This is a genomic window from Burkholderia theae, from assembly GCF_048565265.1.
GTDB classification, from domain to species: Bacteria; Pseudomonadota; Gammaproteobacteria; order Burkholderiales; family Burkholderiaceae; genus Burkholderia; species Burkholderia theae.
Map to the genome: position 1 here is coordinate 3,222,794 of NZ_CP183461.1, position 56,026 is coordinate 3,278,819.

A 56,026-nucleotide genomic window follows, 5' to 3' on the forward strand; every position below is an offset into this window, starting at 1 on the left:
AACGGGTGATGCGCGGCGACGTAGCGTGCATCTTCGTCGTCGTATTCGAACATCGGGAAGTCGATGACCCACAGCGGCTTCCAGCCGGCCTGGACGAGGCCGTTCGCCTTGCCGAATTCCGAATGGCCGATCTTCAGGCGCAGCGCGCCGAGGCTGTCGTTGACGACCTTCGCGCGGTCGGCCGCGAAGAAGATGATGTCGCCGTCTTCGGCGCCGGTGCGCTCGAGGATGGCCGCGATCGATGCGTCATGCAGGTTCTTGACGATCGGGCTCTGCAGGCCGTCACGGCCCTTCGCCTTCTCGTTGACCTTGATCCATGCGAGGCCCTTCGCGCCGTAGATACGCACGAATTCGGTGTAGCCGTCGATGTCGCCACGCGACAGCTCGCTGCCCTTCGGCACGCGCAGCGCCGCGACACGGCCGTCCTTCGCGTTGGCCGGCGTGCTGAACACCTTGAAGTCGACGTCCTTCATCGCGTCGGTCAGCTCGGTGAATTCGAGCTGCACGCGCAGGTCCGGCTTGTCCGAACCGAAACGCGCCATCGCTTCCGAGTACGGCATGACCGGGAACGTCGCGTCGAGTTCGACGTCGATCGTCGTCTTGAAGATGTGACGGATCATGTCTTCGAACAGGTCACGGATTTCCTGCTCGCCGAGGAACGACGTCTCGCAGTCGATCTGCGTGAATTCCGGCTGACGGTCGGCACGGAGATCCTCGTCGCGGAAGCACTTGGTGATCTGGTAGTAACGGTCGAAGTTCGCGACCATCAGCAGCTGCTTGAACAGCTGCGGCGACTGCGGCAGCGCGAAGAACTGGCCTGCGTTCACGCGCGACGGCACGAGGTAGTCGCGCGCGCCTTCCGGCGTGCTCTTCGTCAGCATCGGCGTTTCGATGTCGATGAAGCCCTGCTCGTCGAGGTACTTGCGCGCCTCGATCGCGACGCGGTAACGCAGGCGCAGGTTGTGCTGCATCTGCGGACGGCGCAGGTCGAGCACGCGGTGCGTGAGGCGCGTCGTTTCCGACAGGTTGTCGTCGTCGAGCTGGAACGGCGGCGTGACCGACGCGTTCAGCACGGTCAGCTCGTGGCACAGCACTTCGATCTTGCCGCTCTTCAGCCCGGCGTTGACCGTGCCTTCCGGACGGTTGCGCACGAGACCCTTCACCTGCACGCAGAACTCGTTGCGCACGCCTTCGGCGGTCGCGAACATTTCCGCGCGATCCGGGTCGCACACCACCTGCACGAGGCCTTCACGATCGCGCAGGTCGATGAAGATCACACCGCCGTGATCGCGGCGGCGCTGCACCCAGCCGCACAGCGACACGGTTTGGCCCAGCAGGTGTTCGGTCACGAGACCGCAGTATTCAGTACGCATCGACATGATGTTTGCTTTCGTTCGGTTTGATCAACGGGCGCCGCAACGCGCGGCCCGGGCGATGATTCTTTACTTACAGCGGCGGCTCGACGGGGCGGCGGGCGGGCGCCGGAGCCGGCGCCGGGGGCGCCACGACGCCCATCGAGACGATGTACTTCAGCGCGGCATCGACCGACATGTCGAGTTCGATGACTTCGCTCTTCGGCAGCATCAGGAAGAAGCCCGACGTCGGGTTCGGCGTCGTCGGGATATACACGCTCACGTATTCTTCCGTCAGATGATTGAGCACGTCGCCGCCGGGCGTGCCGGTCAGAAACGCGATCGTATACGAGCCGCGGCGCGGGTATTCGATCAGCAGCGCCTTGCGGAACGCGTTGCCGCTGCTCGACAGCAGCGTGTCCGATACCTGCTTGACGCTCGTGTAGATCGGCCCCACGACCGGGATGTGGCGCACGACCGCATTCCACCACGTGACGAGCTTCTGGCCGACGAAATTCCGCGTGGCCAGACCGACGACGAAGATGAACGCAAGCGTCAGCACCGCGCCGATCCCCGGCAGGTGGAAGCCGAGCATCCGCTCGGGCTGCCACGATTCGGGCAGCAGGAGCAGCGTCTGGTCCATCGTGCCGATGATGAGACCGAGCACCCACAGCGTGATCGCGAGCGGGACGAGAACCAGCAGGCCGGTCAGAAACACCGATTTCAGGGTCGTCTTTTTCATCATCTGCCGTCAATGAACCGCGCCGGCGGCGCGGGGTGGTCGCGGCCCGGTCGGACCGCGACGGTCAACTACTGGCGGCGGGCGCTGCAGCCGGGGCAGGCGCGGCACTCGTCGTCGTGCTTTCGGAACTCGCCGCGGCCGGCGCGGCCGCTGCCGGTTCCGCCGCGGCGGGCGTCGCCGCAGCCGCGTCACCCGACGCGGTCGCCGGCGCGCTGGCGCCACCCGAACCGCCACGGAAATCGGTGACGTACCAACCCGAGCCCTTCAGCTGGAAGCCCGCGGCAGTTACCTGCTTGCGAAACGCATCCTTCCCGCATTCCGGGCACTGCGACAGCGGCGCGTCGCTCATCTTCTGGAGCACGTCCTTCGCGAAACCACACGCTTCGCATCGATAGGCGTAGATCGGCATGATATTTTTCCCGCGGAAACTGGAAACGGCTTGCAAAACCTTGAATTATAGCCGAAACCCCGGCGCGGTCCGGCAACGGCCGCTACGCCCGCGCATCAGCGGCGGCGCCACGTGAGCCAGCGCTCGTGTCCTTCGAACACGGCCAGCGAATCGGTCACGGGCAAATCCTCGATCAGCTCGAAGTGCGGCGCGAGCAGCGCATCGAGTTCGGCACGCTCGATTCCGAACGGCGGCCCCTTCGGTTTCGCCGTCAGGAAGAAATAGCCGGCCAGCAATCCGCCCGTGGGCAGCAACCCGGCCATCCGCGCCGCATAGTCAGCGCGCAGGCTCGGCGGCAGCGCACACAGGAACGCGCGCTCGTACACCCACTGCACGTCGAACGGCGGCCGGTACGCAAAGAAATCGGCCTGCTCGACGACGTCCGCATGCGCGCCGAGCTGCGCCTTCGCGGTAGCCACCGCCTGCGCGGCGAAATCGATCGCACGCACGGGCCAGCCGGCCTGGGCAAGCCAGCCGGCCTCCTGTGCGCTGCCGCAGCCGGGAATCAGCACCGGGCACGGCGCGAGCCGGTGCGCGAACACGCGAAAGCCGTCGGGCACGCCGCCGAATTCCCACGGCGTCACGCCGCGCTCGAAACGCTCGTCCCAGAACGACGCATTGCCGGGGTCGCGCGTCGCGAAATCGGCGGCCGTCGGTGCGCTCGGTTGCTTCGGATCGGACATCGCCCTGCTCCTTTCGGTCATGAGCCGTACGCGAGCGCGAGCAACACGCGCGCGACGAGGGCGCCGACGCCGACGGCGAGGCCGAAAATCAGCAGCGCCTGCAGCAAACGGTTCGTCCGCTTCTGTTCGACGAGGATCTGGCGCATCAGGTCCTCGCTCGCGGCGCGCGGCGCGTCATGGCGCGCCGCCATCGCGTGGTGGATCAGGCGCGGCAGTTGCGGCAGCGTCTTGCTCCATTGCGGCGCCTCGACCTTGAAGCGCTCGTACCAGCCGCGCAGGCCGATCTGCTCGGTCATCCAGCGCTCGAGGTACGGCTTCGCGGTCTTCCACAGGTCGAGCTCGGGGTCGAGCGAGCGGCCGAGCCCTTCGACGTTCAGCATCGTCTTCTGCAGCAGCACGAGTTGCGGCTGGATCTCGACGTTGAAGCGACGCGACGTCGAGAACAGGCGCATCAGCACCTGGCCGAGCGAGATGTCCTTCAACGCACGGTCGAAATACGGCTCGCACACCGCGCGGATCGCGCTTTCGAGCTCCTCGACGCGCGTCTCGGGCGGCACCCAGCCCGATTCGAGGTGGAGCGTCGCGACGCGGTGGTAGTCGCGCTTGAAGAACGCGAGGAAGTTCTGCGCGAGGTAGTTCTTGTCGAAATCGGACAGCGCGCCGACGATCCCGAAATCGAGCGCGACGTAGCGGCCGAACGTGTTCGGGTCGAGGCTCACCTGGATGTTGCCGGGGTGCATGTCCGCGTGGAAGAAACCGTCGCGGAACACCTGCGTGAAGAAGATCTCGACGCCTTCGCGCGCAAGCTTCTTGATGTCGACGCCGGCCGTGCGCAGCGTCTCGACCTGGCTGATCGGCACGCCGGTCATGCGCTCCATCACGAGCACCTGCGACGTCGAGAAATCCCAGAACATCTCGGGCACGAGCAGCAGGTCGAGGCCCGCGAAGTTGCGGCGCAGCTGGCTGCCGTTCGCGGCCTCGCGCATCAGGTCGAGCTCGTCGTGCAGGTACTTGTCGAATTCGGCGACGACCTCGCGCGGCTTCAGGCGCCGGCCGTCGGCCCACATGCGTTCGGTCCAGATGGCGATGTCGCGCATCAGCGCGAGATCGGAATCGATCACCGACAGCATGTTCGGGCGCAGCACCTTGACCGCGACGGCCTTGCCCGCGTGCACGCCCTGCTTGAGCTTCGCGAAATGCACCTGCGCGATCGACGCGCTCGCGACCGGCTCGCGCTCGAATTCGTCGAACAGCTCGTCGACCGGCGCACCGAGCGACTTCTCGATGATCGCGATCGCGACCGCCGAATCGAACGGCGGCACCTGGTCCTGCAGCTTCGCGAGTTCGTTCGCGAAATCGACCGACAGCAGGTCGCGGCGCGTCGACAGCACCTGGCCGAACTTCACGAAGATCGGGCCGAGGCTTTCGAGCGCACGACGCAGCCGCACGGCGGGCGGATCGGAATAACGACGGCCGATCGTCGTGATCCGCAGCAGCAGCTTCACGCGCCGGTCGTCGATCCGGGACAGCATCACTTCGTCGAGACCAAAGCGGATGACGGTGTAGACAATCTTGATGAAACGGAAAATGCGCATGCCCTGCGGCCCTCAGTGCGCGCCGCGCGGGCCGGAACCCGTGCGCGCGCCGATTTTTTGTTCGAGTCGCTCGACCCGCTTTTCGACCCGCGCGAGCGCATCGCGTGCGCGCGCCAGTTCGGCGTCGAAGCCGCCGAGCGACGCGCGCCGGACGACTTGCGGGTTCTCGTCGAGCCAGTATTCGGCGACGGAATCGAGCACGTTGCGGCCGGTGCGTCGCGCGCGTGCACCGGCGTCGCGCACGACCGTCGCGATCCGGTATGCCGCCGCGTCGCCCACCAGCTTCGCGAGATCTTCTTCAGGTTCCCAGCGCAGGTGCTCGGCCAGCTTCGCGATCTGCGTCGCGAATTCCGCGTCACCCTCGATCTTCACGTGCTTCATCACGGCCGCCTGGCCGCCCTGCAGGAATGCGGCGACCGTATCGCCCGCGAGCGCGATCGACACGTCGACCTGCTGCGCATCCTGTGCGTCGACGGCAGACAGATAGCCGTCAGGCTGCACCAGCAGCGTGAGCGTGACGGGAGGCACGTCGATCCGGGCAGTCTTGCCCGCATAGGGAATCAGGCGGTCGCGTGCCCACGATTCGCGCGCGAGCAAGTGATTGACGGCAGCAGCAAAAGGCTTGGCGGCAAAGGTCATCGGGCTGGGAAAGAAAAAACCCGCGCGGGCCGGGCGCCCACGCGGGTTTCTATTGTAACGTCGGATCGCTGGCAGACCGTGCCTGACCGCACACCCGAGCGGCAAGCGGTCGCAGCGAGGCGGCCGTCGCCCGGGCATCCGGCGGCGCCGGCCGCCGGTCACGCTCAGTGCGTGTTGAGCTGCTGGATGCCCGCGAGCAGCCAGCCCTGACTGCCCGACTTCGACAGGTTCCACACTTCGTCGAACGGCGCGGCCGACGCATTCGCCGATTCGCGGATCAGGCCGTGGAAGCGCACGCTCGCCGACTGCTCGATGCCGCGATCCTCGATCGCGACCAGTTCCGCGTCGAGCTGTACGACGTCGGTCTGGTTCGACTCGTTGCCGCGCGAATCGAGGTCGATCTTGATCTCGGCGAACATTTCGGGCGTCGTGAACTCGCGGATGTCGGCCAGGTTGCCCTGGTCCCACGCGGCCTGCAGGCGCACGAAATATACCTTCGAGCTGCGCAGGAACGCTTCGGTGTCGAAGCCCGTCGGCACCTGAAGCGGCGCCGCCGCTGCCATCGCGCCTGCTGCCGCGCCGGTGGCCGCGGCACCGCCGCCGAACACGCCTTGCGCTTCGTTCGCGTAGCTGCTGCCGCTGCCGGCGTAGTTGCTGCCGGTGTTGCCCTGCTGGAACGACGGGCTTTGCGAGTAGCCGCCCGACGACGAAGCCGAGCCGCCGACCGAGTACGCCGGCTCTTGCGTGCGGCGGCGGTTCATGAACTTGCGGATCAGCCAGATGCCGACGAACGCGAGCAGCGCGATCACGATGATGTTCGACATCATGCCGGCGAATGCCTCGCCGAGACCGAAGTGCGACAGCAGCGCCGCGATGCCGAGACCGGCCGCGAGGCCGGCGATCGGCCCGAGCCAGCGCGAACGGTTGGGCTGCGCGGCCGGTGCGGGCGCGGCCGGGTTTGCACGCTGCGCCTGCGACGGTGCGGCCTGCTGCATCGGCTGCTGCGCGGGCGGCGTGGCCTGGCGCTGCGTGACGGTGGAGTTCTGGCGGCCGATGCTGCGCCCGCCGCCTACGCGCTTGGCTTCGGCGTCGAGCGATGCGAACGTGCCGGCCGTGAGCAGGCCGACCATCAGCAGCGTGCCGACCCGTCGAGCCCACGGCTTCGACGGCTTGCTACGGTTGAACAACGAACGCGATTCGGACATCACTTTCTCCAAATGTAAGGCGAATGTATGGAAAGAACCCCTTAGTACTTGGTTCCCATGTGTAAAGCTACCACGCCACCTGACAAATTGTAATATTTGACGGCATCGAGGCCCGCTTGTTCCATCATCGTCTTCAGCGTGTCCTGGTCGGGGTGCATCCGGATAGATTCAGCAAGATACCGGTAACTTTCGGCATCTTTCGCGAACTTGTCGCCAAGCCACGGTAATACTTTGAAAGAATACAGATCGTACGCTTTTTTCAGCGGATCCCAGACTTTCGAGAATTCCAGCACCATCACGCGGCCGCCGGGCTTCGTCACGCGACGCATCTCGGCCAGCGCGGCGTCCTTGTGCGTCATGTTGCGCAGGCCGAACGCAACCGTGACGACATCGAAGTAGTTGTCCGGAAAGGGGGTTTTCTCCGCGTCGCACAACAGCGACGGCGTCACGATGCCCTTGTCGAGCAGCCGGTCGCGGCCGACGCGCAGCATCGATTCGTTGATGTCGGTGTGCCAGACCTCGCCCGTCGGCCCGGCCGCCTTCGCGAACGATTTGGTCAGGTCGCCGGTGCCGGCCGCGATGTCGAGCACCTTGAAACCGGGGCGCACGTTCGCCTGCGCGATCGTGAACGCCTTCCACGCGCGGTGCATGCCCGCCGACATCAGGTCGTTCATCAGATCGTAGTTGCTCGCGACCGAATGGAACACACCCGCCACTTTCTTCGCTTTTTCGTTTTCCTCGACGCTTTCGAAGCCGAAGTGGGTTTTGCTCATCGCGTTGATCCTCAATAAATGGCAAGACGGCGCCGAGCGGGCGCCGTCGATTTCAGTGGCAGTGGCCGTGCGGCGCCGCGGCCGCCTGCATCGGGGCGTCTCGATCGACGCCCGCCGCCTTCAGTTTGTCGAAATAGTCGCGCCACAGCGCGTCCTGCTGCGTCGCCAGCTCGTACAGCAGATCCCACGAGTAGATGCCGGTCGAATGGCCGTCGGAGAAGGTCGGCTGCAGCGCATAGTTGCCGACGCCCTCGAGCGCGGTGATCGTCACTTCGCGCTTGCCCGTCTGCAGCGTCTCCTGGCCGGGTCCGTGGCCGCGTACCTCGGCGGACGGCGAATAGACGCGCATCAGCTCGAACGGAATCCGGTAGCTGTCGCCGTTCGGGTACTGCAATTCAAGCACGCGCGACACCGCGTGCACGACGACGCCGGACGGAATCGGCGTCGTGGAAGTCAAACCGCTCATGGCTGCCTCGAATCGGTCATGCGTTGAATTTCCTCGCGCACCGCATTGTGCAGCAGCGAGGCCTGCGCGGCGCGCGAGCGCAACAGCGCCTCGGACACGCTGCGCTGGCGCGGCGCCCACACGGGCTGCGGGAAATGGGCGTCGTTCGAGAAACGCGGGATCACGTGCCAGTGCACGTGCGGCACCATGTTGCCGAGGCTCGCGAGATTCACCTTGTTCGGCTGCATCACGCGGCGCACGGCCCGCTCGACCGCGTAGACCACGCGCATCAGGTGGGCCCGCTCGGGCTCGCCGAGATCGGAGAACTCGGCCACGTGCGCGCCCCAGATCACCCGGCAGAAGCCCGGGTAGTCGTGCTCGCCCGTCGCCAGTACGACGCGCAGCGCATCGTCCTGCCAGAGCAGCTCGCCGCCGTCTTCACGGCAAAACACGCATTCCATCGTCGCTCCCATGTGGACGGGCGCCGGCGCTACCGCGCCGGCGCCCGCTCATCCCAACGTCATGCCCGCATTAGACCAGCACGCGCTCGATCCCGCCATGGTTCGCACGTGCGACATAATCGGCCATCCAGTTCTCGCCGAGCACCTGGCGCGCGATCTCGACCACGATGTAGTCGGCCTCGATGTTCGCATCCTCGTTGTAGCGCGACAGGCCCTGCAAGCACGACGGGCAGCTCGTCAGGATCTTCACGTCCGGGCCGTTCGCGGCCGCGGCGGCCGGCGCCGGCGTGCTCGCGCCGTCGGCCACGACCGGGATGCCGCGCAGCTTCGCGGCGCCCTTGCGGATCTCCTCTTCCTTGCGGAAGCGGACCTGCGTCGACACGTCCGGGCGCGTGACCGCGAGCGTGCCCGATTCGCCGCAGCAGCGATCGTTCTTCTCGATCTTGTAACCGTCCTTCTCCGTGCCCATCAGCTCGTTGACGAGCTTGACCGGGTCCATCGTCTTGATCGGCGTGTGGCACGGGTCGTGATACATGTAGCGCGTGCCCGTCACGCCGTCGAGCTTCATCCCCTTCTCGAGCAGGAACTCGTGGATGTCGATGATCCGGCAGCCCGGGAAGATCTTGTCGAATTCATACCCGGCAAGCTGGTCGTAGCAGGTGCCGCACGACACGACCACCGTCTTGATGTCGAGGTAGTTCAGCGTGTTCGCGACCCGGTGGAACAGCACGCGGTTGTCGGTGACGATCTTCTCGGCCTTGTCGTACTGGCCCGCGCCGCGCTGCGGATAACCACAGCACAGGTAGCCCGGCGGCAGCACCGTCTGCACGCCGGCTTCCCACAGCATCGCCTGCGTCGCGAGCCCGACCTGCGAGAACAGGCGCTCGGAGCCGCAGCCCGGGAAGTAGAACACCGCTTCCGAATCGACGGTCGTCGACTTCGGGTTGCGGATGATCGGCACGATCTTGTTGTCCTCGATGTCGAGCAGCGCGCGCGCCGTCTTCTTCGGCAGGTTGCCCGGCATCTTCTTGTTGACGAAGTGGATCACCTGCTCGACGACGGGCGGCTTGCCGGTCGTCGCGGGCGGGTGCTGCGTCTGCTTCGTCACGACCTTCTTCAGCATGTCGTTCGCGAAGCGCTGCACCTTGTAGCCGACGCCCATCATCACGCCGCGCGCGGCGTTGATCGTCTGCGGATTGGTCGCGTTCAGGAAGAACATGCCCGCGGCCTGGCCCGGGTTGAACTTCTTCTTGCCCATCTTGCGCAACAGGTTGCGCATGTTCATCGTGACGTCGCCGAAGTCGATCTTCACCGGGCACGGCGTCGCGCACTTGTGGCACACCGTGCAGTGATCGGCCACGTCGTTGAACTCGTCCCAGTGCTTGATCGACACGCCGCGGCGCGTCTGCTCTTCATACAGGAACGCCTCGACCAGCAGCGACGTCGCGAGGATCTTGTTGCGCGGGCTGTACAGCAGGTTCGCGCGCGGCACGTGGGTCGCGCACACCGGCTTGCACTTGCCGCAGCGCAGGCAGTCCTTCACCGAATCGGCGATCGCGCCGATGTCGGACTGCTGCATGATCAGCGACTCGTAGCCCATCAGCCCGAAGCTGGGCGTGTACGCGTTGCGCAGATCGGCGCCGTCGAGCAGCTTGCCCTTGTTGAAACGGCCGTTCGGGTCGACGCGCTGCTTGTACGCGCGGAATTCGGCAATCTCGTCGTCGGTCAGGAACTCGAGCTTCGTGATGCCGATCCCGTGCTCGCCGGAAATCACGCCGTCGAGCGAGCGCGCGAGCTTCATGATGCGCGCGACTGCCGCGTGCGCGTCCTGCAGCATCTCGTAGTTGTCGGAGTTGACCGGCAGGTTGGTGTGAACGTTGCCGTCGCCCGCGTGCATGTGCAGCGCGACGAACACGCGGCCGCGCAGCACCTGCTTGTGGATCGCCTGCGCCTCGTCGAGGATCTGCTTGAACGCGCCGCCGTTGAAGATCGCGCGCAGCTCCGCGCGGATCTCCTGCTTCCACGAGATGCGGACCGTGCGGTCCTGCGTGATGTGGAACACGGTCGCGCCCGGCTGCTCGTCCGCGCGATCCGCGAACTTCTCGGCCAGCGCCTCGTAGCCGAGCTGCACGAGGTAGTGCTGCGCCTCGCGCAGCGGCTGGTCGAGCCGGTCGCGCACGAATTCCCAGCGCGCACGCACGCGCTTGAACAGCTCCAGCGCCTGCTGGACACGATCCTCGAGCAGTTCGGCGCTCGGGATCTCGTTCGCGTCGTCGGTCTTGCCGAGCGGCAGGTTGCCGGCGCGGAAGAATGCTTCGAGCGCGTCGACGAGTTGCAGCTTGTTCTTCAGCGACAGCTCGATGTTGATCCGCTCGATGCCGTCGGTGTACTCGCCCATCCGGTTCAGCGGGATGACGACGTCCTCGTTGATCTTGAACGCGTTGGTGTGCTTCGCGATCGCGGCCGTGCGGCTGCGGTCGAGCCAGAAGCGCTTGCGCGCCTCCGCGCTGACCGCGACGAAGCCTTCGCCGCTCTTGCCGTTCGCCATCCGGATCACTTCGGACGTCGCTTGCGCCACTGCGTCGGCATCGTCGCCGACGATGTCGCCGATCAGCACCATCTTCGGGAAGGCATTGCGCTTGCTCTTGGTCGCGTAACCGACCGCGCGCAGGTAGCGCTCGTCGAGGTGCTCGAGGCCCGCGAGGATCGCGCCGCCCCGCTTCGACGTCTCGAACAGGTAATCCTTGATTTCGACGATGCTCGGGATCGCCTCGCGCGCCTGGCCGAAGAATTCGAGGCAGACGGTGCGCGTGTGCGCGGGCATCTTGTGCAGCACCCAGCGCGCCGACGTGATGAGCCCGTCGCAGCCTTCCTTCTGCACGCCCGGCAGGCCGGCGAGGAACTTGTCGGTCACGTCCTTGCCGAGCCCTTCCTTGCGGAACCGGCGGCCTTCGATCTCGAGCATCTCGGTGCGCAGCAGCTTCTCGCCCGGCGCGTACGCGCCGTCGAACCACTTCAGCTCGAAACGCGCGACCGGAATGTCGTGGATCTTGCCCTGGTTGTGCTCGTGGCGCGTGACTTCGAGCCAGTTGCCGTCCGGGTCGACCATCCGCCACCAGGCCAGGTTGTCGAGCGCGGTGCCCCACAGCACGGCCTTCTTGCCACCCGCGTTCATCGCGACGTTGCCGCCGATGCACGACGCGTCGAGCGACGTCGGATCGACCGCGAACACGTAGCCGGCCGCCTCGGCCGCCTCGGTCACGCGGCGCGTGACGACGCCCGCGCCGGAGAAGATCGTCGCCACCTTGTGCGCGACGCCCGGCAGCTCGGTCAGCTCGACCGCGCCGAGCTGCTCGAGCTTCTCGGTGTTGATCACCGCGGAGAACGGCGTGAGCGGCACCGCGCCGCCCGTGTAGCCGGTGCCGCCGCCGCGCGGGATCACGGTCAGGCCGAGTTCGAAGCAGGCCTTGATCAATCCGGCGATCTCGGCCTCGGAATCGGGCGTCAGCACGACGAACGGGTATTCGACACGCCAGTCGGTCGCGTCGGTCACGTGCGACACGCGCGACAGCCCGTCGAAGCGGATGTTGTCCTTTTGCGTGCAGCGGCCGAGCGCCTTGGTCGCGCGGCGGCGCAGGTCGGCCATCTTCTCGAATTCGTCGGCGAACTCGCTCACCGCACGCCGCGCGGCGGCTTCGAGCATCTCGACGCGCAACGCGCGCTCGCGGCCCGCGTCGTCACGGTGCGCGGTGAGATCCGCGCTGCGGCGCTTGCCGATCTCGGTCAGGCGGTGGTTCAGCGCCTCGATCAGCAGCGCGCGGCGCTTCGGGTTGTCGAGCAGGTCGTCCTGCAGGTACGGGTTGCGACGCACGACCCAGATGTCGCCGAGCACTTCATACAGCATCCGTGCCGAGCGGCCCGTACGGCGCTCGGCGCGCAGCTCGTCGAGCACCGACCACGCCTCCTCGCCGAGCAGGCGGATCACGATCTCGCGATCCGAGAAGGACGTGTAGTTGTAGGGAATCTCGCGCAATCGGGGCGCGGGGTCGGCGGCGACGGCGGCGGCCGCGCCATTCGGATCGAAAACTTGTGGTGCGTTCATGTTCGGACGACTCGGAGGGCCGATACCCCGTGCACGGGCGTCGGCAAGCGCGTGGGCGCAATCTTGGGGAAATCTGTTCTGTTACCAGGCGCGCGGCTGTCCTTCATGGGGCCGGAGCGGGCGTTGACTCGCCCCTCCTGGCCGGCGACAGGGCCTGGCGGCACTCGGAACCATCAGCACGATCGCGCGCGGCGCTCATGCCGTTCCGCCGCGGGGCTGGCTGCGCGCGGCGACGGCTTCAACTGGGCGATCCGAGGGTGCCTCTGCATCTTCCGATCCTTGATTCAAAACGGAATTCTAACCCATGATCGGGCCATACGTGACACGCCGGACAGGCCGTGGGGCTATCGCCGCAAGCCGCGCCACGCCTGGTTCGGCACGGTTTCGGGCGATCATTCGCCGCCCGTCCGGTCGGTAACCGCGCGGTTAACCCGGTAAAAAGGGGACGCTCCGCGTCGTGAACGCGCCATCCGAGCGGCCCCGCGACCGCTCTCCCGGCATGCCGCTTGCGTGCAGGCGGACCCTTGGCGCTATCATTGACGTTTTCCCGTCTGCTTCCGCACCGCACGCGAGCACCCATGGCATCCCACGATTACCTGAAGAAAATCCTCACCGCGCGCGTCTACGACGTCGCGATCGAGACGGAACTCGAACCCGCCCGCAACCTGTCGGCCCGGCTGCGCAATGCCGTCTACCTGAAGCGCGAGGACAACCAGCCGGTGTTCTCGTTCAAGCTGCGCGGCGCGTACAACAAGATGGCGCACATTCCGGCGGACGCGCTCGCGCGCGGCGTGATTACGGCATCGGCCGGCAACCACGCGCAGGGTGTCGCGTTCTCGGCGGCCCGGATGGGCATCAAGGCCGTGATCGTCGTGCCGGTCACGACGCCGCAGGTGAAGGTCGATGCGGTGCGCGCGCACGGCGGCCCGAGCGTCGAGGTGATCCAGGTCGGCGAATCGTACAGCGATGCGTACGCGCACGCGGTCAAGGTGCAGCAGGAGCGCGACCTGACGTTCGTCCACCCGTTCGACGATCCGTACGTGATCGCGGGCCAGGGCACCGTCGCGATGGAAATCCTGCGCCAGCACCAGGGCCCGATCCACGCGATCTTCGTGCCGATCGGCGGCGGCGGCCTCGCCGCGGGCATCGTCGCGTACGTCAAGGCCGTGCGCCCGGAGATCAAGGTGTTCGGCGTGCAGACCGAGGATTCGTGCGCGATGGCGCAGTCGATCGATGCCGGCAAGCGCGTCGAGCTGACCGAAGTCGGCCTGTTCGCGGACGGCACCGCGGTGAAGCTCGTCGGCGAGGAAACCTTCCGCCTGTGCAGCGAACACCTCGATGGCGTGCTGACGGTCAACACCGACGCGCTGTGCGCGGCGATCAAGGACGTGTTCCAGGACACGCGCAGCGTGCTCGAACCGTCCGGCGCGCTCGCGGTCGCGGGCGCGAAGCTGTACGCGGAACGCGAAGGCATCGAAAACCAGACGCTCGTTGCGATCACGTCCGGCGCGAACATGAACTTCGACCGGATGCGCTTCGTCGCGGAGCGTGCCGAGGTGGGCGAGGCGCGCGAAGCCGTGTTCGCGGTCACGATCCCCGAGGAGCGCGGCAGCTTCAAGCGCTTCTGCTCGCTCGTCGGCGATCGTAACGTCACCGAGTTCAACTACCGGATCGCCGATGCGCAGTCCGCGCACATCTTCGTCGGCGTGCAGATCCGCCGCCGCGGCGAATCGGCGGAGATCGCCGCGAACTTCGAGTCGCACGGCTTCAAGTCCGTCGACCTGACACACGACGAGCTGTCGAAGGAACATATCCGCTACATGGTCGGCGGCCGCTCGCCGCTCGCGCTCGACGAGCGCCTGTTCCGCTTCGAATTCCCGGAGCGCCCGGGCGCGCTGATGAAGTTCCTGTCGTCGATGGCGCCGGACTGGAACATCAGCCTGTTCCACTACCGCAACCAGGGCGCGGACTACAGTTCGATCCTCGTCGGGCTGCAGGTGCCGCAGGCCGATCGCGCCGAATTCGAACGCTTCCTCGCGGCGCTCGGCTATCCGTATGTCGAAGAGAGCGCCAACCCGGCTTACCGCCTCTTCCTGTCGTAAAGGCGACACGCAATGAATCCCGAACATTCCCCGCTCGGCAAGGCCACCGTCTACGCAGCCCAGTACGACGCGTCGCTCCTGTTCCCGATTCCGCGCGCCGGTGCGCGCGCGCAGATCGGCATCACGTCGGCGCTGCCGTTCTTCGGCACCGACATCTGGAACGCGTACGAGCTGTCGTGGCTCAACGCGCGCGGCAAGCCGCAGGTCGCGGTCGCGACCTTCTACGTGCCCGCCGAATCGCCGAACATCGTCGAATCGAAGTCGTTCAAGCTGTATCTCGGCTCGTTCGCGCAGTCGACGTTCGACTCGGTCGATGTGGTGCGCGACACGCTGAAGCGCGACGTGTCGGCCGCGTGCGGCGCGAGCGTATCCGTGCAGCTCGTGTCGCCGCACGACTTCGGCAAGCTGCAGATGGACGAACTCGACGGGCTGTCGCTTGACCGGCTCGATCTCGATACCGACGTGTACGAACCCGATCCGTCGCTGCTGTCGGCAGCCGACGCCGAGGATGAAGCGCCGGTCGAGGAGACGCTCGTGTCCGACCTGCTGCGCTCGAACTGCCCGGTCACGGGCCAGCCCGACTGGGGCAGCGTGCAGATCCACTACGTCGGGCCGCAGATCGATCACGCGGGCCTGCTGCGCTACATCATCTCGTTTCGCAACCACACGGGCTTTCACGAGCAGTGCGTCGAGCGGATCTTCCTCGACATCCTGCATGCGTGCAAACCGGTCAAGCTCGCGGTGTATGCGCGCTATACGCGCCGCGGCGGGCTCGACATCAACCCGTTCCGCACGAACTACAACCAGCCGATGCCGGACAACGCGCGCACCGCGCGGCAGTGACGGCGGCAAGCGGTCGCCGCGGGTCGCAAGCAACGTAACGACATCACGGCGAACCCCAAACGAAACAGCCCGGTCGGCATTCACCGACCGGGCTGTTTTGCTGTGCGCGGGGAGCGCAGCCGCGTTACTTCGCCGGCGCCTTGTACGCGATGCAGTCGACCTCGACCTTGCAGTCGATCACCATGCTCGACTGCACGCATGCGCGTGCCGGCGGATGCTCGCCGAAGTACGAGATGAACACCTTGTTGAACGACGCGAAATCGCGCGCGTCGTCGAGCCACACGCCGCAGCGCACGACGTGCTCGAGGCCGTAACCGGCTTCCTTCAGGATCGCGATCACGTTCTCGATCGTCTGCTTCGACTGCGTGACGATCCCGCCTTCGACGACCTCGCCGTTCACCATCGGCGTCTGGCCCGACACGTACAGCCAGCCGTCGGCCTCGACCGCACGCGCGAACGGCATCACCTGGCCGCCCGTACCCTTCGCTTCGCCTACGCCATATCGCTTCATCGTTTCACTCCTTGTTTTGTCGACCCGCGCCGCGCTTCAGCGCTGACCCGGATCCCATGCAACGCTCGGTTGCGGATGCGCGCGCCGGCAGCGGCACGCGCGGAAGATCGAACCCGACGCCGCGCTCAGAACGCGGCGTCGGCGCTCGCCGGCACGCGCTCGCCGCGTGCGACGAAGCCACCGGCGCGCTCGCCGGTCGGCTGGCCGTTCTCGTAGGTCAGCACGCCGTTCACCCACACGGCGTCGATCCCGTGCGCGGGCTGCTGCGGCTGCTCGAACGTCGCGGCGTCGATCACGCGCGCCGGGTCGAACAGCACGAGATCCGCGTGGTAACCGACATGCACCTCGCCGCGCCGCGCGATCCCGTAGCGGCGCGCGGACAGCGACGTCATCTTGCGGATCGCCTCCTCGAGCGGCAGCAGGTTCGTGTCGCGCACGTAATGGCCGAGCACGCGCGGGAACGCGCCCCACAGCCGCGGGTGCGGCAGCGGATCGTTCGGCAGGCCGTCCGAACCGACCATCGTCGCGGGGTGCGACAGGATCCGGCGCACGTCGTCCTCGGACATGTTGTGGTACACGGCGCCGGCCGGGCGGATACGCTGCGCGGCTTCCTGCTCGGATACACCCCAGTCGGCCGCGATCGCCTTCAGCAGCTTGCCCGCGACTTCCGGATGCGGCTCCGACCACGTGATCGTGATGTCGATGTCGCCCGTCACCTGCTTCAGGTCGAGCGTCGACGAACTGCGGCTGTACGGATAGCAGTCGCAGCCGACCGGCTGGTAACGACGCGCACCTTCGAGCGACGCGAGCACTTCGGTGCTGCGCCCCCAGTTCGACGGGCCCGCGCATTTCAGGTGCGAGATCACTACCGGCACCCGCGCATGGCGGCCGACGCGATACGCCTCGTCCATCGCATCGAGGATCGCGTCGAACTCGGTGCGCATGTGCGTGGTGTACAGCGCGCCCGCATTCGCGAGCGGCTCGGCGAGAGCCATCACTTCCTCGGCCGGCGCCGCGAACGCGGAGCCGTACGCGAGGCCCGACGACAACCCGAGCGCGCCGTTCGCGAGCGCCTCCTCGAGCTGCGCGCGCATCCCGGCGATTTCGCCGTCGGTCGCCGCGCGGTCGAGGCGGTCCATCTGGTTGTTGCGCAGCGCCGTGTGGCCGACGAGCGCCGCGACGTTGACGGCCGGACGCGCGTCGTTCACGGCCGCGACGTAGTCGGCGAAGGTCGGGTACCGGAACGCGCCGCGCTCGCCGAGCAGGTTCATCGGGTCGGGCGGATCGCCCGCGAGCGTCACCGGCGACGCGCTGATCCCGCAGTTGCCGACGATCACGGTCGTCACGCCCTGCGAGATCTTCGGCAGCATCTGCGGCGCGCGGATCACGTGCGTGTCGTCGTGCGTGTGCACGTCGACGAAGCCCGGCGCGAGCGCGCGGCCGTCCGCATCGACGACGGTCTCGGCGAGCCAGTTCGACAGGTTGCCGATCGCCGCGATCACGCCGTTGCGGATCGCGACGTCGCGCGTGACGGGCGGCGCACCGGTACCGTCGTAAAGCTGCGCGCCGACGATCAACGTATCGGCCGCTTCGGGATGCGAATGCATGTTCAGTCTCCTACCGGTTGACGGTCTCCGCCGCCGCGATGCGCATCGAGCGCATGCTTGATGCGGCGCAACGATTCTCGGCCCGCATCGCCGAGCCGCAACGCGACTCCGGTGACGAGCACGTCGATCGCCATCATCATCGCGTAACGCGATGTCGACGGCTTGTAAATGAAATCGGTTTCGAACGCGACGACCGGAATCAGGTGGTCGGCCAGCTTCGCGAGCGGGGAAGCCGGCGCCGTGATCACGATCAGCTTCGCGCCATAGCGCTGCGCGAGCCGGCAGCTTTCGAGCAGCTCGGGCACTCGCCCGCTGACCGACAGCGCGACGACGACGGCGTCGCGCGACAGCGTCGCGGACACCATCCGCTGCAGCAGGCTGTCCTGATAGGTCGCGACCGGCCGGCCGAAGCGCACGAGCCGGAAGCGCAACTCGTCGGCGAGCGCGGTCGAGCCGCCGCCCTGCCCGTACACGTAGATCATCTTCGCGCCGGCGAGCAGCTCGGCCGCCGCGTCGAACGACGTGTTGCGCAGCAACTGGTGGTTGTGCGCGAGCGCCAGGCGGATCTCGTCGTAGACGACCGATGCGGGGTTCGTGTCGTCGGCCGGTGCCTCGTCGGACGGTACGAGAAAGCGCTGGCCAACAGCCGCCGCCTGCGCGACGAGCACCTTCAGTTCGCGCACGTCGCGGCAGCCGACCGCCTTCGCGAAACGCGTGACGGTCGCGACGCTGACTTCCGCGTCGCGAGCGAGCGCGCCGATACTTGCATGCGCGGCGCGCGCGAGATCGGCAAGGATGAACGCGGCGACCTTGCGCTCGGCTTCACGCAGCTCGGGCGCGCATTCGGCGATCCGCGCGACGATGTCGAGGACCGGCGGAGCCGGATGAGGCTCGACCGCGTGCGAAGCGGACGGAGTAGCGGGCGTATTCATCTGCGGAAAGGATGGGGAGCTTGATGTTACTAAATAACATCACCGCGCAAATCCTACTTTCTGTACCATCTGCATGTCAACTTCAGTGCAATGCATAGTGATGATGGAGCAGATTGACATGAAAGTTACAAACTATCAGGAAGCGACGATCGATCCGTTCGGCAAGGGTCTCGGCAATCTGCCGAGCGCGAGCGTGCCGCTGGGCGACGCGGGCCGCCTCGAGTGGAACCTGCTCGCGGAAGACGTCAGCCTGCCGGCTGCCGTGCTCTACGAGGATCGCATCGAACACAACCTGAACTGGATGCAGGCATTCGTCCAGCAGTATGGCGTCAAGTTTGCGCCGCACGGCAAGACGACGATGGCGCCGCAACTGTTCCGCCGCCAGCTCGACGCGGGCGCGTGGGGCATCACGCTCGCGACCGCGCACCAGACGCAGGCCGCGTATCACGGCGGCGTGCGGCGCGTGCTGCTCGCGAACCAGCTCGTCGGCCGCCAGAACATGACGATCATCGCCGGGCTGCTGTCCGATCCCGACTTCGAATTCTTCTGCCTCGTCGATTCCGCCGAGAGCGTCGACCAGCTCGGCCGCTTCTTCGGCGATTTGAAGAAGCCGCTGAACGTGTTGCTCGAGCTCGGCGTGCCGGGCGGCCGCGCGGGTGTGCGCGATGCCGCGCAGCGCGAAGCCGTGCTCGCCGCGCTCGCGCGTTATCCGGACACGCTGAAGCTGGCCGGCATCGAGCTGTATGAAGGCGTGCTGAAAGAGGAAGGCGAGATCCGCGCATTTCTGCAGGAAGCGGTCGCGCTCACGCGCGAGCTGACCGACGCGGGCCGCTTCGCGCGCACGCCGGCAATCCTGTCCGGCGCCGGTTCGGCGTGGTACGACGTGGTCGCGGAAGAATTCGCGAAGGCGTCCAACGCGGGCTTCGCGGAAGTCGTGCTGCGTCCGGGCTGCTACCTGACGCACGACGTCGGCGTCTACAAGAAGGCGCAGACCGACGTGTTCGCACGCAACCCGATCGCACGCACGATGGGCGAAGGGCTGCTGCCCGCGCTGCAGCTGTGGGCGTACGTGCAGTCGGTGCCGGAAGCCGACCGCGCGATCGTCGCGCTCGGCAAGCGCGACGCGGCGTTCGACGCGGGCCTGCCCGAGCCGGCGCGCCACTTCCGCCCGGGCCGCGACAGCGCGCCGCGCGACGTCGCCGCCACCGAAGGCTGGGCCGTCACCGGGATGATGGACCAGCACGCGTACCTGCAGATCCCGCCGGGCGCGGACGTGAAGGTCGGCGACATGGTTGCGTTCGACATCTCGCATCCGTGCCTGACGTTCGACAAGTGGCGCCAGGTGCTCGTGCTCGATCCGCAGTTCCGCGTGACGGAAGTCGTCGAAACCTTCTTCTGACGCGCGTTGCGCGCACCGCCCCGCCGCTCGCGCGGGGCGGCCGTCACGCGCGCTTCAATCTGCCGGAGTACACTGCGCTTTCGCCCTCGGGGCGGGCTGTTGCGTGCTGCGCAACGGCGCCTCGGGGCCGTTGCGCCCGTCTGCCGCGCACGGCGCGAACGGGCCCTCACGCCGCTTCACTGGAGAAAGCCATGGCCGCGAAGAAGATCCTGTTCCTGACCGGCGATTTCGCCGAAGACTACGAAACGATGGTGCCGTTCCAGGCGCTGCAGGCCGTCGGCCACCACGTCGATGCAGTCTGCCCGGGCAAGCGCGCGGGCGACAAGATCAAGACCGCGATCCACGATTTCGAAGGCGACCAGACCTACACCGAGAAACCCGGCCACCAGTTCACGCTGAACGCCGCGTTCGACGACGTCGACGCGTCGCGCTACGACGCGCTCGCGATCGCGGGCGGCCGCGCCCCCGAATACCTGCGACTCGACCCGAAGGTGATCGCGCTCGTGCGCGCGTTCGCCGAGGCCGGCAAGCCGATCGCCGCGATCTGCCACGCGGCGCAACTGCTCGCGGCCGCCGACGTGATCCGCGGCAAGCGCATCTCGGCCTACCCGGCCTGCGCGCCCGAGGTGAAGCTTGCTGGCGGCGAATACGCGGACATCCCGGTCGATGCGGCCGTGACCGATGCACCGTTCGTCACCGCGCCCGCGTGGCCCGCGCATCCGGCATGGCTCGCGCAGTTCCTCGCGCTGCTGGGAACGCGCATCGAGCTGTAAACCTGAAGTGAATCGAGATGAGATGAAGCGCCGGCCGGCAGCGGAATAACGTGCCCGCCTGCCGGTGGCGATCGGTCGCGGGCGCGGCTGACGCGCCTGCCCGCGCCGTGCGTCAGCGCGCGACCGGCGTCGAACCGACGTCCGCGATTCGCGATTCGAGCATCGCCAGTGCGCCCGACAGCGCATTCAGCACGTCGTCCGGCAACTGCGCCATCGTCTGCTCGAGAAACGCCTTGCGGCGCGGCAGGCATGCGTCGAACGCGGCGCGGCCGTCGTCCGTCAGCGTGACATTGGTCACGCGGTTGTCGCGCGCGTCGGATTCGCGCTCGATCCAGCCGAGCGCGTCGAGCGACTTCAACTGGCGCGTGAGCGCACCCGGATCGATGCGCAGCACTTCGACGAGCCGCTTCTGCGACGAATGCCCGCCCATCGTGTGCAACGCGACCATGATGCGCCAGCGCGGCATCGGCTGCCCGACGTGCGTTTCGAACGCGGTCATGAACGCGCGATACGTGCGTCCGAATTGCTGCAAGATCGCGACGCGGTCCTGTTCTTCCATGCGCTGATTTCGTTTCCGGTAAATCGGTGAATCGTTGAATCGGTCAATCCGTCAGTCGGCCGCGACATGCGGCTCGATCTTGCGCCGCAGCGCGATCGGCGGCACGCGGCGGCACTGCCACACCGACACCACGGCGATGACGGCCGCCATCGCGACGCCCAGGTGAATCGCGCTGACCAGCGATTCGCGGGCCGCTTCCAGCAGCAGCGCGCCATTATGCCCGGCACGCGTCAGCTCGGCGACGAGACTGCCCTGCGCGGTGCGATCGATCAGGATCTGCGGATCGGCGAGCTGCGCATGCCACTGCATCGCATGGTCGGCCGACAGCGCATTGCGCACGCCGCCCGAATACATCTGGTTGACGAGCGTGCCCGTCAGCGCGGTGCCGACCATCCCGCCGACCATCCGCAGCGATTGCAGCAGCGCCGTCGCGATGCCGAGGTGCTCGCGGCCGGCCGTCTGCTGCGCGAACACGGTGAGGTTCGGCAGCACGAAGCCGAGCCCGATGCCGCCCGCGACCATCAGCGCCATCAGCATCCAGGTCGGCGTCGTGTGCGTCGACACGACGATGCCTGCGCACGTGATCGCGAACAGCACGAAGCCGACGTGCAGCATCGCGTTCGGATTGCGGATGCGCGTGACGACGCGGCCATTCATGATGCTGCCGATCGTGATGAACACGACGAGCGGCGTGATCACGAGCCCCGCCTCCTTCGGCGACATCCCGAAACCGCCCTGGAACAGCAGCGGCGCGTAGAACAGCAGCGAGAACATCGAGAAGCCGGCGAGGATCGCGAGCACGAAGAGCGCCGACAGCGCGCGGTTGCCGAACATGTCGAACGGCAGAATCGGCTGCGCGGCGCGCTTTTCCCAGTGCCACAGGCCGACGCCGGCCGCGACCGCGACGACGAGCAGCAGCGACGCCCAGCTCGCAACGCCGTACTTCGGCAGCCATTCGACGAACAGTTGCAGCGAGCCGAGCGACAGTGCGATCAGCAGCGCGCCCGGCCAGTCGAGCCGCATCTTGCGATCGTGCTCGACGTGGCGCAGGTGCGGCAGGTAGCGCCACACGAACAGCAGCGACAGCAGGCCGACCGGCAGGTTCACGTAGAACACCGATCGCCAGCCGAACGACTGGGTCAGCACGCCGCCGAGCGACGGGCCGACCGCGTTCGCGATGCCGAACGCGGAGCTCATCAGCACCTGCCAGCGCAGCCGCACGACGGAATCGGGAAACAGGTCGGGAATGCACGCGAACGCGGTGCCGACCAGCATCCCGCCGCCGATCCCCTGCAGCCCGCGCGCGAGCACGAGATACAGCATGTCGTTGGCCATGCCGCACAGCACGGACGCGCCGGTGAACACGATGATCGACACGATCACGAACGGCTTGCGGCCGTAATAGTCGCCGAGCCGGCCGAAGATCGGCACCGTGATCACGGAACTGAGCAGGTACGAGGTCGCGACCCACGCGTACAGGTCGAAGCCCCGGAGTTCGGCGACGATGGTCGGCAGCGCGGTGCCGACGACGGTCTGGTCGAGCGCGACGAGCATGGTGACGAACGAGATCCCGATCATCGCCAGCAGCGATTCGCGGAATGGCAAGACTTGCCCGCTCGAATGGTGGGCGGCAGTGTGGACGGCCATTTTTTGTTGATGCAACTTTTGACGAGTCAATCAATCTTAAAATTCTAGCATGGCGGAGTAATCTAGGCTGGCGATGGTCAAACCGACCCCGGCCGCCAAGGAGAATGATGGAACCGATTTCAATCACCCCCGCGATATCCCTGTCGCAGGAGGATCGGGACGCACTGTGGCGCGCGAAGCAGGTGCTCGAAAGCCCGTCGTTGACGATGAAGCTGACGGGCATGCTCGGCGCGCCGGTCGAGAAAATGATCGCCCGGCTGCCGGATTTCGCGACCGGCAAGATCAACGACGCGACGCAGCTCGCACTGCGCAAGTGCCTGAACATCGCGCTGCGCACGCTCGGCAAGCCGCCGGCGCCGGACGCCGAGCCCGACAAGCCGAGCAACCTGCTGCGCAAGCTCGCGGTCGCGACGACCGGCGCGGCGGGCGGCGCGTTCGGCTTTCTCGCGCTGCCGGTCGAGCTGCCGGTGACGACCACGCTGATCTTCCGCTCGGTGTGCGACATCGCGCGCAGCGAAGGCGAGGACCTGACGTCGGTCGATACGCAGCTGCAATGCCTGGCCGTGCTCGGCATGGGCGGCAACCCGGACAAGCAGGAAGAGGACGCCGATCTCGGCTATTTCGTGCTGCGCGGCGCACTCGCGCAAGCCATCTCGAAGGCATCGTCGGACATCACGACGAAAGGCATCGCCGCGCACAGCTCGGCGGCCGTGTTCAAGCTCGTGCAGACGGTGGCATCGCGCTTCTCGGTGCAGGTGACCGAGCAGATGGCCGCGAAGTCGATTCCGGCGATCGGCGCCGTGCTCGGCGCGACCGTCAACACGCTGTTCATCGACCACTTCCAGCAGATGGCGCACGGCCACTTCACCGTGCGCCGGCTCGAGCGCAAGTACGGTTCGGTGGCCGTCAAGGCCGCCTATCAGGCGATCGACGCCTCGCCGACGCGCTGAACCGCGCGTTCGACCGCGACGCGGCGCAGGAACGCGGCCGCGCGGTCGAGCGCGTCGCGCGCTTCCGGCACCATCGGCGCGTATAGCTGCCACACGTGCGGCATGTCCGGCCACACCTCGATCTCCACCGCCACGCCGGCCGCCTTCGCCTTCTCGGCGACGCGGCGCGAATCGTCGAGCAGCACCTCGGTGCTGCCGACCTGGATGTAGAGCGGCGGCAGGCCCGCGAAATCCGCATAGAGCGGCGACGCGTACGGATGCGTCGCCGGTGCGTCGCCGAGGTAGAGCTTCGCGGCCTTCGGCAGCGCCGCGCCGGCAAACATCGGATCGGCGCCGTCGTTGGTGCGCAGCGTGTCGCCGGTGGCCGCCAGGTCGGTCCACGGCGAGAACAGGATCGCGCCGGCCGGCAGCGGCTCGCCGCGATCGCGCAGCGCGACGAGCGTCGCGAGTGCAAGGCCGCCGCCCGCCGAATCGCCCCCGAGCACGATCGACTCGGGCGGCGTGCCGAGCGCGAGCAGTTGCCGGTACGCGGCCAGCGCATCGTCGAGCGCGGCCGGGAAACGGTTTTCGGGCGCAAGCCGGTAGTCGAGCGAGAACGAGCGCACGCCGGCGCGCTTCGTCAGGCCGAACACGAGCGGCCGATGGGTCTTCGTCGAACAGAAGTAATAACCGCCGCCGTGGAAATACAGCAGCGTGCGGCCGGGGCTGCGACCCGCGACCGCGTCGGTGCGTTCGAGCCATTCGCCGCGCAGCGGCGCGTCGCCCGCGCCGTAACATTGGCGCAGCCGGTAGCCCGACCGCGCGCGGCGCGGCACGAACATCCGCAGGTCGGTAAAACGCCGTGCGCGGGCGGGATCGAGCACCTCGCGCGTGGTCTCGGGACGGAACTGCCAGCGCAGCAGCCAGCAGGCGAACTTGCTTTGCCAACTCATCGGACCCACTCCGTCATCGCAGTGTGACGATGGTACGTGCGAACGTTCCCGCACCGCTCGACAGGTGCCTCTATATCAAACGCCGGCGCTCAGTTCGCCGGCATCACCTGGCCACGGATCTCGCCGGACGGGTGCTCCTTCGTATGGACGTTGAAGTACCACTTGCCGCCCATCAGGTCGGTGACCTGCGCATCGGTGAGCACCTTCGAACCCTTGATCGGGCTCGCCAGCTCGTCCTTCGGAATCGGCACCTGCACGCCCGCATTCTGGCCGACCGGCGCGGGCCCATGGAAATGCGCGGCGGTGGCCGGACCCGTGAGGTGTTCGTAAGTCGCCGTCCACTGCAGCGTGTGCGTGGCCGTGTCGTAGGTGGCATCGACGGCGCCCGAACCCTTGGTCGCGGTTGGCGGCACTTCGCTCGACGGCTGGAGATTGGCGGACAGGCGCACCGTTTCGGCGGCGGCGCTGCCGGCGGCCAGCACGCCCGCGAGTAACGCGACCTGGAGCAAACGCAGCTTGAGCATGGACTCTCCTTGTACGACGTTGTACGCCGCCCGAGCGGGGGCGCCAGACATGATGGTAGTCGATCGCCGATGCGCCGGCAGTCCGCCGAACGGCCATGCTGCGAATCGCCGCACCACCCTTGATGGCGCCGCACGCGGCCGGCTATCTCGCGCGGTGGACGCCGCACGTCGCGTCAGTCTGCGTCAACCTGGAACGGACCTTTGCAGCCTGACGGCTGAATCCGCGTGCGGCCTTTCGCTACACTTCGTTTCACAGTTGCTTGTTTCCTTCGTCCGAAGGAGTCTGCGAGTATTCACGCGGCCACCCGGCCGCGTTTTTTTTGCGTGCGCCGCCAGTGAACGCAGCGCTTCGCGTCACGCGCGATAACCGGGATCGATGCGATCGACGATGCGCTGCAGCGCGTCGAACGCATCCTGCCCCGCGCCATGCTTCGGGTCGAAATTCAGCGAATCGCGCACGCACGCCTCGAGCACGGGCGGCGCGATCGGCAGCGCATCGCCGATCGCATGCGTCGCGACCTGCACCTCGCACGCGCGATTGAGCAGCCACATCAGCGAGAACGTCTGCGCGAGCGTCGCGCCGATCGTCACGGGCCCGTGATTGCGCAGCAGCAGCACGGGCCGCCCGCCGGCGCTCTCGACGATGCGCCGCCCCTCTTCGAGATGCACGGTGATGCCCTCGAAGTCGTGATACGCGATCTTCCCGTACAACTGCGCCGAATAGAAATTCGAGAACGACAGCCCGTCGCGCGAACAGCACACGGCCATCGTGGGCGTCGTGTGCACGTGCATCACGCAGTGCGCATCGGGCAGCGCCGCATGGATCGCGCTGTGGAACGTGAAGCCGGCCGGATTGATCGGCCAGTCGGAATGACCGATCACGTTGCCGTCGATATCGATCTTCACGAGGTTCGACGCGCACACCTCGCGGTAATGGAGCCCGAACGGGTTGATCAGGAAATGTCCGTCCTCGCCCGGCACGCGCAGCGAGATATGGTTGTAGATCAGCTCGGTCCAGCCGAGATGATCGAAGATGCGATACGCCGCCGCGAGCTGCACGCGCGCCTGCCATTCGGCTTCGGAGAAGCGGGCGGGACGCGTGAACGGCTGGTTCGGTACACGTTGCATGGAGGAACTCCGGTTGCGGGTGTGCGCGGCCCGCGTGGCGCGGGCCGTCGGGTGGCATCGTCACACCGCCATCATGGTTGCGCACACAACCATATCACCTTTCCCGACGCACCGTTAACGCGGGTTTAGCCGGAGCGCTTCGGTCCCTTAAAGCTGATCGTCGACCGGCAGCAACATGAAGATGCCGGTCATCAGGTTGCGCAGCAGCCCCGCGCCCGGATCCACGTGATAGGTGGTCGGCCGGCCGTTGTCCGTACCGGTCCATTCGAGTGCGGGCGCGCCGCCGCCCGCCGGCGTCGCGAGGCTCACGCGATAGCTTTCGTCCGGCTGCGTCACGCGCGTGAAGATCGTCGCGACCTGCTGCGCGAGCGCCGGGCTGTGGATCACGAGCGCCAGTTCGGTATTCAGGTGCGCCGAGCGCGGATCGAGGTTCATCGAGCCGATCACGAGAATCTTCCGGTCGATCACGTACGCCTTCGCGTGCAGGCTCGCCCGCGAGCCCGACCCGAACAGGCGCGGGCGCTGCCGGCCGGGCTGCGCCTTGAACTCGTACAACTCGACGCCGTGCTGCAGCAGCGGCACGCGGTACGGCCCGTAGCCGGCCTGCACGGCGACCGCGTCGGTCGCGGCGAGCGAATTCGTCAGGATCGCGACGCGCACGCCGCGCGCGGTCGCGTCGCCGAGGATCTTCACGCCCGCGTCGTGCGGCACGAAATACGGCGAGAACGCGAGGAATTCCTGCTGCGCGCCGCGCGTCAGCTCGACGAGGCGCTGCATCGGCGGGCTCACGTACGCGTCGGTTGGCTGCGCAACCTTGTCGGGTGCGTCGGCCTGAAACTCGGCCGGCGCCCACACGAGCGCGAGCTCGTCGCGCGCGATCTGCTGCGCGAGCGGTGTCGCGTTCAGCGGCTTCGCGTTGTACGGATCGGCGTTCTTGCGCCAGTGGTCGCGCAACTCGTCGCGCATCGCGTCGAGATCCTTCGGATCGAACGACTGGTGATTCAGCACGCTCAGCGGATAGCTGCTCGCGCTCGCCCAATAGGTGTCGAAGCTTGCCGAGATGTCGTTCGTCACGGGGCCCGCGGCGAGCACGTCGAGATCGCGAAACTGCAGCGTCGGGCTCGCGCTGAAGTATTCATCGCCGAGATTGCGGCCGCCGACGATCGCGATCTGGTTGTCCGCGATCATCGCCTTGTTGTGCATCCGGCGCGTGAAGCTGTCGATGCGCGTGAAGAAGTTGGCCGTGCGCTCCGCCATGCGCTGCTGCGATGCGCCGAACGGGTTGAACACGCGGATCTCGATGTTCGGGTGCGTGTTCAGCGCGGCCATGATGCGATCGATGTCGCGGAAGTTCAGGTCGTCGACCAGCATCCGCACGCGCACGCCGCGATCGGCCGCGTAGAGCGCCGCGGCGAGCAGCAGCTTGCCGGTCGTGTCCTCGGTCGCGATGTAGTACTGCATGTCGAGCGTCTTCGTCGCCGCGCGGGCGAGCGCGATGCGCATCTGAAGCGCCGCGGCGCCGTCGGGCAGCAGCCGGAAGCCAGACTGGCCCGGATGCGCGGCCTCGGGCGCGGCCAGCGCGTCGCGCAACGGCGTCGCCGTATCGGGCGGCAATGCATGGGAAACCGGGCGATCAAGCGTGGTGGCGGGCGGATGCGTCGCGCACGCGGCGATAAGCGACAGCAACACGCAGACGGCCAGCGCACGGGCCGGGCCGCATACGGCGCGCCACGACGGCGCGGCCGGCGCGCGCCGGATGAAAGACGTGAGCACGGAAACTTCCTCGACTGGCGGAACAAAAGTCCGCATTCGCCGCGGCGCGCGGCTGGCGGGCGGTTCCGGCCGATTCTAGTGGGCGCCCGATGAACCGGTCAATCGCGCGGCAAGCGTAGGTGGCGCACCGCGGAGGCGGCGGCCGGCGCGGGCCACCGGCGAACGGCCACCGTCCGGAAGCCGGCGATGCATCCGTCGCCCCCGCCCGCCGCACCGGCCATGCGCCGAAGCGGTCCGACCAATTTCACCGCGCGTCGTCGCTACGCTCGAAATGGCTGCGCACGTAATCGATGTGCGTCTGCATCGCGGTGCGCGCCTCCTCGGGCCGGTGCGCGCAGATCGCGTCGCACACGGCGCGGTGCTGCAGCAGCAACTGGTCCGCCTGCTCGTTCTGCACGCTCATGCCGACCACGTTGATCGAAATGTGCTCGCGCAGCATCCCGATCACGCTCGTATGGAGGTGCAGGAACATCGTGTTGCGCGACGCGAGCGCGATCGCCTCGTGCAGCTTCGCGTCGGTCGCGGCCTCGACGGTCCGGTCGTCGTTCGCGTGCGCGGTTTCGAGTTCGCGCAGCAGCGCGCGGATCCGGCGGCGGTCGTTCACGTCGGCCCGCAGCGCGGCGAAATACGCGGTCGCGCCTTCCAGCACGCGGCGGAATTCGAGGATGTCGTCGCGCAGCGCCGGATGGTCGGCGACCAGCTGGCCCCACGGCGACGCGATGCCCGCGCGCAACTGGTCCGTCACGTACACGCCCGCGCCGCGCCGGCTCTGCAGCAACCCGCGCGCGACGAGCCGCTGGGTCGCCTCGCGCACCGTATTGCGCGCGACACCGTACTGCTGCGCGAGCACGCGCTCGGCCGGCAGGCGTGCACCGGCCGGCCAGGTGCCGTCGAGCAGCGCCGTCTCGATCTTGCGCATCACCACTTCGGTCCGGCCCCGTGCCGTCATCGCTGCCATCGTCGCGTCCCCCTCCCGTCATGCCCGTCACGCCGATTGGCCCAACCAATTTGAACTGCGGCGCCGTCGCGGGAATTATGCAGCGAAATCGTCGTCCCGCATCCGCATGCCGGGCCGTCGCCTCTGGAGCGAGACATGAACGAAAGGCAGTACCCCGCCGCCACCGCGCACGTTTACCTGTTCGCGACCTGCCTGGTCGACCTGTTCGTCCCCGAAGCGGGGCTCGACACGGTCCGTCTGCTGGAACGCGAAGGCCTGACGGTCCACTACCCGCGCGGCCAGAGCTGCTGCGGGCAGCCGGCCTACAGCAGCGGCAATCCCGACGAAGCGCGCCGCGTCGCGGCCGCGCAGCTCGACCTGTTCGCCGAGCCGTGGCCCGTGATCGTACCGTCCGGCTCGTGCGCGGGCATGATCCGGCACCATTGGCCGGCGCTGTTCGCCGACGATCCGGTCCACGGCCCGAAGGCCCGCGCGATCGCGGAGCGGACCTACGAGCTCGCCGAATTCCTCGTCCATGTGCTCGACGTGCAACTCGATGCGGCCGCGGCAAGCGCCGGGCCCGCCGAACGCGTCGTGCTGCACACGTCGTGCGCGGCGCGGCGCGAAATGGGCACGCGCGGACACGGCGTCGCGCTCGTCGACGCGCTGCCGGGCGTGACGCGCATCGAACACGAACGCGAATCCGAATGCTGCGGCTTCGGCGGCACGTTCTCGCTCAAACATCCCGACATCTCCGGCGCGATGGTGCGCGACAAGGTCGCATCAGCCTGCGCGACCGGCTGCGACCGGCTCGTGTCCGCGGACTGCGGCTGCCTGCTGAACATCGGCCACGCTGCGACCAAGTCCGGCGCGCCGCTGCCGGTCGAACATCTCGCGAGCTTCCTGTGGCGCCGCACGGCCGGCGCCACGTCGTTGCGCGGAGACCAGCAATGAACGCGCGCGCCGCGATTCTCGCGCGCCTGCGCGCCACGGCCCCGGGCGTCGCCGCGACGGCCGCCTCCGCACTCGACTCTCGCATCGACACGCATTTCGACACGCGCCGCGCATCGGCCGCGCGCGATCCGCACGCGCTCGCCCAGGCGATGCAGACCGCGCTCGCCGCATCGCACGCGGACGTCTGGTGCGCGGCCGGCGACGAATGGCCCGCGCAGCTCGCCGCGCGTCTCGCCGACGCCGGCGTGCGCCGCCTGCTGCTCGATCCGCACCGCGCCGAATCCGCGGCCCTCGCCCGCGCGCTGCCCGACACGGTCGCGCCCGTGCCGTTCGACCGGCCGATCGACGCATGGAAGGCCGAACTGTTCGACACGATCGACGCGGGCTTCACCGTCGCGCGCTCGGGTATCGCCGCAACCGGCACCGTCGTGCTCGCACCCGATGCCGGCACGCCACGCACGGTGTCGCTGGTGCCGCCGCTGCATGTCGCGCTCGTCCACGCAAGCACGCTGCATGCAGATCTGCACGCAGCCGTGCACGCGGAACGCTGGCACGCCGGCATGCCGACCAACCTCGTGCTGGTGTCGGGGCCGTCGAAGACCTCCGACATCCAGCAGACGCTCGCTTATGGCGCGCACGGCCCGCGCCGCCTGTGGGTCGTGATCGTCACCGACCCGGCCGACCGGCCGGCCGCAACCGCTTGCGAGGACCTGCCGCGATGAGCGACCGCACGCTGCAATTCGTCGCCCCCGGCGACTTCAAGGCCCGCGCGCGCGCAGCGCTCGACGATCCCGCGCTGCGCCAGAGCTTTCGCGGCGCGATGGACTTCCTGCAGGGCAAGCGCGCGACGCAGTTCCCCGACGACACCGAGCTGCAGCAGTTGCGCGATCTCGGCGAAGCCGTGCGACAGCACGCGCTCGCGCAGTTGCCCGCGCTGCTCGAACGACTGGAGGCGAAGCTCACCGAAGCCGGCGTGCACGTGCACTGGGCCGAGACGGCCGCCGACGCGAACGCGATCGTGCTCGACATCGCGCAGGCGAAGAAGGCGCGCCGCGTGATCAAGGGCAAGTCGATGGCGAGCGAGGAAATCGAGCTGAACCATTACCTCGCGGAGCACGGCGTCGACTGCATCGAGTCCGACATGGGCGAGTTCATCGTGCAGCTCGCGGGCGAGAAACCGTCGCATATCGTGATGCCGGCGATCCACAAGACGCGCGGCGACATCGCCGAACTGTTCGAGGCGCACATCCCCGGCACGCGCTACACGGAAGACGTCGACGAGCTGATCCAGACCGGCCGGCGCGCGCTGCGCCGTGCGTTCGCCGACGCAGACATCGGCCTGTCCGGCGTGAACTTCGCGGCGGCCGACACGGGCACGCTGTGGCTCGTCGAGAACGAAGGCAACGGCCGCCTGTCGACGACGGTGCCCGACACGCATATCGCGATCATGGGGATCGAGAAGGTCGTCGAGAAGCTCGAGCACATCGTGCCGCTGTCGAGCCTGCTCACGCGCTCGGCCACCGGTCAGGCGATCACGACCTACTTCAACCTGATTTCGGGCCCGCGCCGCGACAGCGAACGCGACGGCCCGCGCGAGCTGCATCTCGTGCTGCTCGACAACGGCCGCACGCAGGCCTACGCGGACGAACAGCTGCGCGCGACGCTGCAATGCATCCGCTGCGGCGCGTGCATGAACCACTGCCCCGTCTACACGCGCATCGGCGGCCACGCATACGGAACCACCTACCCGGGGCCGATCGGCAAGATCATCTCGCCGCACCTGCTCGGCCTCGACGCGACGGCCGACCTGCCGACCGCGTCGACGCTGTGCGGCGCGTGCGGCGAGGTGTGCCCGGTCCGGATCCCGATCCCGCAACTGCTCGTGCGGCTGCGCACCGAGGCGAACCGCAAGCCCGACGAACCCGTCGCGCATCCGCTGCGCGGCCAGGGCGCGAACTACAACCGCGCGGAAGACCTCGTGTGGCGCTTCTGGTCGGGCGCGTTCGCGCATCCGCGTGCGTACCGCACGTTCCGCTGGGCCGCGACGCGCCTGCGTGCGCTGACGCCCGCGAAACAGATGGGCTGGACGCAGCACCGCACGCCGCTCGAACCGGCGCCGCGCAGCCTGTCCGACCTGCTGCGCGCACGCGGCCAGCCCGAATAGAACACCGTTTTCCCGCCCTTACCCATAGAAATACAGACACAGATGGAGGAGACATCCATGCAGGTTTGGCATCAGATCTACACCCCGCTCGGCAGCCTCGGGCTGTCGGCGTTCGTCGCCGCGATCCCGATCATCTTCTTTTTCGTCGCGCTGGCCGCGCTGCGGATGAAGGGCCACGTCGCCGCCGCGATCACGCTGCTGCTGTCGCTCGGCGTCGCGATCCTCGCGTATGGCATGCCCGTGCCACAGGCGCTCGCGGCGGCCGGTTTCGGCTTCGCGTACGGCCTGTGGCCGATCGCGTGGATCATCGTCGCGGCCGTGTTCCTGTACAAGATCGTCGTGAAGACCGGCCAGTTCGACATCATTCGCGCGTCCGTGCTGTCGATCACCGACGACCAGCGCCTGCAGATGCTGCTGATCGGCTTCTCGTTCGGCGCGTTCCTCGAAGGCGCGGCCGGCTTCGGCGCGCCCGTCGCGATCACGGCCGCGCTGCTCGTCGGCCTCGGCTTTCGCCCGCTGCACGCGGCCGGGCTGTGCCTGATCGCGAATACCGCGCCGGTCGCGTTCGGCGCGATGGGCATCCCGATCATCGTCGCCGGGCAGGTGACCGGCATCGACCCGTTCCATATCGGCGCGATGGCCGGCCGCCAGCTGCCGCTGCTGTCGCTCGCGGTGCCGTTCTGGCTCGTGTTCATGATGGACGGGCTGCGCGGCGTGCGGCAGACCTGGCCGGCCGCGCTCGTCGCGGGCGGCAGCTTCGCGGTCACGCAGTACTTCACGTCGAACCACATCGGGCCCGAGCTGCCGGACATCACGTCGTCGCTCGTCAGCCTCGTCGCGCTCGCGACGTTCCTGAAGGTGTGGCAGCCGCGAACCGCGCAGCAGCCGGCCGGCGGCATCGTCGCATCCGGCGGCGGTGCGGCGCTGGCCGGGTTCGGCGCGGGCGGCAACGGCTTCGGCGCCGGTTCGAGCCGGCAAGCGTCGCCGTACACGCTCGCGCAGACCGTACGCGCGTGGTCGCCGTTCCTGATCCTGACGGCCGTCGTCACCGTATGGAGCATCGCGCCGTTCAAGGCGCTGTTCGCCGCGCACGGCTTGCTCGCGTCGACCGTGCTGAAGTTCCATGTGGCGGGGCTCGACCAGCTCGTCGTGAAGACCGCGCCGATCGCCGCGACGCCGAAGGCACTCGAAGCCGTGCTGAAGATCGACCTGGTATCGGCGGTGGGCAGCGCGATCCTCGTGACCGGGCTGATTTCGATGGCGCTGTTGCGGATGAAACCGCGCGACGCGCTCGTCACGTTCGGCGAGACGCTGAAGGAACTGACGCGCCCGATCTTGTCGATCGGCCTCGTGCTCGCGTTCGCGTTCGTCGCGAACTACTCGGGGATGTCGTCGACGCTCGCGCTGATGCTGGCCGCGACCGGCGTCGCGTTTCCGTTCTTCTCGCCGTTCCTCGGCTGGCTCGGCGTGTTCCTGACCGGCTCGGACACGTCGTCGAATGCCCTGTTCTGCTCGCTGCAGCAAGCCACTGCCCATCAGCTCGGCGTGCCCGAGACGCTCGCGGTGGCCGCGAACACGACGGGCGGCGTGACCGCGAAGATGATCTCGCCGCAGTCGATCGCGGTTGCCTGCGCGGCGACGGGCCTCGTCGGCAAGGAGTCGGAGCTGTTCCGCTTCACGGTGCGGCACAGCCTGCTGTTCGCGGTGGTCGTCGGGTTGATCACGCTCGTGCAGGCCTACGTGCTGCCGGGGATGGCCCCGTAAGCGGCGCGCACCCCACAAAACAAAACCCCACGCCCGGAAGAGCGTGGGGTTTTGCTTTCTGCGTGTCGATTGCCGACGCCGGCCTGCGCTGGCCGGCGGTCGGCTGCTCGATCAGCTGCCCTTCGCGATGCGATCCTCGATGTGCTGCGCACGGCTCGCCGACGACGGGTGCGAGCTCATCATCGAGCTCTGGCCGCCATCGAGCTTCGCGAGCTTCTGGAATGCGGTGACGAGGCCCTTCTGGGTCATGCCCTTCTGCTTCATCAGGTCGAACGAGTAGTCGTCCGCCGCGCTTTCCTGCGTCTGCGAGAACTGCGCGTTGATGAACTTCTCGGTGATGTCGCCGAGCTGCGAGCTCGACAGTGCCGCCACGCCCGGCGATGCCGCGCCGGCCGCACTGCGCGCCGCGCTCACCGCGTAGGCGGTCTGCATCGCCTTCTTCGAGTGACCCAGTGCGACGTGGCCCATTTCATGGCCGATCACGCCGCGCAGCTCGTCGTCGTTCATCATGTCCATCAGGCCGCTGTACACGCGCACGCAGCCGTTGCCCATCGCCCACGCGTTGACGTCCTTGGTCATGTAGACCTTGTAGTTGATCTTCTGGCCGTTCAGCGTCATGTCGCCGAAGCCCTTCATCACCTTCGTCAGGCGCTTCGAATACGCGCTGTTCGCCGGCGCGATCTTCGATTCGGCGTCGCTGGACTTGCACGAGTCGTTCGACAGCGCGGCGATGTCCGCATCCGACAGCGTCGCTGCCTTGTACAGGTTCGTGCCCGCCGACGTCAGGCTGTTCGCGTCGAGGCTCTGTACTCCGCCGCATGCGCTCAACAGGAACGCCACGCCACACGCTGCCACCGCTTTCTTGAGTTGCATCCCGGATCTCTCGATAGTTGTATTTGGAAGCGGCGATTTTGCATAATCCGGCAGAAAATTACCAGATGTTTACATCCGATGACACCTTAATTACTCAGCAGATTGAGATGAAACGGCGATCCGGGACGGGATTGACGGCGAAAATAGGGGCAATCACCACGGCCGGGCGATGATCGGGACGGAAAACGGGTGTGGCGCTCAGGCCGCCTGATCGCGGCGGCGGCGTGTCAGCCGCCGCGCGACCAGCATCGGCAGCCGCACCGCGAAGCCGGTGAAGAGGCGCAGATGCATCCATGCGAGCAGCGCGTTGTCGCGGCCGTAATGGAAGTGCGACACGCCGCCTTCGTGGCGGCCAAAATAGCGCACCGGCGCGTCGATGCGGATCGGACGCACGCCAGCCCAGCACAGCCGCACGGCCGCTTCGGGATCGAAGTCGAAGCCGCGCATCCACGGCTGGCGGCGCATGATCGCGGCCAGCGGCGCGACCGGATACACGCGAAAGCCGTACAGCGAATCGCCGATCCCGGCCCACAGCGTCTCGAGGTCGGCCCATGCGTTCGACAGCCGGCGCCCCTGCACGCGCAACTGCGGCGCGCTCGCGTCGAACTTCGGCACACCCAGCACCATCGCGTCGGGTGCCGCTTGCGACTCGGCCATGAACGCGGGAATCAGGTCGGCCGGATGCTGGCCGTCGGAATCCATCGTCAGCACGTGCGTGAAGCCGCTCGCCGCAGCCGCGTCGAGCCCCGCAAGCACCGCGGCGCCCTTGCCGCGATTCTCCGGCAGCACGATCACGCGCAGCCCGGGATCGCGCTCGGCCATCGCCTGCAGCCGTTCGGCGCTGCCGTCGGTGCTGCCGTCGACGACGACCCACACCGGATTCCACTGCGCACGGGCATTGCGCACGGTCGTGTCGACCTTGGCGCCCGGGTTGTAGCTGGGAATCAGCACGAGATGGGTGGACGAGGCGTGCAGCGTGGACATGGGAACGGCCGATTGCGAAGACAGGGATCCTGACAAAAGTTTATGACTTGCCGGCGACTGCCGGCGGGCTTCGTCGATGCCGTCCGCTTGTGGCGCCCGTTGCCGGAGCGTGAGGTTGTCGCGCTTCATGACAGCCACTCCGTCGCATGACCCGCGCTGGCCTCGATCTCGACCAGCAGGTCGTCGCGGCACACGTCCGCATGCACGAACAGCGGCCGCACGCCGGGGCCGGCCGCATCGCGCAACACGCGCTCGATCGCGGCAAGCGCCGCGGCGTCGCCGGCATCGCGCACGTAGACGCGATAGCTCAGGTCGGCGAGCGAGAACGGGCCATGCCCCTGCCGCGCCGCCTGCTCGAGCACCGCGGCGAGGTTCGCGACCGTCTCGCGCGTTTGCGCGACGACATCGCCGTGATGCACGGTGCGATGCCCGACGATGCTCGCGGTGCCCGACACGAACAGCACTGGCGCGGCGTCGCCGTCCGCCCACGCGGCGGCGCGCGCGAACGTCGGTGCACGCGGGCCGTACTGCGCCGGATAGTGATACGCGCTGACCTGGCGCGGGTTCTCGACCGGATCGGCCGGCGTGCGGCTCGCGATGAAATGGATCGCGAGCGGCGCGGCGGGCATCGCATCGCCCGCGACCGCCTCGACCGAGCCAAGCGCGCACGCGGCCGGCACGCCGCCCGTCAGTGCGCGGCGGCACGCGTCGAACGCGTGCTGACGGCCGATATTGAACTGACGATAGCGTTCGATCCCGAACTGCACCGCATTGATCGCCGGCACGGTATTCCAGATGCGCAGCGGATGCGGCATGCCGAGCGCATCGAGTACGTCGAACAGCGCGCGGTATGCGTCGTGCGTCGCACGTTCGAGCGGCGTGCCGCCGTCGCGATGCGCGTCGGGCATTTCGTGCTCGTGCACGACGATGCTGCCGAACACGAGGCCCGCCGTTTCGCTGTAGCGATAGTGCAGCGCGCCGCGCCGTTCGCTGCGCAAGTCGTGCGCATTGCATTGCCAGATTTCGCAGACGGCATCGGCCGGCGCAACACCGGTGCCGAGCAGCGCCATCTGCACCGGCGCGATCGGCAGATCGGGCGCGGCGTCGGTCAACATCCGTGCCGCGGCACCGGCCTGCGACTCGTCGTGTGTCCCGGCCGAGCCGATGCACACCGCGCCCAGCGCACCGGGAAACACGTGGTCGAATTCATCGCCGCGGATACGCGCATCGTGCAGCAACGCGGCGAGCCGCGCATGGCTCATCTGGACGAGCCGCAATGCGTGGTCGCCGCCGCGCGCGAGCGGCGCGCCCGATCGCGATGCGGCCGGCCCGGCTGCCGACTGCCCGCGCGCAAAGGGCGCGCTGGCGGACGACAGGGAACACGGGCGCCGTTCGGCGTCGACTGGATGCACGGACACTTCGATTTCCTCACTATGCGGCGCAGGCCGCGCGCCAACGCGGCCCTGCGCCGCGTTGCATTACGTTCAAGCCAACGCCGCGCGCTTCGTCATGCGAGCCCGCCGTTGACGGACAACACTTGCCCCGTCACATAGGCCGCGGCGTCGGATACCAGATACGCGACCATCGCCGCGACTTCGTCGGGCCGGCCCGCGCGTTGCGTGGGCACGAGCTGCTTGATGCGTTCGGCGGGAAACGCGTGCTCGGCCATCGGCGATTCGATGATGCCGGGCGCAACCGCGTTCACGGTGATGCCGCGCGACGCGAGTTCCAGCGACAGCGATTTCGTCGCGCCGATCAGCCCCGCCTTCGCGGCCGCGTAGTTGACCTGCCCGCGATTGCCTGTCACGCCCGCCACCGACGCGATGTTGACGATCCGGCCGCGCCGCGTGCGGATCATCGGCAGCAGCAGCGGCTGCGTGACGTTGAAAAAGCCGTTGAGCGTCACGTCGATCACGCTGTGCCACTGCTGGCGCGACATGCCGGCCATCGGTGCGTCGTCGTGAATGCCCGCGTTGTTGACGAGGATCTGCACCGGCACGTCGTCGGCGAGCGGCGCCAGCGCGGCGAGCGTCGCATCGGCGTCGGTCACGTCGAACGCGATCGCGCGCGCGGTGCCGCCGGCCGCGACGATCCGCTGCGCGACCGCCTCTGCTTGCGCGAGATGGCGGTTCGCATGCACCCACACTTCATGGCCGGCCTGCGCGAGCGCCGTGCAGATCGCCTGCCCGAGTGCGCCGCTGCCGCCCGTCACGAGCGCCCGCATCGAATTGCTCCGTTCATCGCGTTTCACCTTGATCGACGCGCCGGCGAATCGTCTGCCGATTGCCGCCGCGTGCCGTCATTCCCTGCGCGCCGCCGTTACTTCGTGCGATGCGCGGCGACGTACGCGGCCAGCGCGCCGAGCGTCGCAAAGATCTTCTGGTTGTCCGGATTGTCCGAGCGCAGTTCGAAGCCGTATTTCTTCGAGATCAGCAGCGCGATTTCCAGGATGTCGATGGAGTCGAGCCCGAACCCTTCGCCATACAGCGGGGTCCCGGCCGTCACTGTTTCGAGCGGGACGTCTTCGAGATTCAATTCGCCGACGATCAGCGTGGCGAGCTCTTGTTCCAGTGCGTTCATCATGCGTGCGGGCAGGCGGCCCATGGCAGCGGGAGGCGCCCGGAAACGGCAACTGTCGTGCACGCCCGGCGCGTGCAAATCTCCGTCCCTCCGGCGTCTGCCGGCGTCCCCGCCTGCGTTATTTGGGGATCGTTGGTAAAAGTTACGCGGATTCTAGACGAAGGGTATCGGGTCGTATACCGGGAATGGTTACAGACTGGCGGGCCTGCGCCGCACCCCGTTTCGGGACCCGAATGCACGAGACGCTTGAGCCGCTTTGGACGGAAATGGACCGACCCTGCGAAACGCCTCATCCGGTGCCATACAATCGGTTACAAAACCCGTTCACGCGCGCCCCGAACACGCGGTGCCGGGGCCCTAAAATGAGCGTGCCCGACCACCGGCCCGGACCTGCGTCCCGGCCGCCATTCATATGATGTTTGACGGCCCGACCACCGCGTCCGGCCACGACCCGCCCGATGTCTCCAGTCATGCCGCGCCCGTCCTTCCGCTCCGTTCCGGTTCACCCGCCCGTCCGCTGCCGCCTGGCGGCCGTCGGTGACGTGTGCCCGCGCCGCACGCCCGGAGGCCGTCGATGAGCCGGCTGCTGCCCATCGCGCGCGGCGTCGCCGCGGTCGGCGCCGTGGCGGCCTACCAGGCCGGCGCGCACTACGCGGCCGCGACGCCCGGCGCACACGGCTTCGGCCTCGCGATGGCGCTCGTGCCGCCGCTGTTGCTCGCGCTCGGCGCGGCGCTGCGCTCGCCGCGACGTGCGTGGTTCGTGCCGGCGTGGCTGCTTGCCGCCGCCCTGCTGTGGGCCGCCCGCGCGCCGCTCGCGCGACATTTCGAATGGGGCCTGTATCTGGAACACGCGAGCTTCAACGTCGCGATGGCGCTGCTGTTCGGCTGCACGCTCGCGGCCGGCAAGGTGCCGCTGTGCACGCGCTTCGCGGCGATGATCCACGGCACGGTCACGCCGGCCGTCGCACGCTACACGCGGCAGATCACGTTCGCGTGGACGCTGTTCTTCGTCGCGATCGCCGCGGTGTCGACGCTGCTGTTCGCGACCGCGCCGATCGTCGCGTGGTCGACGTTCGCGAACTACCTGTCGCTGCCGCTCGTCGCCGTGATGTTCGCCGCCGAGCATGCGTGCCGGCGCTTCGCGCTGCCGCACGAGCCGCGCCCACGAATGGTCGACGCGGTGCGCGCGTATCGCGCGACGACACAGGCGCCACAGGCCTCACGATGAATTCACGGCCGGCGCGGCGCCGCAACGCGGCTACGCCGGCCTTTGCTCCCGTTTTTACCGATTTATGCCGACTCACCCGCTGGTATTCCATTCCTCGCCGGACCAGACGATCGCCTGGCGCGACGGCACGCCCGTCACCGTGCGCGCGTTCGTCGCCGACGTCGCGCGCGTGGCCGCCGCGCTGCCCGCCGGCGCGCACGTGTTCAACGTGTGCCGCGACCGCTACCGTTTCGCGGTCAGCCTGTGCGCGGCGCTCGTCGCCGGCAAGATCAGCCTGCTGCCGTCGACTCATACGCCGGAAATGGTCCGCCAGCTCGCGTCCTTCGCGCCCGATGCGTTCTGCCTGCACGACGCGCCCGACTGCGCGATCGACCTGCCGCGCTTCGCGTATCCCGACGCCGCGCCCGGCGACTTCGCGGACGATGCGCCGTTCGCCGTGCCGCGGATCGATGCGACGCGGATCATGGCCTACGTGTTCACGTCCGGCTCGACCGGCGCGCCGGTGCCGCACCGCAAGACCTGGGGCTTCCTGGTCGGCTGCGTGCGCGCGGCGGCCGACCGCCTCGGGCTGCTCGACGGCCGCGCGGCCACGCTGATCGGCACGGTGCCCGCGCAGCACATGTACGGCTTCGAGTCGACGGTGCTGCTCGCGCTGATCGGCGGCCTCGCGTTCAGCAACCGCCAGCCGTTCTACCCGATCGACATTCGCGACGAACTCGACGCGATCCCGCAGCCGCGCGTGCTCGTCACGTCGCCGATCCATCTGCGCGCGCTGCTGGCGGCCGGCCATGCGCTGCCGCGCGCGGCGCTCGTGCTGTCGGCCACCGCGCCGCTGTCGGAAAAACTCGCGTGCGAAGCCGAGGCCGCGCTCGACGCGCCGCTCGTCGAGATCTACGGCAGCACCGAGACCGGCCAGATCGCGACCCGCCGCACGTCGCAAGGCGCGGCATGGCAACTGTTCCCGGGCATCCGGCTCGACGCGCGCGACGAACCGGCAAGCGACGGCACGGGCGACGACGGCGGCCCGACCGTCTGGGTGTCGGGCGGGCACGTCGAGGCGCCCGTGCCGATGGGCGATGCGCTCGAACTGCTCGGCGACGGCCGGTTCCTGCTGCACGGGCGCAAGGCGGACCTCGTCAACATCGCGGGCAAGCGAACGTCGCTCGCGTACCTGAACCATCAGCTCAACGCGATTCCGGCGGTGGTCGACGGCGTGTTCTTCATGCCCGACGAAGCCGCACCGGCGCACGCCGACACGGATCTCGAACCAGTCACGCGCCTGGTCGCGCTCGTCGTCGCGCCGACGCTCGCCGCCGCCGATCTGCAGCGCGCGCTGCGCGAACGGATCGATCCCGCGTTCATGCCACGCCCGCTCGTGTTCGTCGACGCGCTGCCGCGCAACGAAACGGGCAAGCTGCCGCGCGACGTGCTTGCCGCGCTGGTTGCGCGGCACGCGCGCGCCACCGCCGCGCCGATGCCCGCACCCGCCGCACCCGCCACGGTGGGCACGCCCGCGCCCTCGCTCGCGTTCACGATTCCCGTCGACCATCCGGCGCTGCCCGGCCACTTCCCCGGCCATCCGGTCGTACCGGGGGTCGTGCTGCTCGATCACGCGATCCACGCGATCGGCGCGGCGCTGAACCGTCCGCTGCACGCGTGGCGGCTCGGGTCCGCGAAATTCCTGAGCCCGGTCGCCCCCGGCGAACCGCTCGATCTCGCGTTCGATACCGCAGCCAGCGGCACGATCCGCTTCACGCTGCGCACCGGGTCGCGCGAGGTCGCGACCGGCGTGCTGTCGGCGCCGCCGGCCGCGCAGGACGGTGCGCAGCCATGAAGCGCACCGCGTGGGCCGAACGCCAGGAGCGCAGCAATGCGGGCTTGCTGCGCGCGATGACGTGGATCTCGCTGCGCTTCGGCCGGCAGCGCGCGCGCATCGTGCTGCATCTGATCGCGACGTATTTCGTGCTGTTCTCGCCGGTCGCGTGCGCGGCGTCGCGCGACTACCTGCGCCGCGTGCTCGGCCGCCCCGCGCGCTGGCGCGACGTGTACCGCCACGTGTTCACCTTCGCGGCGACGATCCACGACCGCATCTACCTGATGAACGGACGCTTCGACCTGTTCGACATCCGGCTGCACGGCGAAACGCTCGTCGACGATGCGCTCGCGGGCGGACGCGGCGCGTTCCTGATGGGCGCGCACCTCGGCAGCTTCGAGGTCGTGCGCGCGATCGGCCGCACGCATCCGGACCTGCGCGTGGTCGTCACGATGTACGAGAAGAACGCGCGCAAGATCAACGCGACGCTCGCCGCGGTGAATCCCGCCGCGAAGCCGGAAGTGATCCCGCTCGGGCAGGTCGACTCGATGCTGAAGGTGCGCGAGCGCCTCGACGCGAACTGCATGATCGGCATGCTCGCCGATCGCACGCTGCTCGACGACGCGGCCACGTCGCTGCGGCGGCTGCCGCTGCTCGGCGCGCCGGCCGCGTTCCCGCTCGGGCCGCTGTACATGGCCGCGATGCTGCGGCGCCGGGTGATCTTCATGACGGGCCTCTATCGCGACGGCAATCGCTACGATGTGCACTTCGAGACGCTCGCCGATTTCTCCGACGTGTCGCGCGACGCACGCGCGGCGGCCGTCGACGCGGCGCTCGCGCGCTACGTCGCGCTGCTCGACCAGTACTGCCGCGCGGCACCGTACAACTGGTTCAACTATTTCGATTTCTGGCACGGCGGCGATGCCGCGGCCGCGCGCCGCGACGCGGCGAACGCCGGTGCCGACCTGCCCGCCACGAGGGATTCCGACGCATGACCGCCGTTCGCCGCTTCCTGTCCCTGCCGCTGCTTCCGTTCCCGCCCGCGCTGGGTCGTGCCGTCCGCACGCTCCGCGTCGCCGCGACCGCCGCCGCGATCGCGCTGGCCATGCCCGCGCACGCGGCCGACACGGGGTCGGCCTGGAACCTCGACCGGCTGATGGCGACGCTCGCGCAGCACAAGTCGGGACGCGCGACGTTCACCGAAACGAAGTACCTGTCGATCGCCACGCAGCCGGTCGAATCGTCCGGCGAACTCGTGTTCGTCGCGCCCGACCATCTCGAGAAGCACACGCTGAGCCCGAAGCCCGAACACCTCGTGGTCGACGGCGACATGCTGACCGTCGAGCGCAACAACCGCAAGTACACGCTCGCGCTCGCGCGCTATCCGGAACTCGGCGCGTTCATCGACAGCATCCGCGCGACGCTCGCCGGCAACCGCTTCGCGCTCGAACAGGTCTACAAGGTCGCGCTCGCCGGACGCGGCGACGATTGGACGCTGACGCTCACGCCGCTCGACTCGCGGATGCTGAAGGTCGTCAGCACGATCACGCTCGACGGCACGCGCGACATGTTGCGCAGCGTCGCGATCCGGCAGGCCGACGGCGACCATTCGGTGATGCGCCTGCAACCCGTTCCGGCGAACCCGAACTGATGGACCAGCGCATCCGGCCCTCGCCCGTCAGCCGCCGCCTGCACGCGTTGCGACAGCGCGCGGTGCTCGTGTGGCTGCTCGCGCTCGTCGCGTGCGGCGTCGCGATCGGGCGCGCGCACTTCACGGCCGACCTGTCCGCGTTCCTGCCGAGCGCGCCGAGCGCCGGACAGCGCGTGCTCGTCGACCAGTTGCGCGACGGCATCGTGTCGCGGCTGATCCTCGTCGCGATCGACGGCGGCGACGCAAGCACGCGCGCGGCGCTGTCGCGGCGCGTCGCCGGCGCGCTGCGCGCCGATCCGCAGTTCGCGGCGGTTCACAACGGCGAAGCCGCGAACGACGCAAGCGACCGGCAATTCATCTTCGCTCACCGTTACCTGCTGAGCCCGGCGGTCACGCCGCAGCGCTTCAGCGCCGACGGCCTGCACCAGGCGCTCGGCGACAGCCTCGACCTGCTGAGTTCGTCGGCCGGCCTCGTGGCCAAGGCGATGCTGCCGCGCGACCCGACCGGCGAAGTCGCCGCGCTCGTCGACCAGCTCGACAGCGCGGCGGAACCGGCGAGCCGCGACGGCGTGTGGGCGTCGCGCGACGGCTCGCGCGCGGTGCTCGTCGTGCAGACGGCCGCCGCCGGCTCCGATACCGACGCGCAGGCCCGCGCGATCGACGCGGTGCGCCGCGCGTTCGCCACCGCGACGCAGGCCGTGCCGAACGCGGCTGCAACCACGCTCGCGATGACGGGCCCCGGCGTGTTCTCGGTCGACATGCGCGACACGATCCGGCACGACGTCGAACGGCTGTCGACGGCGAGCGTCGTGCTGATCGTCGCGCTGCTGCTGACGCTGTACCGCTCGCCGCGCACGCTCGCGCTCGGCTTGCTGCCGGTGCTGACGGGTGTCGCGGCCGGGATCGCGGCGGTCAGCGTCGCGTTCGGCACCGTCCACGGGCTGACGCTCGGGTTCGGCACGACGCTGATCGGCGAAGCCGTCGACTATTCGATCTACCTGTTCGTGCAATCGGCGCAGGCCGGCACGCGCGGCGCCGCACGCCCGGCCGACGCGACGCGCGCGTGGGTCGCCGCGTACTGGCCGACGATCCGGCTCGGCGTGCTGACGTCCGTGTGCGGGTTCGCATCGATGCTGTTCTCCGGCTTCCCTGGCCTCGTGCAGCTCGGGCTCTATTCGATCGTCGGGCTGACGGCCGCCGCGCTCGTCACGCGCTTCGTGCTGCCGCACCTGCGCGGCGAGCATGTCGCGATCCGCGACGTGTCGCGCGTCGGTGCCGTGCTCGCCCGCGCGGCCGACGCCGCGCCGCAGCTGCGCTGGCCGCTCGCCGTGCTCGTGCTTGCCGCCTGCGCGACGCTCGTGCAGCATCGCGACGGCCTGTGGAGCCGCGAGCTCGCCGCGCTCAGCCCCGTGCCGGCCAGTGCGCAGGCGCTCGACACGCAACTGCGTGCCGATGTCGGCGCGCCCGACGTGCGCTACCTCGTCGTGATTTCGGCACCGACCGAACAGGCCGCGCTCGAACGTGCGGAACAGGTCGCCGCGCAATTGCAGCCGCTCGTCGACCGCGGCGCGCTCGCGGGTTTCGAAAGCCCCGCGCGCTACTTGCCGAGCGACGCCGCGCAGCGCGCGCGCCAGGCGAGCCTGCCGGATGCGGACGCACTCGCCGCACGGATGCGCGACGCCATCGCGAACCAGCCGATCGCGGTGAAGCCCGACCTGTTCGCGCCGTTCATCGCCGACGTCGAGGCCGCGCGCCACGCGCCGCTGCTCACACGCACTGACTTGCGCGGTACGTCGATGGCGCTCGCCGTCGATGCGCTGCTGACCGAACGCGCGGGCCGCTGGAGCGCGATGCTGCCGCTGCGCGCGCCGGACGCCGCGCGCACCGGGCAGCCTGCGTCGGGTCTCGACGCGGCGCCAATCCGCGCGGCCGTCGCGCGCGCGGGCGTACCCGATGCGCTGTTCGTCGACATGAAGGCCGAAGCCGATCGCCTGTACGTGAGCTACGTGCACGAGGACATCCGGCTGTCGCTCGCCGGTTTCGCCGCGATCGCCGTGCTGCTGCTGATCGCGTTGCGCTCGCCGCGCCGCGTCATTCACGCGCTCGCGCCGCTCGTCGCGGCCGTGCTGGTCGTGACGGCCGGCTTCGCGCTGGCCGGCGTGCAGCTGACGATCCTGCACCTGGTCGGCATGCTGCTGATCGTCGCGGTCGGCTCGAACTACGCGCTGTTCTTCTGCAAGCGCGACGACGCGCAGCCCGTCACGCCTTACACACTCGTGTCGCTGCTGATCGCGAACCTCGCGACGGTCGCCGGCTTCGGGCTGCTGGCGCTGTCGCGCGTGCCGCTGCTCGAAACCTTCGGGCTGACCGTCGGCCCCGGCGCGATGCTCGCGCTCGCGTTCGCGGCGATTCTCGCGCCGCGCGCCGCGGCGGCCGGCGATCTTCGTCAACGGAGCCCCACATGAACGCGCCGTCATCCGTTCCGCCGCGCCAGCCCGGCCAATCCGGCGTGCGCCGCTGGAAACCGACGCCGCTGATCGCCGGCACGGCCGCGCTGCATGCGGGCGCGGCGGCCGCCGTCGTCGCGCAGCCGGCCACGTGGCCGTGGGCCGTCGGCGGCGTGGTCGCGTCGCATCTCGCGCTGACCGCCGCCGGCCTGTGGCCGCGCAGCACGCTGCTCGGCCCGAACTGGACCCGCCTGCCGGCCGGCGCCGGCCGCCGGATCGCACTGACGATCGACGACGGCCCGGACCCGGAGGTCACGCCACGCGTGCTCGACCTGCTCGAACGCCACGACGCGCGCGCGACGTTCTTCTGCATCGGCGATCTGGCGCGCCGTCATCCACAGTGGATCGAAGCGATCGTCGCGCGCGGTCACGCAGTCGAGAACCACAGCCAGCGGCACCGGCATACGTTCTCGCTGTCGGGGCCCGCCGCGCTGCGGCGCGAGATCGCGGCCGCGCAGCAGACGCTGACCGAGATCGCCGGCACGCGCCCGCTGTTCTTCCGCGCACCGGCCGGCCTGCGCAATCCATTTCTCGAACCCGTGCTGTGCGAACTCGGCCTGCAACTGGCGAGCTGGACCCGGCGCGGCTTCGACACGCGCGCACGCGATGCCGCGACCGTCACGCGCCGCCTGCTGCACGGCCTCGAAGCGCGCGACATCCTGCTCGTGCACGACGGTCACGCGGCGCGCGATACACGCGACGAACCGGTCGTGCTCGACGTGCTGCAGGCCGTGCTGCGCGCGGCCGCCGACGCGCAGTTGCACTGGACCACGTTGCGCGCGGCGCTCGCGCCCGAACCGCCCGGCCAGCCGGGCGTTCCGGCACCCCCGTTTGATAAAATCTGACCGCGAACGGCGCGCGTGCCAGCCCTGCTGCGGCGCCCGTTCCGGCCACCGGATGCGACCCTCGTGAAACCTCTCCTGCTCTCGCACTTCACCGCCACCAGCTGCATCGGCCGCGGCCTCGATGCGACCCTCGACGCGCTGCGCCACGCCCGCGGCGGGCTCGCGCCGTGCGACTTCGAGCGCGCGGATCTCGACACGTGGATCGGCGCGGTGGACGATGTCGATGCGCAGCCCGTGCGCGCGGACCTCGCCGACTTCGAATGCCGCAACAACCGCCTCGCGCAGCTCGGCCTCGTGCAGGACGGCTTCGACGCTGGCGTCGCGGCGGCGGTGGCGCGTTACGGCGCGGCGCGCGTCGGCGTGTTCGTCGGCACGAGCACGGCCGGCATCCTCGAGACCGAACGTGCGTACCAGCGCCGCGATCCGGCGAGCGGCGCGCTGCCCGCCGACTTTCGTTATGCGCACACGCATAACCCGTATTCGCCGGCCGCGTTCGTGCGCGCGTATTTCGCGCTGCGCGGACCGGCGATGGCGATCTCGTCCGCATGTTCGTCCGGCGCGAAGGTGTTCGGCTCCGCGCGCCGCATGATCGAAGCCGGGTTGATCGACGCGGCCGTCGTCGGCGGCGTCGATTCGCTGTGCCTGACGACGCTGTACGGCTTCAATTCGCTCGAACTGCTGTCGCGCCGGCCGTGCCGGCCGTTCGACGTCGCGCGCGACGGCATCTCGATCGGCGAGGCCGCCGCGTTCGCGCTCGTCGAACGCGTGCCCGACCCGCCCGCCGCGCTCGACGGCAACGCGATCCTGCTGCTCGGCATCGGCGAATCGAGCGACGCGCATCACATGTCGTCGCCGCATCCGGAAGGGCTCGGCGCGCGCGTCGCGATCGAGCAGGCGCTCGCGTCGGCCAGCCTCGGCGCGAACGACATCGACTACGTGAACCTGCACGGCACCGCGACACCGAGCAACGACGCGGCCGAAAGCCGTGCGGTCGGCGCGCTGTTCGCCCGTACGCCGTGCAGCTCGACGAAGGGCGCGACCGGCCACACGCTCGGCGCGGCGGGCGCGCTCGAAGCGGTCGTCGCCGCGCTCGCGCTGCGCGAGCAATTCGTGCCGGCCGGCGTCAACACGACGCAACCCGATCCGGCCCTCGCCGCCGACTACGTGCTCGCGAGCCGCGATACGCGCGTGCGCGCCGCCCTTTCCAATTCGTTCGGCTTCGGCGGCACGAATTGCAGCCTGATCCTCGGCCGCGCCGACCACGCACGCCGTTGAGGCCCGACATGACACTCACCGCCTTCATCGAAAGCATCGGCCTCGTCGGGCCGGGATTGAACGACTGGCCGCACGCGGCCGACGTGCTCGCGGGCCGCACCGCCTATGCGAGCGCACGCACCGAGCTGCCGCCGCCCGCCGGCCTGCCGTCGGCCGAACGGCGCCGCACGGGCCCCGTCGTGCGCGTCGCGCTCGCGGTCGGCCACGAGGCGGTGGCCGCGAGCGGGCGCGATGCCGCGACGCTCGCGACCGTGTTCAGCGCGTCCGGCGGCGATGGCCAGAACTGCCACGCGATCTGCGAGACCCTCGCCGGCGACGATCGCCAGCTGTCGCCGACGCGTTTCCACAACTCCGTGCACAACGCACCGGCCGGTTACTGGAGCATCGCGACCCGCGCGATGGCGACGTCGAACGTGCTGTGCGCGCACGACGGCAGTTTTGCCGCCGGCCTGCTCGAGAGCCTGTGCCAGGTCGTCGTCGATCGCGTGCCGACCCTGCTGATCGCGTACGACACCGATTACCCGGAACCGCTGCACGCGGTACGACCGATCGGCGACGCGTTCGGCGTCGCGCTCGTGTTCGCGCCCGAAGCGAGCGCGCGCACGCTCGCCCGCATCGACGCGCAGCTCACCGACTCGCCCGCCACGGCACTCGCGAACGCGGAGCTCGACGCGCTGCGCACCGGCAATCCGGCCGCACGCGTGCTGCCGCTGCTCGATGCGCTGGCCGCGCGGCGCTCGGCGCGCGTCGTACTCGACTACCTGTCCGACACGCGCGTGCAGGTCGACCTCGCGATGCCGGACACCTTCGCGGAGCACGCGCGATGACCGCCTCGATCGCACTGACGCCGCCGCTCGACCACGCGTGGATCGCCGCGCACATTCCGCACGGCGGCGCGATGTGCGTGCTCGACACGGTCGATGAGTGGGACGCTACGCGCATCAGCTGCACCGTGACGAGCCACCGCGATCCGCACAACCCGCTGCGCTCGCACGGCCGGCTCGCATCGGTCTGCGGAATCGAATACGCGGCGCAGGCGATGGCCGTGCACGGCGCGCTGCTCGGTGCGCAGGAAGCGCGCCCGCGCGTCGGTTATCTCGCGAGCGTGCGCAACGTCGACGCGTTCGTCGACCGGCTCGACACGTTCGACCAGCCGCTCACCGTCGACGCGGAACGCGTGAGCGGCGACGGCCGCTCGGTGCTGTACGGCTTCGCGCTGCGCTGCGGCGCTCGCGTGCTGCTGTCCGGCCGTGCCGCGGTGATGCTCGACGCATCGTCGGCCGGCACGTTTTCCCCGGCGCCCGCCGGCAATACGCATCCCCGATGAATCCGCTTACTCAAGGAAACCAGGTCGTGAAAGTTCGTCAGTTCATTGGCACCGCGCTCGTTCTGGCGCTGATCAGCCCGATCGCGCATGCGGACATGTCGGAAGTGAAGCAGGACATCAAGCGCGATTCGAAGGAAGCCGCGCACAAGACCGGCGAGGCGGCACGCAGCTTCGGCCATGCGACCGCGAGCGCCGCGAAGGCAGTCGGGCACGGCGTCGCACACGCATCGCGCGAAGGCTGGGATGCCACCAAACGCACGACCAAGCGGATCTTCCACAAGAACGACTCGGGCGAGTCGGGTGGAAAGAGCGAAAAGAGCAATTGAGCACGCGCACCGCGCGCATCACCGACCGCATGCGCGCGATGCATGACCGTGCCCAACCGTGACACCGCAATACCGCGATACCGCCGCCGTCAACGCGCGCCGCGCATGCGGCGTGCCGGCCCCGCCGGCCTGCGCGCGATGCACTTGCCGTACGCGACGAGCCAGCAGTCGCGATGATCGAAGTTCCGCAGCAGCCGCGCGCGGCGCCGCTCGAGCCAATAGAGCGAGATCATCATCGTCAGCGCGACGGCCAGTGCCCCGCCGCCGATCGCGAGTCCTATCCAGGTATCGCCCATGCCTTCTCCGGAATGCGAGACCGAAGCGGTACGCCTGCCGCCGCTCCGGCACTGGATCTAGCGGAACGCGGCCCGGCACGTGCGCGAACGCCGTCCGGGCCGCCACGCGTCAATGCATGTGCTGGCCGCCGTTGATCGCGATGTTGGAGCCCGTCACGAAGCCGGCCTCCTCCGAGCACAGGTAGGCGACCAGCGCCGCGACTTCCTCGGGCTTGCCGAGCCGGCCGGCCGGGATTTGCGGGAGGATCTTCGTATCGAGGATCTCCTGCGGAATCGCGGTGACCATCTTCGTCGCGAGGTAGCCCGGCGACACCGTGTTCACCGTCACGCCCTTGCGCGCGATCTCGAGCGCGAGCGATTTCGTGAAGCCGTGCATGCCGGCCTTCGCGGCCGCGTAGTTGGTCTGGCCGACCGAGCCCTTCGAGCCGTTCACCGACGAAATGTTGACGATGCGACCCCAGCCGCGCTCGACCATGCTTTCGCAGACGGGCTTCGTCATGTTGAACACGGAGTCGAGGTTCGTGCGGATCACCGCATCCCAGTTGACCTTGTCGAGCTTGCGCAGCGTCATGTCGCGCGTGATGCCCGCGTTGTTCACGAGAATGTCGACCGGGCCGACGTCCCGCACGATCTTCTCGATGCATTGCTGGCACGAATCGTGATCGGCCACGTCCACCGGGTACGCATGGAACTCGCGACCGGCCGCGTGCATCTCGGTCAGCCAGCGGTCCGCGCCGGTGTTGTTCGGCGAATACGTGACGACTACCCGGTGGCCCGCGTCGTTCAACCTGATGCTGACCGCTTCGCCGAGGCCGCCCATTCCACCTGTCACAACTGCAATTCGCTTAGTCATCCTATAAATTACCGACAAAAAATTAATCGATGAATGCGGGGCGGCGGCATCGTACATGCTGCCGCCCCACCGCTACGATGCGCAGCCGCCCGCGTCGCGGGCGCGGCACGCACCGGAACCTCGCGCTTGTTGTTGGCTGCTTGTCGTGCGCGAAACCGCTTCGCGCGAATGCCGTGCTTGCCGGCACCGCATCCGCGTGATGTCGTCAGACCCTGCTCAGACGCGCTCGACCGCGAGCGCGACACCCATCCCGCCGCCGATGCACAGCGACGCCAGCCCGCGCTTCGCATCGCGCTTGGCCATCTCGTGCAGCAGCGTCACCAGGATCCGGCAGCCCGACGCGCCGATCGGGTGACCGATCGCGATCGCGCCGCCGTTCACGTTCACCTTCGACGTGTCCCAGCCCATCTGCTTGTGCACCGCCAGCGCCTGCGCCGCGAACGCCTCGTTGATCTCCATTAGGTCCAGGTCACCCGGCGTCCAGCCCGCGCGCTCCAGGCACCGGCGCGAGGCCGGCACCGGGCCCATGCCCATCACGCTCGGATCCACGCCCGCGTTCGCATACGCCTTGATCCGCGCCAGCGGCGTCAGGCCGAGTGCCGCCGCCTTCTGCGCCGACATCACCAGCACCGCCGCCGCGCCGTCGTTCAGGCCCGACGCATTCGCCGCCGTCACCGAACCGTCCTTCGAGAACGCCGGCTTCAGCCCCGCCAGCGATTCCGCCGTCACGCCGTGACGCACGAACTCGTCGGTCGCGAACTGCAGCGGCTCGCCCTTGCGTTGCGGGATCGACACCGGCACGATCTCGTCGTTGAAGCGGCCGGCCTTCTGCGCCGCTTCCGCCTTGTTCTGCGACAGCGCCGCGAACGCGTCCTGCTCGTCGCGCGTGATCCCGTATTCCTTCGCGACGTTCTCCGCCGTGATACCCATGTGGTACTGGTTGTACACGTCCCACAGGCCGTCGACGATCATCGTGTCGACCAGCTTCGCGTCGCCCATCCGGAACCCGTCGCGCGAGCCCGGCAGCACGTGCGGCGATGCGCTCATGTTCTCCTGGCCGCCCGCGATCACGATCTCCGCGTCGCCCGCCACGATCGCATTCGCCGCCAGCATCACGGCCTTCAGGCCCGAGCCGCACACCTTGTTGATCGTCATCCCCGGCACTGCCGTCGGCAGCCCGGCCTTGATCAGCGACTGCCGCGCCGGGTTCTGCCCCGAACCGGCCGTCAGCACGTGGCCCATGATCACTTCGCTGACCTGCTCGGGCTTCACGCCCGCACGCTCCAGCACCGCGCGGATCACCGTCGCGCCCAACTCCGGCGCCGCAATCTTCGCAAGCGAGCCGCCGAATTTGCCGACCGCGGTACGCGCGGCCGATACGATCACTACGTCCGTCATGTTCAGTTCCTGCATCGAAATCAGTTCGTCGTTCTGACGCCGGCAAGGGCCGGCTGCAACTGGCGATCGCGCATCCCGGGCCACCCGCGATGGCGATCGCATGCCGCCGCGCCACAAGCCACGCCCGGTCGCGCCGACGGCACACCGGCATGGGCCGCCCGTGCACCGGCACCTTGCGGCAAACCGGAGGGTCGCCGGACACCGCGTGGCACACACGGCGTCCGGCGCCATCCGGCACCGTTCAATCGTGCCGCGCACGCGCGCGGCACGTTCTCACGTCGTTACGCGGCCGATTCGCGCGCGGCCGCTGCATCCTTGCGTGCGGCGGCAGCCGTCTGCTTGCCGCCACGCGTGGCCGTTTCGCTGACCGCATCGAAGCCGCTCTGCGCGGCTTCGATCGCCTGCCCCGTCGCTGCACGCACGGAGTCGGCCGCGGCGGTCGCCGCGGACAGCGCCGAATTCAGCGCAGCCACCACGGACTCCGAGCCGGCCGGCGCATGCTTCGACAGCTCGCCGATCACGTCCTTCAGGCGCTTGTCGTTCTGTTCGTATTGCGCCTGCGCGACCTTCGCCCATTCGGATTGCGTCGACACGGCGATGTCGAACAGATGGCGGCCGTACGACACGACCTTGCCTGCCGCTTCCTGCGGCGCGGCCACTTGCTGCGCGAAGCCCACGGCCGGATTGCTGCTGTTGAATGCGTTCTTCAGCTTGTCCTCGTACTCCGTGAGCGCCGTCCGGGCCGCTTGCAGGTTGAGTTCGACGACAGCCTCGAAGCCTTGGATCGCCGGACGGGCGATCGCAAACCATGCGGCGATTCCGGATTGATAATCGGCGGTCAGTTTTTCGGGGGCAAATACGGACATCGGGCACGCTCCTGTTGGCAATGCGAGAGACGACGTAAAGAAAAATGGAAGCCAGATCGACAATCGCTTCCTTATTGGCAACCCGTCACCCATTTGGATGCAGGAAGTTGAAGAAGGCCATTCTAGATCGATTAATTGTCAATTAAATGGCATTAATGCTAGGTGTAAACCCTTATTTTCCCGCCGAGCGGCCGCTGAAGCCCGAGCCGCGTCGACATCGCAGATGGGAACACCGCAGCATCTCGCCCTGGAACGATTTTTACCTTTTTACAGCATAGCGCACCATGATTTTTCGCAACATTTACCCATGCATTATTCCGGTTATTAGAAAACAGGTGCACATTGAAAATGAAGCGGTCGCTTATGTAATCGTTTTTCCAGATTTATCCTGAAATCGTTTTCGGGATTATTAATGACGAAATCAATGATCGGATGAATTGCGGGGCGCAATGAAAAAGCGGCCGTATGAAACGGCCGCCGCCGGCACTGGCACCGGTATGCGCGAGATCAGCCGGCCAGTTCACGATGCAGCGCGCGGAATTCCTGCGCGAGCTTGTGCCCGGGCTCGAGGTGGATCACCGGCTTGGATTGCTGATGCGACTCGCGGATCTTCACCGACGCGGATAACCTCGACGCCAGCACCGGCAGCCCTTCGTCGACGAGTTCGTCGACCAGCTGTTGCGGCAGGCTCGCGCGCGGCTGGAACTGGTTGATGACGATGCCTTCCACCTCGAGCGCCGCGTTGTGGTCCTGCTGGATTTCCTTCACGTTCTCGAGCAGCGTGTACAGCGCGCGACGCGAGAAGTCGTCGCAGTCGAACGGGATCAGGCAGCGCTCGACCGCGATCAGCGCCGAGCGCGTATAGAAATTCAGCGCGGGCGGTGTGTCGATGTACACGGCGTCGTAGGTGTCGAGCTCGTTCAGCGCGTCGCGCAGCTTGTAGATCTTGTAGCGCGATTCGAGCTTGCCGTGCAGCGTGTCGAGATCCGGATGCGCCGGCATCACGTCGAGCCCTTCGAACGGGGTCGGATGGATGAACGATGCGACGTCGACCGGACGGAAGTTGAAGGTCAGCGCGGTTTCGAAGAAACCGGCGACGCCCGGTTGCGCGTCGGCCGCGGCGTCGCCGAGCAGATAGCGCGTGGAGTTCGCCTGCGCATCGAGGTCGATGACGAGCGTGCGCAACCCTTCGCTCGCGCTGATCGCCGCCAGGTTGCAGACGATCGTCGATTTGCCCACGCCGCCCTTCTGGTTGAATACGACCCGCCGCATGGTGTCCCCTCGATCGAAACGTCGAAAAAACCAGCTTAGCCGGTCAATCATGGCGTCCGCGTGACGCAGGTCGAATAACGCGCGACTTGTGTGCGGCACGCATCAGGTGCGCGGCAGCGCCCCCGACACATACCGGTTGCCGGGCACGCTCCACCGCCACGGAAGATCCGTGCCGACGCGAATGCCGATGCGCGGCCCGCCCGCCAGATCCGTGGGCGGCGCCATGCCGTCGTCCACGATCGCGAACCCTTCGTGCGCGCCGACCAGGTCGACGCCGTCCTGCGCGCCGCCGATCCCCATTGCCTGGGTCAGCCGGGCCGGCCCGCGGCACAGGTCGCGATCGCGCGTCTGCGGCGGCCGTGCCGTGCGCATGTGCGCGAGCCCCTGCAGCGGTTCCAGCGCACGGATCAGCACGCCCGTTCCCGTGCCATCCGGCCCGCACACGCAGTTGCAGCACCAGTGCATGCCGTAAGTGAAATAGACGTACAGGTGCCCCGCCGGCCCGAACATCGTCGCATTGCGCGGCGTCTTGCCGCGATAGGTATGCGCCGCCGGGTCGATCGCACCGGCATAGGCCTCCACTTCGACGATGCGGCCGGCCCGGCCGTCCGCTGCCGCGAGAATCTTGTTGAGCAGTTGCGGGGCGACGTCGGTGGCCATGCGGTCGAAGAACGCGCGCGGCAACACGGTGCCCGGCCACACGGGCGCGGTTTTATCGCGCCGCATCCTGCCCCTCCGGTTGGCGACCGGAAACGGCCCGCGCCTGCAGATGGAGCTGGCGGTACGCGTCGACCAGATCATCGAGGCCGAACGCAAGATTTCTCCCGCTGGGATTGGGCAGCACCCACACGCTCGCGCGCTGCATACGGGCCGGCTGCAATCCCCACGCGACTTCGCGCTGACCGGCAAGCGCCGAATACGCCGCCTTGCCGAGAAACGCGACGAAGCGCGGCCCATAACGCGCCACCTTCTGCTCGAACGCCGCGGCCGCGGCGATGAATTCCGCGCGCGAAAGCTGATCGGCGCTCGCCGTCGGTCGCTTCACCACCGCCGTCAAACCGCAGCCGTACCGGAGTATCGCGCGATCGTCCTGCGGCGAAATTTCCATCGGTGTGAAGCCGGCGAGATGGATCACGCGCCAGAAGCGGTTGCTTCTCCCCGCGAAGTGATGCCCTGTCGCGGCAGCAGTCAGACCGGGATTGATCCCGCAGAACAGCACGTCGAGATGTGGAGCGATGAGGTCGGGGAGTTCGTCAGCCACGATTCGTCTGGATTGCGAGGGACAAGGACATCAATGAAAAGGACCCCGGCGATCGCCCAATAGACGTGAGCGACGCGATCCGGATCACGGCGGACCGCTTGCCGCCTCGTCGACAGGTCGGGGTTCGACCATTTGATCACGCTTTCGCCACACGATGCGCATCGATCCTGCGCAGTCAACCGGCTGGCCCAACGGCTAGTCCTCTTCGCGTCGGGACCGGCGAATCAAATGCCACTCCAGATAGGCGCTGTGTCCGAACAGGATCGCCGACGTCAATGCCAGACGCCCCGTCGTGAGCACGCCCGGCGCCACGACACTGCTCAACGCTGCCACCCCGACCGACATCGGAAGCGTTCTGCCAAACGCACCCAGCAAGACGGCAAACCATCCATCGCCGAATTCCTTGCTGAAGCGCTCGGGGTAAAGGCCGTACCTCAAGAACTTCCTGACCGGGCTTCGCGAATCACGAAAATGCATGACGACTCCCGACATTTCAATGCATCGAACACGACAGGCGCGCGAGCATCGAAATGCTCGCACGCACCCTCCGGACAGGCAAAACTGCCCGTCGATCTTCAGAACTTGCAGATCCAGGCCTGTCCGAGGAACGCGCCCGCGCCACTCAGAAGTGCTGCTTGCGGGCCACGGGCGGCGCCCACCAGGGCTGCCCCACCAACCGCCGCCCAATTGATGGGTGCCGGATTAAGTTGACACGAAAAAGCGCCGC

Annotated in this window: 54 protein-coding genes (2 of these 54 cut by a window edge); 19 read left to right on the forward strand and 35 right to left on the reverse strand. The window is 68.3% G+C overall.

Features of this window, described 5'->3' with window-relative positions; all coding sequences use genetic code 11:
* From aspS to ACN22W_RS15245, 11 genes are all read right to left on the reverse strand, one after another.
* Positions 1–1,379, reverse strand: the 5' portion of a protein-coding gene (gene aspS, locus ACN22W_RS15195) for an aspartate--tRNA ligase (RefSeq protein WP_129512941.1). 424 nt of this gene lie to the left of the window's left edge; 1,379 of the gene's 1,803 nt are visible here — the first part of the coding sequence; the start codon lies at positions 1,377–1,379; the stop codon falls past the left edge of the window.
* A 67-nt stretch (positions 1,380–1,446) separates the two neighbouring features.
* Positions 1,447–2,097 (reverse strand): DUF502 domain-containing protein, encoded by a 651-nt coding sequence (locus tag ACN22W_RS15200; RefSeq protein ID WP_048242740.1) that lies wholly within the window; start codon positions 2,095–2,097, stop codon positions 1,447–1,449.
* A 61-nt stretch (positions 2,098–2,158) separates the two neighbouring features.
* Complete coding sequence (locus tag ACN22W_RS15205; RefSeq protein WP_343492412.1) at positions 2,159–2,503, reverse strand: FmdB family zinc ribbon protein; 345 nt, start codon at positions 2,501–2,503, stop codon at positions 2,159–2,161.
* Between the two features lie 95 nt (positions 2,504–2,598).
* Positions 2,599–3,225: an SAM-dependent methyltransferase gene (locus ACN22W_RS15210; RefSeq protein WP_412023041.1), complete on the reverse strand. Its 627-nt coding sequence runs from the start codon at positions 3,223–3,225 to the stop codon at positions 2,599–2,601.
* A 17-nt stretch (positions 3,226–3,242) separates the two neighbouring features.
* The gene (gene ubiB, locus ACN22W_RS15215; RefSeq protein ID WP_129512945.1) at positions 3,243–4,820 is read right to left on the reverse strand and encodes a ubiquinone biosynthesis regulatory protein kinase UbiB; all 1,578 of its coding nucleotides are present in this window, start codon (positions 4,818–4,820) and stop codon (positions 3,243–3,245) included.
* 12 nt (positions 4,821–4,832) lie between these two features.
* Positions 4,833–5,459: a ubiquinone biosynthesis accessory factor UbiJ gene (locus ACN22W_RS15220; protein WP_048242745.1), complete on the reverse strand. Its 627-nt coding sequence runs from the start codon at positions 5,457–5,459 to the stop codon at positions 4,833–4,835.
* Positions 5,460–5,623: 164 nt separating this feature from the next.
* The gene (locus ACN22W_RS15225; RefSeq protein ID WP_419685310.1) at positions 5,624–6,664 is read right to left on the reverse strand and encodes a Tim44 domain-containing protein; all 1,041 of its coding nucleotides are present in this window, start codon (positions 6,662–6,664) and stop codon (positions 5,624–5,626) included.
* 41 nt (positions 6,665–6,705) lie between these two features.
* Positions 6,706–7,437, reverse strand: a complete 732-nt coding sequence (gene ubiE / locus ACN22W_RS15230; protein ID WP_072443509.1) for a bifunctional demethylmenaquinone methyltransferase/2-methoxy-6-polyprenyl-1,4-benzoquinol methylase UbiE — start codon at positions 7,435–7,437, stop codon at positions 6,706–6,708.
* A gap of 52 nt (positions 7,438–7,489) precedes the next feature.
* Positions 7,490–7,903 (reverse strand): gamma-butyrobetaine hydroxylase-like domain-containing protein, encoded by a 414-nt coding sequence (locus ACN22W_RS15235; RefSeq protein ID WP_129512947.1) that lies wholly within the window; start codon positions 7,901–7,903, stop codon positions 7,490–7,492.
* The gene (locus ACN22W_RS15240) at positions 7,900–8,343 is read right to left on the reverse strand and encodes an HIT family protein (RefSeq protein WP_048242749.1); all 444 of its coding nucleotides are present in this window, start codon (positions 8,341–8,343) and stop codon (positions 7,900–7,902) included. Before ACN22W_RS15240 ends, ACN22W_RS15235 begins: the two co-directional genes overlap by 4 nt.
* Before the next feature lie 70 nt (positions 8,344–8,413).
* Positions 8,414–12,445 carry a DUF3683 domain-containing protein gene (locus ACN22W_RS15245; RefSeq protein ID WP_419685311.1) on the reverse strand — a complete coding sequence of 1,344 codons (4,032 nt, stop codon included), beginning with the start codon at positions 12,443–12,445 and terminating at the stop codon, positions 8,414–8,416.
* A 578-nt stretch (positions 12,446–13,023) separates the two neighbouring features.
* Between ACN22W_RS15245 and ilvA the strand changes: the two genes are divergently transcribed.
* Together ilvA and queF are read left to right on the forward strand one after the other, a co-directional pair.
* On the forward strand, positions 13,024–14,547 hold the full coding sequence (gene ilvA / locus ACN22W_RS15250) for a threonine ammonia-lyase, biosynthetic (protein ID WP_129512950.1): 1,524 nt from the start codon (positions 13,024–13,026) through the stop codon (positions 14,545–14,547).
* A gap of 12 nt (positions 14,548–14,559) precedes the next feature.
* Entirely contained in the window at positions 14,560–15,390 is an 831-nt protein-coding gene (gene queF / locus ACN22W_RS15255) for an NADPH-dependent 7-cyano-7-deazaguanine reductase QueF (protein WP_419685312.1), read from the forward strand.
* 124 nt (positions 15,391–15,514) lie between these two features.
* Here queF and ACN22W_RS15260 read toward each other — a convergent pair whose 3' ends face one another.
* The 3 genes from ACN22W_RS15260 to ACN22W_RS15270 all read right to left on the reverse strand — a co-directional run bounded on the left by ACN22W_RS15260 (position 15,515) and on the right by ACN22W_RS15270 (position 18,440).
* The gene (locus ACN22W_RS15260) at positions 15,515–15,901 is read right to left on the reverse strand and encodes a RidA family protein (protein ID WP_011353171.1); all 387 of its coding nucleotides are present in this window, start codon (positions 15,899–15,901) and stop codon (positions 15,515–15,517) included.
* Positions 15,902–16,026: 125 nt separating this feature from the next.
* Positions 16,027–17,508, reverse strand: a complete 1,482-nt coding sequence (locus ACN22W_RS15265; protein ID WP_419685313.1) for an N-acyl-D-amino-acid deacylase family protein — start codon at positions 17,506–17,508, stop codon at positions 16,027–16,029.
* 2 nt (positions 17,509–17,510) lie between these two features.
* The gene (locus ACN22W_RS15270) at positions 17,511–18,440 is read right to left on the reverse strand and encodes a MurR/RpiR family transcriptional regulator (protein WP_419685314.1); all 930 of its coding nucleotides are present in this window, start codon (positions 18,438–18,440) and stop codon (positions 17,511–17,513) included.
* Positions 18,441–18,558: 118 nt separating this feature from the next.
* On the opposite strand from ACN22W_RS15270, the gene ACN22W_RS15275 reads away from it, so the two are divergent.
* Entirely contained in the window at positions 18,559–19,839 is a 1,281-nt protein-coding gene (locus ACN22W_RS15275; protein WP_419685315.1) for an amino acid deaminase, read from the forward strand.
* 191 nt (positions 19,840–20,030) lie between these two features.
* Positions 20,031–20,612 (forward strand): DJ-1/PfpI family protein, encoded by a 582-nt coding sequence (locus tag ACN22W_RS15280; protein WP_048242758.1) that lies wholly within the window; start codon positions 20,031–20,033, stop codon positions 20,610–20,612.
* Positions 20,613–20,724: 112 nt separating this feature from the next.
* Here the strand turns inward: ACN22W_RS15280 and ACN22W_RS15285 are convergent, their stop codons facing one another.
* Positions 20,725–21,171 (reverse strand): MarR family winged helix-turn-helix transcriptional regulator, encoded by a 447-nt coding sequence (locus tag ACN22W_RS15285; RefSeq protein WP_193099067.1) that lies wholly within the window; start codon positions 21,169–21,171, stop codon positions 20,725–20,727.
* Positions 21,172–21,222: 51 nt separating this feature from the next.
* The gene (locus tag ACN22W_RS15290; RefSeq protein ID WP_129512956.1) at positions 21,223–22,818 is read right to left on the reverse strand and encodes an MDR family MFS transporter; all 1,596 of its coding nucleotides are present in this window, start codon (positions 22,816–22,818) and stop codon (positions 21,223–21,225) included.
* Positions 22,819–22,925: 107 nt separating this feature from the next.
* Between ACN22W_RS15290 and ACN22W_RS15295 the strand changes: the two genes are divergently transcribed.
* Positions 22,926–23,768 carry an EcsC family protein gene (locus ACN22W_RS15295; RefSeq protein ID WP_419685316.1) on the forward strand — a complete coding sequence of 281 codons (843 nt, stop codon included), beginning with the start codon at positions 22,926–22,928 and terminating at the stop codon, positions 23,766–23,768.
* Here ACN22W_RS15295 and ACN22W_RS15300 read toward each other — a convergent pair.
* From ACN22W_RS15300 to ACN22W_RS15320, 5 genes are all read right to left on the reverse strand, one after another.
* The gene (locus ACN22W_RS15300; RefSeq protein WP_419685317.1) at positions 23,738–24,700 is read right to left on the reverse strand and encodes an alpha/beta hydrolase; all 963 of its coding nucleotides are present in this window, start codon (positions 24,698–24,700) and stop codon (positions 23,738–23,740) included. The two genes, ACN22W_RS15295 and ACN22W_RS15300, sit on opposite strands and share 31 nt — an antisense overlap.
* Before the next feature lie 89 nt (positions 24,701–24,789).
* Positions 24,790–25,224 (reverse strand): CHRD domain-containing protein, encoded by a 435-nt coding sequence (locus ACN22W_RS15305; RefSeq protein WP_412023029.1) that lies wholly within the window; start codon positions 25,222–25,224, stop codon positions 24,790–24,792.
* A gap of 354 nt (positions 25,225–25,578) precedes the next feature.
* Positions 25,579–26,352 (reverse strand): class II aldolase/adducin family protein, encoded by a 774-nt coding sequence (locus ACN22W_RS15310; protein WP_048242764.1) that lies wholly within the window; start codon positions 26,350–26,352, stop codon positions 25,579–25,581.
* A 147-nt stretch (positions 26,353–26,499) separates the two neighbouring features.
* Positions 26,500–28,125 carry a phospholipase D family protein gene (locus ACN22W_RS15315; protein ID WP_419685318.1) on the reverse strand — a complete coding sequence of 542 codons (1,626 nt, stop codon included), beginning with the start codon at positions 28,123–28,125 and terminating at the stop codon, positions 26,500–26,502.
* Positions 28,126–28,369: 244 nt separating this feature from the next.
* Entirely contained in the window at positions 28,370–29,083 is a 714-nt protein-coding gene (locus ACN22W_RS15320; protein ID WP_419685319.1) for a FadR/GntR family transcriptional regulator, read from the reverse strand.
* A 135-nt stretch (positions 29,084–29,218) separates the two neighbouring features.
* Between ACN22W_RS15320 and ACN22W_RS15325 the strand changes: the two genes are divergently transcribed.
* From ACN22W_RS15325 to ACN22W_RS15340, 4 genes are read left to right on the forward strand one after another with little or no spacing between them, the layout of a single operon-like run.
* Complete coding sequence (locus tag ACN22W_RS15325) at positions 29,219–30,016, forward strand: (Fe-S)-binding protein (RefSeq protein WP_419685320.1); 798 nt, start codon at positions 29,219–29,221, stop codon at positions 30,014–30,016.
* Positions 30,013–30,738 carry a LutC/YkgG family protein gene (locus tag ACN22W_RS15330; RefSeq protein ID WP_419685321.1) on the forward strand — a complete coding sequence of 242 codons (726 nt, stop codon included), beginning with the start codon at positions 30,013–30,015 and terminating at the stop codon, positions 30,736–30,738. Before ACN22W_RS15325 ends, ACN22W_RS15330 begins: the two co-directional genes overlap by 4 nt.
* Positions 30,735–32,180 (forward strand): LutB/LldF family L-lactate oxidation iron-sulfur protein, encoded by a 1,446-nt coding sequence (locus tag ACN22W_RS15335; protein WP_419685322.1) that lies wholly within the window; start codon positions 30,735–30,737, stop codon positions 32,178–32,180. The genes ACN22W_RS15330 and ACN22W_RS15335 overlap by 4 nt, the downstream gene beginning before the upstream one ends.
* A gap of 57 nt (positions 32,181–32,237) precedes the next feature.
* Positions 32,238–33,944 carry a lactate permease LctP family transporter gene (locus tag ACN22W_RS15340; RefSeq protein WP_419685323.1) on the forward strand — a complete coding sequence of 569 codons (1,707 nt, stop codon included), beginning with the start codon at positions 32,238–32,240 and terminating at the stop codon, positions 33,942–33,944.
* Between the two features lie 111 nt (positions 33,945–34,055).
* On the opposite strand, the gene ACN22W_RS15345 is transcribed toward ACN22W_RS15340, so the two are convergent.
* The 5 genes from ACN22W_RS15345 to ACN22W_RS15365 all read right to left on the reverse strand — a co-directional run bounded on the left by ACN22W_RS15345 (position 34,056) and on the right by ACN22W_RS15365 (position 38,405).
* On the reverse strand, positions 34,056–34,817 hold the full coding sequence (locus tag ACN22W_RS15345) for a M48 family metalloprotease (protein WP_129512968.1): 762 nt from the start codon (positions 34,815–34,817) through the stop codon (positions 34,056–34,058).
* 198 nt (positions 34,818–35,015) lie between these two features.
* Entirely contained in the window at positions 35,016–35,801 is a 786-nt protein-coding gene (locus tag ACN22W_RS15350) for a glycosyltransferase family 2 protein (protein WP_412023023.1), read from the reverse strand.
* 125 nt (positions 35,802–35,926) lie between these two features.
* Entirely contained in the window at positions 35,927–37,219 is a 1,293-nt protein-coding gene (locus tag ACN22W_RS15355) for an endoribonuclease L-PSP (protein ID WP_419685324.1), read from the reverse strand.
* A gap of 89 nt (positions 37,220–37,308) precedes the next feature.
* Positions 37,309–38,025 (reverse strand): 3-oxoacyl-ACP reductase FabG, encoded by a 717-nt coding sequence (fabG, locus tag ACN22W_RS15360; protein ID WP_419685325.1) that lies wholly within the window; start codon positions 38,023–38,025, stop codon positions 37,309–37,311.
* 95 nt (positions 38,026–38,120) lie between these two features.
* On the reverse strand, positions 38,121–38,405 hold the full coding sequence (locus tag ACN22W_RS15365; RefSeq protein ID WP_129512972.1) for a phosphopantetheine-binding protein: 285 nt from the start codon (positions 38,403–38,405) through the stop codon (positions 38,121–38,123).
* Positions 38,406–38,955: 550 nt separating this feature from the next.
* On the opposite strand from ACN22W_RS15365, the gene ACN22W_RS15370 reads away from it, so the two are divergent.
* From ACN22W_RS15370 to ACN22W_RS15415, 10 genes are all read left to right on the forward strand, one after another.
* On the forward strand, positions 38,956–39,609 hold the full coding sequence (locus tag ACN22W_RS15370; RefSeq protein ID WP_419685326.1) for a hypothetical protein: 654 nt from the start codon (positions 38,956–38,958) through the stop codon (positions 39,607–39,609).
* 64 nt (positions 39,610–39,673) lie between these two features.
* Entirely contained in the window at positions 39,674–41,443 is a 1,770-nt protein-coding gene (locus ACN22W_RS15375) for an AMP-binding protein (RefSeq protein ID WP_419685327.1), read from the forward strand.
* Positions 41,440–42,417 carry an acyl-CoA synthetase gene (locus tag ACN22W_RS15380; RefSeq protein ID WP_419685328.1) on the forward strand — a complete coding sequence of 326 codons (978 nt, stop codon included), beginning with the start codon at positions 41,440–41,442 and terminating at the stop codon, positions 42,415–42,417. The genes ACN22W_RS15375 and ACN22W_RS15380 overlap by 4 nt, the downstream gene beginning before the upstream one ends.
* The gene (locus ACN22W_RS15385) at positions 42,414–43,073 is read left to right on the forward strand and encodes an outer membrane lipoprotein carrier protein LolA (protein WP_129512977.1); all 660 of its coding nucleotides are present in this window, start codon (positions 42,414–42,416) and stop codon (positions 43,071–43,073) included. Before ACN22W_RS15380 ends, ACN22W_RS15385 begins: the two co-directional genes overlap by 4 nt.
* Positions 43,073–45,538: an MMPL family transporter gene (locus tag ACN22W_RS15390; protein WP_419685329.1), complete on the forward strand. Its 2,466-nt coding sequence runs from the start codon at positions 43,073–43,075 to the stop codon at positions 45,536–45,538. The genes ACN22W_RS15385 and ACN22W_RS15390 overlap by 1 nt, the downstream gene beginning before the upstream one ends.
* Positions 45,535–46,425 (forward strand): polysaccharide deacetylase family protein, encoded by an 891-nt coding sequence (locus ACN22W_RS15395; RefSeq protein ID WP_419685330.1) that lies wholly within the window; start codon positions 45,535–45,537, stop codon positions 46,423–46,425. Before ACN22W_RS15390 ends, ACN22W_RS15395 begins: the two co-directional genes overlap by 4 nt.
* 63 nt (positions 46,426–46,488) lie before the next feature.
* Positions 46,489–47,700, forward strand: coding sequence for a beta-ketoacyl-[acyl-carrier-protein] synthase family protein (locus ACN22W_RS15400; RefSeq protein ID WP_419685331.1), 1,212 nt, complete (start codon positions 46,489–46,491; stop codon positions 47,698–47,700).
* Between the two features lie 8 nt (positions 47,701–47,708).
* The gene (locus tag ACN22W_RS15405) at positions 47,709–48,527 is read left to right on the forward strand and encodes a beta-ketoacyl synthase chain length factor (RefSeq protein WP_419685332.1); all 819 of its coding nucleotides are present in this window, start codon (positions 47,709–47,711) and stop codon (positions 48,525–48,527) included.
* On the forward strand, positions 48,524–49,027 hold the full coding sequence (locus ACN22W_RS15410) for a hotdog family protein (protein WP_419685333.1): 504 nt from the start codon (positions 48,524–48,526) through the stop codon (positions 49,025–49,027). Before ACN22W_RS15405 ends, ACN22W_RS15410 begins: the two co-directional genes overlap by 4 nt.
* A complete protein-coding gene (locus ACN22W_RS15415; protein WP_412023011.1) occupies positions 49,024–49,353 on the forward strand; it encodes a hypothetical protein in 330 nt (109 codons plus the stop codon). Before ACN22W_RS15410 ends, ACN22W_RS15415 begins: the two co-directional genes overlap by 4 nt.
* 89 nt (positions 49,354–49,442) lie before the next feature.
* On the opposite strand, the gene ACN22W_RS15420 is transcribed toward ACN22W_RS15415, so the two are convergent.
* The 9 genes from ACN22W_RS15420 to ACN22W_RS15460 form a co-directional block, all read right to left on the reverse strand.
* On the reverse strand, positions 49,443–49,649 hold the full coding sequence (locus tag ACN22W_RS15420; protein WP_419685334.1) for a hypothetical protein: 207 nt from the start codon (positions 49,647–49,649) through the stop codon (positions 49,443–49,445).
* A 109-nt stretch (positions 49,650–49,758) separates the two neighbouring features.
* Positions 49,759–50,502: an acetoacetyl-CoA reductase gene (gene phbB / locus ACN22W_RS15425; protein ID WP_048242790.1), complete on the reverse strand. Its 744-nt coding sequence runs from the start codon at positions 50,500–50,502 to the stop codon at positions 49,759–49,761.
* Positions 50,503–50,718: 216 nt separating this feature from the next.
* Entirely contained in the window at positions 50,719–51,900 is a 1,182-nt protein-coding gene (locus ACN22W_RS15430; protein WP_419685335.1) for an acetyl-CoA C-acetyltransferase, read from the reverse strand.
* A gap of 281 nt (positions 51,901–52,181) precedes the next feature.
* Positions 52,182–52,766: a TIGR01841 family phasin gene (gene phaP / locus ACN22W_RS15435; protein ID WP_193099103.1), complete on the reverse strand. Its 585-nt coding sequence runs from the start codon at positions 52,764–52,766 to the stop codon at positions 52,182–52,184.
* A gap of 507 nt (positions 52,767–53,273) precedes the next feature.
* Entirely contained in the window at positions 53,274–54,038 is a 765-nt protein-coding gene (locus ACN22W_RS15440) for a ParA family protein (RefSeq protein ID WP_048246937.1), read from the reverse strand.
* Between the two features lie 102 nt (positions 54,039–54,140).
* A complete protein-coding gene (locus tag ACN22W_RS15445) occupies positions 54,141–54,764 on the reverse strand; it encodes a DNA-3-methyladenine glycosylase (protein ID WP_419685336.1) in 624 nt (207 codons plus the stop codon).
* On the reverse strand, positions 54,751–55,299 hold the full coding sequence (gene mug, locus ACN22W_RS15450; protein WP_419685337.1) for a G/U mismatch-specific DNA glycosylase: 549 nt from the start codon (positions 55,297–55,299) through the stop codon (positions 54,751–54,753). Before mug ends, ACN22W_RS15445 begins: the two co-directional genes overlap by 14 nt.
* 195 nt (positions 55,300–55,494) lie before the next feature.
* Entirely contained in the window at positions 55,495–55,776 is a 282-nt protein-coding gene (locus ACN22W_RS15455) for a hypothetical protein (protein WP_419685338.1), read from the reverse strand.
* A gap of 98 nt (positions 55,777–55,874) precedes the next feature.
* Positions 55,875–56,026, reverse strand: the 3' portion of a protein-coding gene (locus ACN22W_RS15460) for a hypothetical protein (protein WP_412023005.1). 79 nt of this gene lie beyond the right edge of the window; only the last 152 of its 231 coding nucleotides appear in the window; its start codon lies off the right edge, out of view — the gene reads right to left on this strand; the stop codon is at positions 55,875–55,877.

Coding starts and splice junctions, on each gene's coding strand:
- ACN22W_RS15200 (WP_048242740.1), bottom strand. CDS start 2,097: ATGATGAAAAAGACGACCCTGAAATCGGTGTTTCTGACCGGCCTGCTG.
- ACN22W_RS15205 (WP_343492412.1), bottom strand. CDS start 2,503: ATGCCGATCTACGCCTATCGATGCGAAGCGTGTGGTTTCGCGAAGGAC.
- ACN22W_RS15210 (WP_412023041.1), bottom strand. CDS start 3,225: ATGTCCGATCCGAAGCAACCGAGCGCACCGACGGCCGCCGATTTCGCG.
- ubiB (WP_129512945.1), bottom strand. CDS start 4,820: ATGCGCATTTTCCGTTTCATCAAGATTGTCTACACCGTCATCCGCTTT.
- ACN22W_RS15220 (WP_048242745.1), bottom strand. CDS start 5,459: ATGACCTTTGCCGCCAAGCCTTTTGCTGCTGCCGTCAATCACTTGCTC.
- ACN22W_RS15225 (WP_419685310.1), bottom strand. CDS start 6,664: ATGTCCGAATCGCGTTCGTTGTTCAACCGTAGCAAGCCGTCGAAGCCG.
- ubiE (WP_072443509.1), bottom strand. CDS start 7,437: ATGAGCAAAACCCACTTCGGCTTCGAAAGCGTCGAGGAAAACGAAAAA.
- ACN22W_RS15235 (WP_129512947.1), bottom strand. CDS start 7,903: ATGAGCGGTTTGACTTCCACGACGCCGATTCCGTCCGGCGTCGTCGTG.
- ACN22W_RS15240 (WP_048242749.1), bottom strand. CDS start 8,343: ATGGAATGCGTGTTTTGCCGTGAAGACGGCGGCGAGCTGCTCTGGCAG.
- ACN22W_RS15245 (WP_419685311.1), bottom strand. CDS start 12,445: ATGAACGCACCACAAGTTTTCGATCCGAATGGCGCGGCCGCCGCCGTC.
- ilvA (WP_129512950.1), top strand. CDS start 13,024: ATGGCATCCCACGATTACCTGAAGAAAATCCTCACCGCGCGCGTCTAC.
- queF (WP_419685312.1), top strand. CDS start 14,560: ATGAATCCCGAACATTCCCCGCTCGGCAAGGCCACCGTCTACGCAGCC.
- ACN22W_RS15260 (WP_011353171.1), bottom strand. CDS start 15,901: ATGAAGCGATATGGCGTAGGCGAAGCGAAGGGTACGGGCGGCCAGGTG.
- ACN22W_RS15265 (WP_419685313.1), bottom strand. CDS start 17,508: ATGCATTCGCATCCCGAAGCGGCCGATACGTTGATCGTCGGCGCGCAG.
- ACN22W_RS15270 (WP_419685314.1), bottom strand. CDS start 18,440: ATGAATACGCCCGCTACTCCGTCCGCTTCGCACGCGGTCGAGCCTCAT.
- ACN22W_RS15275 (WP_419685315.1), top strand. CDS start 18,559: ATGAAAGTTACAAACTATCAGGAAGCGACGATCGATCCGTTCGGCAAG.
- ACN22W_RS15280 (WP_048242758.1), top strand. CDS start 20,031: ATGGCCGCGAAGAAGATCCTGTTCCTGACCGGCGATTTCGCCGAAGAC.
- ACN22W_RS15285 (WP_193099067.1), bottom strand. CDS start 21,171: ATGGAAGAACAGGACCGCGTCGCGATCTTGCAGCAATTCGGACGCACG.
- ACN22W_RS15290 (WP_129512956.1), bottom strand. CDS start 22,818: ATGGCCGTCCACACTGCCGCCCACCATTCGAGCGGGCAAGTCTTGCCA.
- ACN22W_RS15295 (WP_419685316.1), top strand. CDS start 22,926: ATGGAACCGATTTCAATCACCCCCGCGATATCCCTGTCGCAGGAGGAT.
- ACN22W_RS15300 (WP_419685317.1), bottom strand. CDS start 24,700: ATGAGTTGGCAAAGCAAGTTCGCCTGCTGGCTGCTGCGCTGGCAGTTC.
- ACN22W_RS15305 (WP_412023029.1), bottom strand. CDS start 25,224: ATGCTCAAGCTGCGTTTGCTCCAGGTCGCGTTACTCGCGGGCGTGCTG.
- ACN22W_RS15310 (WP_048242764.1), bottom strand. CDS start 26,352: ATGCAACGTGTACCGAACCAGCCGTTCACGCGTCCCGCCCGCTTCTCC.
- ACN22W_RS15320 (WP_419685319.1), bottom strand. CDS start 29,083: ATGGCAGCGATGACGGCACGGGGCCGGACCGAAGTGGTGATGCGCAAG.
- ACN22W_RS15325 (WP_419685320.1), top strand. CDS start 29,219: ATGAACGAAAGGCAGTACCCCGCCGCCACCGCGCACGTTTACCTGTTC.
- ACN22W_RS15330 (WP_419685321.1), top strand. CDS start 30,013: ATGAACGCGCGCGCCGCGATTCTCGCGCGCCTGCGCGCCACGGCCCCG.
- ACN22W_RS15335 (WP_419685322.1), top strand. CDS start 30,735: ATGAGCGACCGCACGCTGCAATTCGTCGCCCCCGGCGACTTCAAGGCC.
- ACN22W_RS15340 (WP_419685323.1), top strand. CDS start 32,238: ATGCAGGTTTGGCATCAGATCTACACCCCGCTCGGCAGCCTCGGGCTG.
- ACN22W_RS15345 (WP_129512968.1), bottom strand. CDS start 34,817: ATGCAACTCAAGAAAGCGGTGGCAGCGTGTGGCGTGGCGTTCCTGTTG.
- ACN22W_RS15350 (WP_412023023.1), bottom strand. CDS start 35,801: ATGTCCACGCTGCACGCCTCGTCCACCCATCTCGTGCTGATTCCCAGC.
- fabG (WP_419685325.1), bottom strand. CDS start 38,025: ATGCGGGCGCTCGTGACGGGCGGCAGCGGCGCACTCGGGCAGGCGATC.
- ACN22W_RS15365 (WP_129512972.1), bottom strand. CDS start 38,405: ATGGGCCGCCTGCCCGCACGCATGATGAACGCACTGGAACAAGAGCTC.
- ACN22W_RS15370 (WP_419685326.1), top strand. CDS start 38,956: ATGAGCCGGCTGCTGCCCATCGCGCGCGGCGTCGCCGCGGTCGGCGCC.
- ACN22W_RS15375 (WP_419685327.1), top strand. CDS start 39,674: ATGCCGACTCACCCGCTGGTATTCCATTCCTCGCCGGACCAGACGATC.
- ACN22W_RS15380 (WP_419685328.1), top strand. CDS start 41,440: ATGAAGCGCACCGCGTGGGCCGAACGCCAGGAGCGCAGCAATGCGGGC.
- ACN22W_RS15385 (WP_129512977.1), top strand. CDS start 42,414: ATGACCGCCGTTCGCCGCTTCCTGTCCCTGCCGCTGCTTCCGTTCCCG.
- ACN22W_RS15390 (WP_419685329.1), top strand. CDS start 43,073: ATGGACCAGCGCATCCGGCCCTCGCCCGTCAGCCGCCGCCTGCACGCG.
- ACN22W_RS15395 (WP_419685330.1), top strand. CDS start 45,535: ATGAACGCGCCGTCATCCGTTCCGCCGCGCCAGCCCGGCCAATCCGGC.
- ACN22W_RS15405 (WP_419685332.1), top strand. CDS start 47,709: ATGACACTCACCGCCTTCATCGAAAGCATCGGCCTCGTCGGGCCGGGA.
- ACN22W_RS15410 (WP_419685333.1), top strand. CDS start 48,524: ATGACCGCCTCGATCGCACTGACGCCGCCGCTCGACCACGCGTGGATC.
- ACN22W_RS15415 (WP_412023011.1), top strand. CDS start 49,024: ATGAATCCGCTTACTCAAGGAAACCAGGTCGTGAAAGTTCGTCAGTTC.
- ACN22W_RS15420 (WP_419685334.1), bottom strand. CDS start 49,649: ATGGGCGATACCTGGATAGGACTCGCGATCGGCGGCGGGGCACTGGCC.
- phbB (WP_048242790.1), bottom strand. CDS start 50,502: ATGACTAAGCGAATTGCAGTTGTGACAGGTGGAATGGGCGGCCTCGGC.
- ACN22W_RS15430 (WP_419685335.1), bottom strand. CDS start 51,900: ATGACGGACGTAGTGATCGTATCGGCCGCGCGTACCGCGGTCGGCAAA.
- phaP (WP_193099103.1), bottom strand. CDS start 52,766: ATGTCCGTATTTGCCCCCGAAAAACTGACCGCCGATTATCAATCCGGA.
- ACN22W_RS15440 (WP_048246937.1), bottom strand. CDS start 54,038: ATGCGGCGGGTCGTATTCAACCAGAAGGGCGGCGTGGGCAAATCGACG.
- ACN22W_RS15445 (WP_419685336.1), bottom strand. CDS start 54,764: ATGCGGCGCGATAAAACCGCGCCCGTGTGGCCGGGCACCGTGTTGCCG.
- ACN22W_RS15455 (WP_419685338.1), bottom strand. CDS start 55,776: ATGCATTTTCGTGATTCGCGAAGCCCGGTCAGGAAGTTCTTGAGGTAC.